The 57671-nt window shown below is 41.7% G+C and carries 50 protein-coding genes and 1 pseudogene (1 of these 51 running past the window's edge); 17 read left to right on the forward strand and 34 right to left on the reverse strand.

The genetic code is table 11. The features are described 5' to 3' along the window. Window positions 1-195 precede the first annotated feature (195 nt). The 13 genes from ACQ93I_RS14345 to ACQ93I_RS14405 form a co-directional block, all read right to left on the reverse strand. Window positions 196-1167 (reverse strand): hypothetical protein, encoded by a 972-nt coding sequence (locus tag ACQ93I_RS14345; RefSeq protein WP_431699098.1) that lies wholly within the window; start codon window positions 1165-1167, stop codon window positions 196-198. Window positions 1168-1315: 148 nt separating this feature from the next. Beyond that, window positions 1316-2050 carry a toll/interleukin-1 receptor domain-containing protein gene (locus tag ACQ93I_RS14350; RefSeq protein ID WP_431699099.1) on the reverse strand — a complete coding sequence of 245 codons (735 nt, stop codon included), beginning with the start codon at window positions 2048-2050 and terminating at the stop codon, window positions 1316-1318. Between the two features lie 600 nt (window positions 2051-2650). Continuing rightward, window positions 2651-2929, reverse strand: a complete 279-nt coding sequence (locus ACQ93I_RS14355; RefSeq protein WP_423818525.1) for a hypothetical protein — start codon at window positions 2927-2929, stop codon at window positions 2651-2653. A gap of 1 nt (window position 2930) precedes the next feature. Next, window positions 2931-4598, reverse strand: a complete 1668-nt coding sequence (locus ACQ93I_RS14360) for an amidase family protein (RefSeq protein WP_431699100.1) — start codon at window positions 4596-4598, stop codon at window positions 2931-2933. Window positions 4599-4608: 10 nt separating this feature from the next. Continuing rightward, on the reverse strand, window positions 4609-5565 hold the full coding sequence (ftsY, locus tag ACQ93I_RS14365; RefSeq protein WP_431699101.1) for a signal recognition particle-docking protein FtsY: 957 nt from the start codon (window positions 5563-5565) through the stop codon (window positions 4609-4611). 127 nt (window positions 5566-5692) lie between these two features. Further along, window positions 5693-5845: a DUF4295 domain-containing protein gene (locus ACQ93I_RS14370; RefSeq protein ID WP_266068792.1), complete on the reverse strand. Its 153-nt coding sequence runs from the start codon at window positions 5843-5845 to the stop codon at window positions 5693-5695. Between the two features lie 7 nt (window positions 5846-5852). Next, the gene (gene rpmG / locus ACQ93I_RS14375) at window positions 5853-6035 is read right to left on the reverse strand and encodes a 50S ribosomal protein L33 (RefSeq protein WP_093113661.1); all 183 of its coding nucleotides are present in this window, start codon (window positions 6033-6035) and stop codon (window positions 5853-5855) included. A 25-nt stretch (window positions 6036-6060) separates the two neighbouring features. Then, the gene (gene rpmB / locus ACQ93I_RS14380; protein ID WP_265163121.1) at window positions 6061-6300 is read right to left on the reverse strand and encodes a 50S ribosomal protein L28; all 240 of its coding nucleotides are present in this window, start codon (window positions 6298-6300) and stop codon (window positions 6061-6063) included. 1532 nt (window positions 6301-7832) lie between these two features. Then, window positions 7833-9092 (reverse strand): competence/damage-inducible protein A, encoded by a 1260-nt coding sequence (locus ACQ93I_RS14385; RefSeq protein ID WP_431699102.1) that lies wholly within the window; start codon window positions 9090-9092, stop codon window positions 7833-7835. Next, window positions 9092-9430, reverse strand: a complete 339-nt coding sequence (locus ACQ93I_RS14390) for an Hpt domain-containing protein (RefSeq protein WP_431699103.1) — start codon at window positions 9428-9430, stop codon at window positions 9092-9094. The genes ACQ93I_RS14385 and ACQ93I_RS14390 overlap by 1 nt, the downstream gene beginning before the upstream one ends. Continuing rightward, complete coding sequence (locus ACQ93I_RS14395; RefSeq protein WP_431699104.1) at window positions 9427-10041, reverse strand: fumarylacetoacetate hydrolase family protein; 615 nt, start codon at window positions 10039-10041, stop codon at window positions 9427-9429. The genes ACQ93I_RS14390 and ACQ93I_RS14395 overlap by 4 nt, the downstream gene beginning before the upstream one ends. An 11-nt stretch (window positions 10042-10052) precedes the next feature. After that, the gene (locus ACQ93I_RS14400) at window positions 10053-10832 is read right to left on the reverse strand and encodes an exonuclease domain-containing protein (protein WP_431699105.1); all 780 of its coding nucleotides are present in this window, start codon (window positions 10830-10832) and stop codon (window positions 10053-10055) included. A gap of 112 nt (window positions 10833-10944) precedes the next feature. Beyond that, window positions 10945-12261: a dihydrolipoamide acetyltransferase family protein gene (locus ACQ93I_RS14405; RefSeq protein WP_431699106.1), complete on the reverse strand. Its 1317-nt coding sequence runs from the start codon at window positions 12259-12261 to the stop codon at window positions 10945-10947. A 398-nt stretch (window positions 12262-12659) separates the two neighbouring features. Between ACQ93I_RS14405 and ACQ93I_RS14410 the strand changes: the two genes are divergently transcribed. Beyond that, on the forward strand, window positions 12660-13577 hold the full coding sequence (locus ACQ93I_RS14410) for an SDR family NAD(P)-dependent oxidoreductase (protein ID WP_431699107.1): 918 nt from the start codon (window positions 12660-12662) through the stop codon (window positions 13575-13577). Window positions 13578-13642: 65 nt separating this feature from the next. On the opposite strand, the gene recR is transcribed toward ACQ93I_RS14410, so the two are convergent. Continuing rightward, on the reverse strand, window positions 13643-14260 hold the full coding sequence (gene recR, locus ACQ93I_RS14415; RefSeq protein ID WP_266068784.1) for a recombination mediator RecR: 618 nt from the start codon (window positions 14258-14260) through the stop codon (window positions 13643-13645). A 104-nt stretch (window positions 14261-14364) separates the two neighbouring features. Here recR and ACQ93I_RS14420 point away from each other — a divergent pair, with 104 nt between their 5' ends. Continuing rightward, on the forward strand, window positions 14365-15822 hold the full coding sequence (locus tag ACQ93I_RS14420) for a sodium:solute symporter (RefSeq protein ID WP_431699108.1): 1458 nt from the start codon (window positions 14365-14367) through the stop codon (window positions 15820-15822). Here the strand turns inward: ACQ93I_RS14420 and ACQ93I_RS14425 are convergent. Then, a complete protein-coding gene (locus tag ACQ93I_RS14425; RefSeq protein WP_431699109.1) occupies window positions 15799-16161 on the reverse strand; it encodes a CoA-binding protein in 363 nt (120 codons plus the stop codon). The two genes, ACQ93I_RS14420 and ACQ93I_RS14425, sit on opposite strands and share 24 nt — an antisense overlap. A gap of 320 nt (window positions 16162-16481) precedes the next feature. On the opposite strand from ACQ93I_RS14425, the gene ACQ93I_RS14430 reads away from it, so the two are divergent. Next, window positions 16482-18848 (forward strand): TonB-dependent receptor domain-containing protein, encoded by a 2367-nt coding sequence (locus tag ACQ93I_RS14430; protein WP_431699110.1) that lies wholly within the window; start codon window positions 16482-16484, stop codon window positions 18846-18848. A 109-nt stretch (window positions 18849-18957) separates the two neighbouring features. On the opposite strand, the gene ACQ93I_RS14435 is transcribed toward ACQ93I_RS14430, so the two are convergent. After that, window positions 18958-19968, reverse strand: coding sequence for a 3-oxoacyl-ACP synthase III family protein (locus ACQ93I_RS14435; protein WP_431699111.1), 1011 nt, complete (start codon window positions 19966-19968; stop codon window positions 18958-18960). Between the two features lie 236 nt (window positions 19969-20204). On the opposite strand from ACQ93I_RS14435, the gene ACQ93I_RS14440 reads away from it, so the two are divergent. Further along, window positions 20205-22670 (forward strand): prolyl oligopeptidase family serine peptidase, encoded by a 2466-nt coding sequence (locus ACQ93I_RS14440; protein WP_431699112.1) that lies wholly within the window; start codon window positions 20205-20207, stop codon window positions 22668-22670. Window positions 22671-22792: 122 nt separating this feature from the next. Here ACQ93I_RS14440 and ACQ93I_RS14445 read toward each other — a convergent pair whose 3' ends face one another. The 3 genes from ACQ93I_RS14445 to ACQ93I_RS14455 all read right to left on the reverse strand — a co-directional run bounded on the left by ACQ93I_RS14445 (window position 22793) and on the right by ACQ93I_RS14455 (window position 25558). Further along, window positions 22793-23317, reverse strand: coding sequence for a hypothetical protein (locus ACQ93I_RS14445; RefSeq protein WP_431699113.1), 525 nt, complete (start codon window positions 23315-23317; stop codon window positions 22793-22795). A gap of 180 nt (window positions 23318-23497) precedes the next feature. Beyond that, the gene (locus tag ACQ93I_RS14450) at window positions 23498-24805 is read right to left on the reverse strand and encodes an ABC1 kinase family protein (protein WP_431699114.1); all 1308 of its coding nucleotides are present in this window, start codon (window positions 24803-24805) and stop codon (window positions 23498-23500) included. 78 nt (window positions 24806-24883) lie between these two features. Beyond that, on the reverse strand, window positions 24884-25558 hold the full coding sequence (locus ACQ93I_RS14455; RefSeq protein ID WP_431699116.1) for a TetR/AcrR family transcriptional regulator: 675 nt from the start codon (window positions 25556-25558) through the stop codon (window positions 24884-24886). Window positions 25559-25780: 222 nt separating this feature from the next. Between ACQ93I_RS14455 and htpG the strand changes: the two genes are divergently transcribed. After that, window positions 25781-27667 carry a molecular chaperone HtpG gene (htpG, locus tag ACQ93I_RS14460; protein WP_431699117.1) on the forward strand — a complete coding sequence of 629 codons (1887 nt, stop codon included), beginning with the start codon at window positions 25781-25783 and terminating at the stop codon, window positions 27665-27667. A gap of 128 nt (window positions 27668-27795) precedes the next feature. Here the strand turns inward: htpG and ACQ93I_RS14465 are convergent, their stop codons facing one another. Then, window positions 27796-30003: a response regulator gene (locus tag ACQ93I_RS14465; protein ID WP_431699118.1), complete on the reverse strand. Its 2208-nt coding sequence runs from the start codon at window positions 30001-30003 to the stop codon at window positions 27796-27798. Between the two features lie 278 nt (window positions 30004-30281). Further along, complete coding sequence (locus tag ACQ93I_RS14470) at window positions 30282-31061, reverse strand: S1/P1 nuclease (protein WP_431699119.1); 780 nt, start codon at window positions 31059-31061, stop codon at window positions 30282-30284. 174 nt (window positions 31062-31235) lie between these two features. On the opposite strand from ACQ93I_RS14470, the gene ACQ93I_RS14475 reads away from it, so the two are divergent. From ACQ93I_RS14475 to ACQ93I_RS14485, 3 genes are read left to right on the forward strand one after another with little or no spacing between them, the layout of a single operon-like run. After that, a complete protein-coding gene (locus ACQ93I_RS14475) occupies window positions 31236-32048 on the forward strand; it encodes an HAD family hydrolase (protein WP_431699120.1) in 813 nt (270 codons plus the stop codon). A gap of 51 nt (window positions 32049-32099) precedes the next feature. Next, window positions 32100-33365 (forward strand): DUF819 domain-containing protein, encoded by a 1266-nt coding sequence (locus ACQ93I_RS14480; protein ID WP_431699121.1) that lies wholly within the window; start codon window positions 32100-32102, stop codon window positions 33363-33365. A gap of 54 nt (window positions 33366-33419) precedes the next feature. After that, window positions 33420-34157 carry a DUF4369 domain-containing protein gene (locus ACQ93I_RS14485; protein ID WP_431699122.1) on the forward strand — a complete coding sequence of 246 codons (738 nt, stop codon included), beginning with the start codon at window positions 33420-33422 and terminating at the stop codon, window positions 34155-34157. Between the two features lie 410 nt (window positions 34158-34567). Here ACQ93I_RS14485 and yajC read toward each other — a convergent pair whose 3' ends face one another. From yajC to ACQ93I_RS14505, 4 genes are all read right to left on the reverse strand, one after another. After that, a complete protein-coding gene (gene yajC, locus ACQ93I_RS14490) occupies window positions 34568-34861 on the reverse strand; it encodes a preprotein translocase subunit YajC (RefSeq protein WP_266068768.1) in 294 nt (97 codons plus the stop codon). A 28-nt stretch (window positions 34862-34889) separates the two neighbouring features. Next, complete coding sequence (locus ACQ93I_RS14495; protein WP_345598078.1) at window positions 34890-35342, reverse strand: DUF1573 domain-containing protein; 453 nt, start codon at window positions 35340-35342, stop codon at window positions 34890-34892. Window positions 35343-35391: 49 nt separating this feature from the next. After that, window positions 35392-36330 (reverse strand): transcription antitermination protein NusB, encoded by a 939-nt coding sequence (locus ACQ93I_RS14500; protein ID WP_431699123.1) that lies wholly within the window; start codon window positions 36328-36330, stop codon window positions 35392-35394. 87 nt (window positions 36331-36417) lie between these two features. Next, window positions 36418-37515: a Glu/Leu/Phe/Val family dehydrogenase gene (locus tag ACQ93I_RS14505; RefSeq protein ID WP_431699124.1), complete on the reverse strand. Its 1098-nt coding sequence runs from the start codon at window positions 37513-37515 to the stop codon at window positions 36418-36420. 127 nt (window positions 37516-37642) lie between these two features. Between ACQ93I_RS14505 and ACQ93I_RS14510 the strand changes: the two genes are divergently transcribed. The 3 genes from ACQ93I_RS14510 to ACQ93I_RS14520 all read left to right on the forward strand — a co-directional run bounded on the left by ACQ93I_RS14510 (window position 37643) and on the right by ACQ93I_RS14520 (window position 42458). Then, window positions 37643-39400 carry an ABC transporter ATP-binding protein gene (locus ACQ93I_RS14510; protein WP_431699125.1) on the forward strand — a complete coding sequence of 586 codons (1758 nt, stop codon included), beginning with the start codon at window positions 37643-37645 and terminating at the stop codon, window positions 39398-39400. Between the two features lie 75 nt (window positions 39401-39475). Continuing rightward, window positions 39476-39865 (forward strand): PUR family DNA/RNA-binding protein, encoded by a 390-nt coding sequence (locus ACQ93I_RS14515; protein WP_265163094.1) that lies wholly within the window; start codon window positions 39476-39478, stop codon window positions 39863-39865. Between the two features lie 79 nt (window positions 39866-39944). After that, a complete protein-coding gene (locus ACQ93I_RS14520; RefSeq protein ID WP_431699126.1) occupies window positions 39945-42458 on the forward strand; it encodes a M14 family zinc carboxypeptidase in 2514 nt (837 codons plus the stop codon). A 308-nt stretch (window positions 42459-42766) separates the two neighbouring features. Here ACQ93I_RS14520 and ACQ93I_RS14525 read toward each other — a convergent pair whose 3' ends face one another. From ACQ93I_RS14525 to ACQ93I_RS14545, 5 genes are all read right to left on the reverse strand, one after another. Then, window positions 42767-43411, reverse strand: a complete 645-nt coding sequence (locus ACQ93I_RS14525; protein WP_431699127.1) for a cation transporter — start codon at window positions 43409-43411, stop codon at window positions 42767-42769. A gap of 225 nt (window positions 43412-43636) precedes the next feature. Further along, on the reverse strand, window positions 43637-45820 hold the full coding sequence (locus ACQ93I_RS14530; protein ID WP_431699128.1) for a TonB-dependent receptor: 2184 nt from the start codon (window positions 45818-45820) through the stop codon (window positions 43637-43639). 54 nt (window positions 45821-45874) lie between these two features. Continuing rightward, window positions 45875-46174, reverse strand: a complete 300-nt coding sequence (locus ACQ93I_RS14535) for a DUF6660 family protein (protein WP_431699129.1) — start codon at window positions 46172-46174, stop codon at window positions 45875-45877. 28 nt (window positions 46175-46202) lie between these two features. Beyond that, window positions 46203-46544: a tRNA-binding protein gene (locus tag ACQ93I_RS14540; protein WP_431699130.1), complete on the reverse strand. Its 342-nt coding sequence runs from the start codon at window positions 46542-46544 to the stop codon at window positions 46203-46205. A 379-nt stretch (window positions 46545-46923) separates the two neighbouring features. After that, window positions 46924-47382 carry a DUF962 domain-containing protein gene (locus tag ACQ93I_RS14545; protein WP_431699131.1) on the reverse strand — a complete coding sequence of 153 codons (459 nt, stop codon included), beginning with the start codon at window positions 47380-47382 and terminating at the stop codon, window positions 46924-46926. 89 nt (window positions 47383-47471) lie between these two features. Between ACQ93I_RS14545 and ACQ93I_RS14550 the strand changes: the two genes are divergently transcribed. Together ACQ93I_RS14550 and ACQ93I_RS14555 are read left to right on the forward strand one after the other, a co-directional pair. Beyond that, window positions 47472-48041, forward strand: coding sequence for a thioredoxin family protein (locus ACQ93I_RS14550; RefSeq protein WP_431699149.1), 570 nt, complete (start codon window positions 47472-47474; stop codon window positions 48039-48041). Between the two features lie 181 nt (window positions 48042-48222). Then, the gene (locus ACQ93I_RS14555) at window positions 48223-48858 is read left to right on the forward strand and encodes a peroxiredoxin (protein WP_431699132.1); all 636 of its coding nucleotides are present in this window, start codon (window positions 48223-48225) and stop codon (window positions 48856-48858) included. Between the two features lie 170 nt (window positions 48859-49028). Here ACQ93I_RS14555 and ACQ93I_RS14560 read toward each other — a convergent pair whose 3' ends face one another. The 3 genes from ACQ93I_RS14560 to ACQ93I_RS14570 form a co-directional block, all read right to left on the reverse strand. After that, window positions 49029-49961, reverse strand: coding sequence for a peptidylprolyl isomerase (locus ACQ93I_RS14560; RefSeq protein ID WP_431699133.1), 933 nt, complete (start codon window positions 49959-49961; stop codon window positions 49029-49031). A gap of 692 nt (window positions 49962-50653) precedes the next feature. Further along, the gene (locus ACQ93I_RS14565; protein WP_431699134.1) at window positions 50654-50962 is read right to left on the reverse strand and encodes a GIY-YIG nuclease family protein; all 309 of its coding nucleotides are present in this window, start codon (window positions 50960-50962) and stop codon (window positions 50654-50656) included. 316 nt (window positions 50963-51278) lie between these two features. Then, window positions 51279-53480 carry a RecQ family ATP-dependent DNA helicase gene (locus tag ACQ93I_RS14570; protein ID WP_431699135.1) on the reverse strand — a complete coding sequence of 734 codons (2202 nt, stop codon included), beginning with the start codon at window positions 53478-53480 and terminating at the stop codon, window positions 51279-51281. Window positions 53481-53564: 84 nt separating this feature from the next. On the opposite strand from ACQ93I_RS14570, the gene ACQ93I_RS14575 reads away from it, so the two are divergent. The 4 genes from ACQ93I_RS14575 (at window position 53565) to lptB (ending at window position 56726) form a co-directional block, all read left to right on the forward strand. Continuing rightward, complete coding sequence (locus ACQ93I_RS14575) at window positions 53565-54530, forward strand: KpsF/GutQ family sugar-phosphate isomerase (protein WP_345598058.1); 966 nt, start codon at window positions 53565-53567, stop codon at window positions 54528-54530. 1 nt (window position 54531) lies between these two features. Next, window positions 54532-55365, forward strand: coding sequence for a twin-arginine translocase subunit TatC (gene tatC, locus ACQ93I_RS14580; RefSeq protein ID WP_345598056.1), 834 nt, complete (start codon window positions 54532-54534; stop codon window positions 55363-55365). Continuing rightward, window positions 55362-55709, forward strand: a complete 348-nt coding sequence (locus ACQ93I_RS14585) for a carboxymuconolactone decarboxylase family protein (protein ID WP_431699136.1) — start codon at window positions 55362-55364, stop codon at window positions 55707-55709. Before tatC ends, ACQ93I_RS14585 begins: the two co-directional genes overlap by 4 nt. Before the next feature lie 276 nt (window positions 55710-55985). Then, window positions 55986-56726, forward strand: coding sequence for an LPS export ABC transporter ATP-binding protein (gene lptB, locus ACQ93I_RS14590; protein ID WP_431699137.1), 741 nt, complete (start codon window positions 55986-55988; stop codon window positions 56724-56726). 903 nt (window positions 56727-57629) lie between these two features. Here the strand turns inward: lptB and tnpA are convergent. Further along, window positions 57630-57671: pseudogene (tnpA, locus tag ACQ93I_RS14595) on the reverse strand (IS200/IS605 family transposase); it runs 393 nt beyond the window's last position.

Raw genomic sequence — 57671 nt, forward strand, 5'->3', positions numbered from 1 at the left:
ATACTTTGGTAAAGTATTGTACGTCATAGTTTTATTTAGAATAATGCCATATACAGGGTATGATTAACTACAAGTGGCGCGGAGTAGGGAATGTGGTATATTGTCTACCAGTGAGATTTACACTAAAATCTAATTTACTTTTTTCGAAAAGACCCGCCATAACCATAACCGATCTTTTCTTCAAACAATCTGTGTTTATCTTTCCCTCATTGTTTTTCTTACTTCATCATACCTAAAAGTAATATGATGTCTCTCAACATTTAAAATAGTATCGTTATTCGGATCAATATTACCATAAACGAAAGCATACAATCCGTAATTTTTCACAATATTATTTTCTTTTAAATCTTTATAAGCATTTTCAAATAATCTATTGTACTTATTCCTTATTCGAGTCAAAAATCCTGTACTAATTTTTCGTTTATCAACTTTTACTGAATAATTTTCATATTGTCCAGATAATTCATCTATCTTTTTAAAACCCAATAAAGTGATATAAACACTATCAGGATACTTTTCAAAAGCATCTTGATTTTTTTCTGACAGCATAATCATTCCGTAAAATATTCTGTCATTAAGTAGTCTTGAAGAAGGAGTATTTTCTTTAATTTTTTTGAAAAAATATTGATATTCAATTCTTTTACCATTTATTTCTATTTCAACATCTCTGTTATAAGGGAAACCTAGATACCAATCAATGATTCTATCTATACTCTGTACTTTATTTCTTCTATCAAATTTTATATTATCACTATCAAATTCATATAGTTTCATAATATCTCCGCGACCGGTTATTCCTTCATCATCATCCTTATTATTATTCTCTATATAAGTCTCATTTTCCTGATTTTCGATCTTTTCTTGAACATTAAAAACAGAAGGATAACCAATTTTGTTAATTTGAGTATTTGTTAATTTCTGATTCTTTCCTTTTTCAGATAATTCTGTTAAAACTGCGTATTCACAATTATCAATATGTTCTTGATTTCGAAATTTTTTAAAATGAGATTTTCTTTTACTGCCTTCTGCTATACAAGCCGGAGCCATTCTTATTGAACACTTCTTATCTAAACATACAAATACCATATGTTTATAATTAGGATATAAATCCAGCAATTCTTGGGCTAATACAATTTCATCAGTATCGTCTATTCTAGCTTTATACATTAAAAAAAACTTAAAATTATGTTCTCCATTTAAAAATTTCCAACCAATAGTTTAGGCTGTAAGTAATTGCTTGGTTTAGCGGTTAACTTAGCAAGTACACTAAACTGAAAATCAGTAAGTATTTTCAAAAGTAGGCGAATACAAGCAATTACTTATAGCCATCCTTAGCTGTAGTTTTTTCATTTACAGTAATTAATTCAGCCAATTTCTTTGCAATATTTTCCATTGTATCTTCTTGGGTATCTAATCCATTCCTTGACCCTAATAATGGACTCACATCTCTCAATTCATCATAAGTTGTATTGTGCACAATAGGTACTAGCTGATCTGTAGCAAGTAAAGCGGATAATTCTTTTTCGGCAACACCTTCCTTCTGAACTCTTTTCAAGAAATTAGGTGTTACTAAAACAATTCCGATTTTAGATTTTGCTAAACCTTTATCAATTTCCCGAAGAAATGAAGTTCCTAATGGTATATCTTTTTCACTAAACCATACATTTACACCATTTAATTCAAGTAAGTTGTATAATTTTAGTGCAGATTCTTTTCTGTCATCCCAAGCGTGGCAAAGAAAAATATCTCTAATATCAGGTTTTTCAGCTCTTTTTTCTACAACTTTTCTAACAGGTGCAAGTGCATTTATCTCTGCTGAAGTATAATAAATTGTTGAACTAGATTTTGACCAAGAAGCTTTTCGAGTTCGACCTTTGGAACTATTATAATTTCCAGATGAAGATGTTCTACTGCTTGAGGAATAATAGTTATCATAAGAAGGGTATGAATATCTAGAACCATATCCACCATATCTACTACTACACGCAGGACAATTTGCTGCGCCACTTGCTGTTCTATGTCCTCGTGAAGGTGCTGTACATCTTGCCATATTTTTATTTTATTCTTTTGGGTTACTAATTTATTAATTACTAGCATCTTTATTTACGGAAAGCCGTATTTAAAATATTCGAATGTTCTCCGAAATTAGAGCTAACAATTTATATAACAACAAGAACTTCTATTATCCTAACTCCAATAAGGGTAATAAAACTCCTGCTGCTGCTTCTGTAAAGCTATTAAATATCTGTTAAAGAAGCTTACGGGAATCCATAAAACAAGGCTCATTATCAACTGATTTAGGAAGATAGTTGATAAATTATTTCCAAAAATGGCATTTTTGAGAGGTAGTTCCGGGTAAGGATGAGTTTTCGGCCTTTCCTCCTCTACTTCAGGGAGTTCATAATTTCTTCTTAAAAAGAATGTCCGGCGGCGTTATGAAGAGCTTTCAGAAGACAGGTAGATTTCAGCAAAAGAATAAGCAGGATTCAGGGGAGAAAGCATCAGATTCGCTTCCGGCGGACGGGAATACTTCAGCAGGGATTGGCACCAATAAAAAAGCATGAGACTTCCGAAGAAATGCTAGTTTCAGGGATGATTAAGGTGTCAAAAATGGCATTTCAGAAGAGGATTTTTCCGAAGCAATAAAAATCTAATTCACTATTTGCTGCTGCACCCATACGCTGAAAGAGGTTTCATAAGCCCGGGTGATGATGATCACTGCTGCGCCTATACCTACCAGCCACCACGAATAGTTATTGCGTTTGATTTGCAGCCCGGCAATGGCACCAAGAATGAGAAATGGAAGCATTAAAAGCAGGTTGGGCACGAGCCAGGAACCGCCAAAAATGATGACCGCTTTCATGACTATAAAAAAGATACTGTAGATAAGGATGATCTTGGTGAGGATCTCCAGGTTGCGTTGCGACATATTACCTGTAATTCTTTGGGGGCTTGCGGGCATAGCTGAGCTGCTCAAAAGCATAGCCCATGTTTAAAAGCTTTTGTTCTTCAAATGGTTTAGCGATAAGCGTTATGCTCTTAGGCTCTCCCGAGGCCTCAAAACCCGCAGGAATGGCCAGCGCCGGATATTTAGCCACGGCTGCATGGGCCGCATGATAATTATTTATTGACGCCACGGCATCAAGATTGTGCTTTTGCATGGGCACATCAAAAAAGCTTCTTCCTTTATCGCGCAGCTGCGCAGAGATATTTTCAAGACTGGCAGCGCTGGTAGTATCGGCCACAATAGCCTCAAAAAGGTGCTGCCCGTAAGGCGCTCTTAGCAGGCTGTCTTCTTTATTATAGGCCACGATCTCATCTACACTTCTAAATTGCACCTGCTCTCCTGCGGCAGTGCTTAAATAGGCAGGAAGATCCTTCTTCATATCGGCATTTAGCAGGGTGAGGAAGTTATCGAGCGGCACTTCTTCAGCTTCAAATTCCACTATCACGGCCCCGCCTCCTTTCATGGTTTGCACGGCCTTGTTGTAAATGGAATCTTGCATTAAGGATTTCATTACGCCAATCCTTTTTCCGTTTAAAGCATCGCGGGAAAGCCCCTGTGCGTAATCTTCATCTGCCGCGACTGATGCTGCGTCTTTTGGATCTTTTCCGGTAAGGGCGTTGAGCAAAATGGCATTGTCTATAACATATTTTGTCATTGGACCGGGTGTATCGAGCGTTTCCGAAATTGGAATAATGCCACTGCGACTCAGTAATCCGACAGTCGGTTTTAAACCTACCACAGAATTCTTGGACGCGGGAGACAGGATAGAACCTGCAGTTTCGGTACCCACGGCAGCCACAGCATAGTTTGCGGCAACGGCCACGCCACTTCCCGAACTGGAACCCCCGGTTTCAAATTGTTTTCTTCCGTAGGGATTTAAAGTTTGCCCACCTACGGCACTATAGCCCAATGGGCAGCCGTCACAAAAGTAATAAGCCCATTCACTAAGGTTCGCCTTTCCTAAAATGAGCGCATTGTGCTCCTCTAAACGATCTATAATAAAGGCATTTTTGGCAGGTATATTTTCGGCCAGGGCAATGGCTCCGCCGGTAGTGGCAAGATTGGCGGTGTTGATGTTGTCTTTTATAAGCACGGGCATGCCATACATGGAGTTCTCACTGCCGGGCGGATTGTCGCGCTTATCGAGTTCCCTCGCCTGGTTCACCACATGGGGATTCAAAGCGATCACCGCATTTAATGAAATATCATTGTTGCTCTCCAGTTCCCTGATGCGGTAAATGTAGAACAGCGTAAGATCTTCATAGCTAAGGCGGCCATCCTTTACCGCGCTTTGCAGCTCGGGGATGCTTCTTTCGAAGATAAGCTGCTTTAAAGATTCGTACTTCCTGGCTGAGAAACCGGCAAGATCTTTCTCAAAAGGCTTCCAGATATCATTCTTGTCAAGGTATTTTGAATTGATAAGCTTAAACCTCATTCTTTCTATCTCATGAGAGGCCTGCTCTTCAAGCCGGGCAGTCTCATCTATCGGCTGCCACACCACAGGTTGTTTAACCGCGGTGTCTTCGGCCTTTTTTACACCACATGACAAAAGAGTCAGCGGGAGCAAACAAAGAAAGAGGATCTGCTTCATAAGCGCAGTTTTACTTTTTAAAGAAAGAATCTACAAACTCAAATTTATTGAAAACCTGCAGGTCTTCTATGCCCTCTCCCACGCCGATATACTTCACCGGAATTTGAAATTGGTCGCTAATGCCTATCACCACACCACCTTTTGCGGTACCGTCAAGTTTGGTCACTGCCAGCGAGGTTACCTCGGTAGCTGCAGTAAATTGTTTGGCCTGCTCAAAAGCATTTTGCCCTGTAGAGCCATCGAGTACCAGCAACACTTCATGCGGCGCATTGTCTATCACCTTTTGCATTACCCTTTTCACCTTAGTGAGCTCGTTCATAAGGTTCACCTTGTTGTGAAGACGGCCTGCGGTATCGATGATCACCACATCGGCCTGCTGTTTTACAGCGCTCTGCACCGAATCAAAAGCCACCGAAGCCGGGTCACTGCCCATATTTTGCTTCACAATAGGCACCCCTACCCTGTCGGCCCACACCTGTAACTGGTCAATAGCCGCTGCCCGGAAGGTATCGGCTGCACCAAGCACCACTTTTTTTCCTTCTTTTTGAAACTGGTAGGCCAGCTTTCCTATAGTGGTAGTCTTACCCACACCATTCACGCCCACCACCATGATCACATAAGGTTTGGTATCGGCAGGTACGTGAAAGTTGGTAGCTTCTCCCGAATTGGTTTCAGATAAGAGCGCGGCGATCTCTTCCCTTAGAATCCTGTTAAGTTCTTCGGTACCAAGAAACCTGTCGCGGGCCACTCTTTCTTCTATACGTTTAATGATCTTTACGGTAGTACCTACCCCAACGTCACTGCTCACCAATACATCTTCGAGGTCATCGAGTACCTCGTCATCAACTTTAGATTTACCGGCCACAGCTTTACCCAGCTTGGAAAAGAAATCATTTTTTGATTTTTCGAGTCCTTTATCAAGGGTTTCTTTCTTCTCCCGGGAGAACATTTTCTTAAATAAACTCATTGTATGGTCTAATCTTTATTTGAACAATTGGCTGCACCTATAAAAAGGTAGCCGTGGTAAATATACACAAAAACAAAAAGCCGTCCCGATAGCTACCGGGACGGCTTTTGTATATTTTGAAAATAACTTATTTCTTGTTCAGGAAGTCATTTACCATTTCAGGAGCCATAATAGCTTCCACAAATGTATAGGAACCGCTCTTTGGAGACTTTACCATTTTAATGGCTTTAGTTAATCTCTTTGAACCCGTTTGTAATGTTGCTACTGATTTCTTTGCCATGACTTACTTATTTTATTTCTTTATGAACCGTCATCTTTTTTAGGATAGGGTTGAATTTCTTCAACTCCATTCTATCTGGCGTGTTCTTTTTATTTTTTGTTGTAATATATCTTGAGGTTCCTGGTTTTCCAGAAGCTTTATGCTCTGTACACTCTAATATAACCTGAACTCTGTTACCTTTCTTTGCCATTTTACTGCGTCTTAAATGTTAAGGATTACTTGTTTAAAAAACCCTTTTCCCTTGCTTCTTTGATTACAGCCGAAATTCCCTTCTTATTAATATTTTTAATAGCAGAAGTAGACACTTTTAAAGTGATCCATTTATCTTCTTCAGGGATAAAAAAACGTTTTTTAACCAAATTGGCGTCAAATTTACGTTTTGTCTTGTTCATCGCGTGGGAAACATTGTTTCCTACCATTGCTTTCTTACCTGTAAGTTCACAAACTCTTGACATTGCTCTATACTTTAACTCGTTATTTCAAAACAGGCTGCAAATTAACGATTTTTTTACCTAATAGCCAATAGCAGATGAAAATATTTTTTCTGAAGTTTCTTTTTTACGTCAACTCCCGAAATATCTGTCAAAAATGGCATTTTTAGAACTTCTGTCAAAGATCTGTTTTACTTTCTTCGGAAGATCTCCTGCTGAAGAACCCCCTAAGCCGGAAATTTGCATCCAAACTTACTGAAAATGAGCTTTCCATAAAAATCGCCACGAATACACGAATTTCATTTTTTTTACTTTTTCATCCCTGATCTCTTCAACGATGGCGGATTTGTAATCTGTGCCGAGAAAAAGTTAGCAGGGAAAGGTTGAGACGGAAATGGTGCGCAGTGCGCAGTATGTAGTCGCAGCTCCTATATTTCGTCCCTAACGGGACGATTGTATTGGTTCTACTTTATTTTACCGACATATTGTCCCTAACCGGACGATTGTATTCGTCCTACAAAACCTACAAGGTCAAAAAAAGACCTTGCAGGTTAGCATCGTATTTAATCTAGAAAACAAGAAACTATTCGTGTATTCGTGGCAGCTTTAGAATCACGATGGCGCGGATTTGCAATCAGTGACTAATCTAAATCAATTATAATCAAAATGATTTTAGAGCACTAAAAGACATTATAGACTGAAACAAAACCTACAAGGTCAAAAAAGACCTTGCAGGTTAGCATCGTATTTAATCCAGAAAAAAACTATTCGTGTATTCGTGGCAGGTTTAAAATCATGATGGCGCGGATTTGCAATCCGTGACGTGCAACTGTGATCAAAATGATCTTTGAACACTAAAGGATATAATTACTTAAAACAAAACCTAAAAGGTCAAAAAAAGACCTTGCAGGTTAGCATCGTATTTAATCCAGAAGAACAAGAAACTATTCGTGTATTCGTGGCAGGTTTAAATCATGATGGCGCGGATTTGCAATCCGTGACGTGCAACTGTGATCAAAATGATCTTTGAACACTAAAGGATATAATTACTTAAAACAAAACCTAAAAGGTCAAAAAAAGACCTTGCAGGTTAGCATCGTATTTAATCCAGAAGAACAAGAAACTATTCGTGTATTCGTGGCAGGTTTAAATCATGATGGCGCGGATTTGTAATCCGTGAGGTGCAACTGTGACCAAAATAATCTTAGAGCACTAAAAGACATAATAGCCTGCAACAAAACCTACAAGGTCAAAAAAAGACCTTGCAGGTTAGCATCGTATTTAATCCAGAAAAACAAGAAAATATTCGTGTATTCGTGGCAGTTTTAGAATCATTATGGCGCGGATTTGTAATCCGTGACGAGCAACTGTGCTCAAAATGATCTTTGAACACTAAAGGATATAATTACTTAAAACAAAACCTACAAGGTCAAAAAAAGACCTTGCAGGTTAGCATCGTATTTAATCCAGAAAAACAAGAAAACTATTCGTGAATTCGTGGCGCAAAAAAAGATCATCTGCGGTTTTCTAAACCGTATACTTCGTAAATCAACATTCTAATTTCTAACCTCTCCAGTGATTTCCTTCAGGATCATTTCGAAGGCTTTATGCACTGTTTGCTTTACCACCTGGTCTCTACTGTTCCCGAAAATGAACTTTTTGGAATACACTTTCTCGGGGGTTGCGAGCCCAATATAAACAGTACCGACTTCGGCATCGCTGTCGCCCTTGGTGGGTCCGGCATTTCCGGTGGTAGAGATGGCGTAGTCGGTTTTGAACATCTTTTTGGCGTTCCTGGCCATAGCCTCAGCCACCTCGGCACTCACCACACTATATTTCTCGATAAATTCCCCGCGCACGTGTAGCACCTCACTCTTCGCTTGCGTAGCATATGAGACTATGCCGCCTTTAAAACAGGACGACGCGCCGGGATGGGTGGTGAATTCGGCTGCAAGGGCGCCGCCGGTACAGCTTTCGGCTGCCGACAGGAATTTCTTTTGATCAGTAAGCAGTTTGCTTATCTGTACGGCAATCTTCTCATCCTCCTCCTGCTCGTCGGCAATAATGTCGCCCAGCAGCTCATAAAGGCCTTCCACTTCTTTTTCTACGGAATGGATCAGCTCTTCTTCGTGATCTCCTTTGCCCGAAAGCCTGAGCCGCACACTGCCAAGATCGGGCAGGTAAGCCAGCTTGATATGCTTTGGAAGTCGATCTTCCCAGGCTGCAAGTTTATTTGCGATAGAACTTTCGCCCTCTCCCCTGGTGAGTATGGTTTTGTGATAAATAAAAGGACGGTGAAACTTTTCTCTTAAGCGCGGAATCACCTCAACCTCCATAAGATTTTTCATCTCGTAAGGCACTCCGGGAAGAGAAATATAGACTATTTCATCCTTTTCCATCCACATGCCTGCTGCCGTGCCGTACTTGTTGTGCAGGGCAATACTTTTTGAAGGCAGTAATGCCTGCTCCCGGTTAAGGTCGGAAATAGGAGTTCTTTTATACTTTAAAAAAAGTTCTTCGATATGAGCAAGCACTTTTTTATTGAGCACCAGCTCATCATCAAAATATTTCGCAAAAGTGTATTTGGTGATATCGTCTTTGGTAGGCCCCAGCCCGCCTGTAATAATCACCACATTTGCCCTTTTTGAAGCATCTTGGAGGGCGGCAAGAATATGCTCCTGCTCATCCTGAACAGAGGTGATCTGGTATACCGAAATCCCAATAAGATTGAGTTCCCGGGCAATAAAGGCCGAGTTTGAATCTACAATTTGCCCAATAAGGATCTCGTCTCCTATTGTGATAATTTCTGCAGTCATTAGAGATCAAAGTCTTCCTTGAGTTCTTTTTCGGCTTTCTTGTACTTATCGGTAATAATTCGGGTTGCCTCGCGCACCTCGTCGCGGTTCTCACCGGCTTTGGCCCAGCTCTCCAAAATCTTGATCTGTGGCATTAAGCCAAGCCCAAACATCTGGAAATTTGGTTTCATCTTGTGTGCGTATTGATAAGCCTGCTGCGGATTATCTTGCGTCACCGCCTGATTCATCCCTTCAAGATCTGGCGGGATTTCTTCCAGGAAAGTCTGTACAACCACCTTGACGAAATCCTGGTCGCCATCGGCCATTTCTTCTACACTCTCTAAATTGTAGTTCCTCATTTTACCTGTATTGAGAATATTTGTTGGTCTTCAATAAATCCGCTCAACTCATCATTAATTTCTACCCGTCCTACCCCTGCAGGAGTTCCGGTAAAGATCACATCGCCTATCTTGAGCGTAAAATACTGTGAAATATATTCAATTATTTCGTCAATTTTCCACAACATATGAGAAGTTCTTCCCTGTTGTACAATTTCTCCGTTTTTCTGAAGCCCAAAACCTACATCATTGATATTCTCAAAATCAGATTTCGGAAGCCATTTCTCCCCGATAACTGCCGATCCGTCAAAGCCTTTGGCCTTTTCCCACGGCAATCCTTTTTCCTTTAATTTCTTCTGAAGGTCTCTGGCTGTAAAATCTATACCCAGCCCAACTTCATCATAATATTTATGAGCAAATTTCTTCTGAATATGCTTTCCGATCTTGTTAATTCTCACCAGCAGCTCCACTTCGTAATGGATATCATCTGAAAACGGCGGAATAAAAAATGGCTGCTTTTTAAGAAGCACAGCCGAATCGGGTTTTAGAAAGATTACCGGTTCAGTGGGCCTTTCATTCTGAAGTTCGGCAATATGATCGGTATAATTTCGGCCTATACAGATGATCTTCATAAGACTAAAAATTACTTAAGCTTGGTATTCATTTTTCGCAATTTGATTGCAGTAAGCACTTTCTTGGTGTACAACGGGAAATCGGCATTTTGAAACCATCCGAAGTAGCCAGGTTCCTGGTCAAGAATATCTTCAACAGATTTTCCTTTGTGCTTTCCGAAGCTAAATACTTCACGGCCTTTCTTATCAAAAACTATTAGTCCGGCAATATCTGCACACTCTTTTCGCGATGTAAACGAAGAAAGCCACTTTACATCATTCTGCAATTCCTCTTCATATCTATCCAACTGCGATTTAAGAACTTCATAGGTCGCCATGGTATCAACTTCGGCACCATGAGCACCCTCCAGTTCTTTTCCGCAGTAGAATTTATAGGCAGCAGAAAGCGTGCGCTGTTCCATTTTATGAAAGATGGTCTGCACGTCTAAAGATAGGGCGTTCTTCATATCGAAGTCAACTCCGGCCCGCAGCATTTCTTCAGCTAGAAGCGGGATATCGTAACGGTTTGAGTTATAGCCTGCGAGATCACAGCCTTTGATCATCTCATAAACAACGGGAGCCAGCTCCTTAAATGTGGGCTCGTTGGCCACTTTCTCATTGGTAATGCCGTGAACGGCCACCACTTCTTTAGAAATTGTGACGGTAGGGTTTACCAGCCAGGTTTTACTTTCGCGGTTTCCGTTTGGAAAGATCTTTAATATTGAGATCTCTACTATCCTGTCTTTGGCGACATTGGTACCCGTGGCTTCAAGATCAAAAAAACACAGAGGCTTATTCAGCTTCAACTCCATAGTTTGTAGTTTTGGTAAAGATAATATTTCCCGAAACTTTAGCGGGAAACAATAAAAAAAAGAAAGCCACAACCTGAAAGGCTATGGCTTTTTATCATTTTAGACACCTGTGTTACAGGTCTCTATTCTTATCGAATTTTTCAAGATACTGGGCCACTCTTTGTACAAACTGGCCACCCAAAGCCCCATTCACCACGCGGTGGTCGTAACTGTGCGAAAGGAACATCTTGTAACGAATCCCAATAAAATCTCCTTCGGGAGTTTCTATCACTGCCGGTACTTTTCTAATAGCTCCCAGCGCCAGGATAGCCACCTGCGGCTGATTAATAATTGGAGTACCCATCACACTTCCAAAAGTACCCACGTTGGTTACAGTATAAGTACCTCCCTGGATATCATCGGGCTTAAGCTTGTTAAGACGGGCACGGTTAGCAAGGTCGTTTACGGCCTTAGCCATTCCCACCAGGTTAAGTTGATCGGCATTTTTGATCACCGGCACAATCAGGTTACCATCTGGAAGTGCTGCTGCCATCCCAAGGTTTATATTTTTGCGCTTAATGATCTTGTCACCATCAACAGATATATTGATCAACGGGAAATCTTTTATAGCCTTGGCTACAGCTTCCATAAAGATTGGGGTAAAGGTGAGTTTCTCGCCTTCCCTTTTTTCAAAAGCATCTTTATTTTTCTTTCTCCAGTTCCAGATGTTGGTCACGTCTACCTCAATAAAAGACTGCACGTGAGCAGAGGTCTGAACGCTTTCTACCATGTGGTGCGCAATCATTTTACCCATACGGGACATCTCGATGATCTCGTCTTCACCATTCACGCTCACCGGGGTTTTGGCCGGTTGCGGCGCAGCTGCCTGCTGTGGTTTTTGCTGCCCTTGCTGCGGTTGTGCAGCGGGTTGAGAAGAACGATTTTCAAGGTAGTCTAAAATGTCATTTTTAGTGACCCTTCCTTCTTTACCGCTTCCTGGAATTTTTTCCAGTTCGTCGAAAGAAATCCCTTCTTCTTTCGCAATATTCTTTACCAGCGGAGAGTAGAACCTGTTACTATCGGCATAATCTGAAGTAGTAATATTTTTTGCCTCTTCCACTCTGCCTTCGGCTGCGGCAACGGCTTCTTCAATTTCGGGTGAAGGCACTTCCTGGTCAGCAACCGGGGTGGTCTCTGCCGCTTCTTCTCCTTCAGTCTCAATAATAGCAATGGTTTGCCCTACCTGTACCACATCATCTTTGTTGAATAACTTTTCAACCAACACGCCGTCTACTTCACTCGGCACCTCACTATCAACCTTATCTGTGGCAATTTCCAGAACCGCCTCATCGGCTTCAATGGTCTCTCCAACTTCTTTTAACCAATTCGTAATGGTTGCTTCCGCAACACTCTCCCCCATCTTGGGTAATTTTAGTTCAAATTTTGCCATATTCTTATCTCGAAGATATTTTACTTAAAATTGACTGCGAAATTACTAAAAATTTACCTCAATTAATAATAATTATTCAGCAGTGAGAATTTACAGGCCTCTTTTTGCTTCTGAAAAATGGCCTGTTTCCTCAGTAAAATTACAATTTTCACTACTTAGTTTCGAAAAAGATACGCTTGTTTTTTAAAGTAGTCTAAACCGGAAGTTTCAGAAGTAAGAAAAAATCTGTCAGGCTGAAGGTTCCAAAAATGGCAAAATCCAACCTCTTTTTTGAAAGAATATCCGCACAGAGTAAGACATAAGCCACGCCGCCTTCACTTTTTATTGGGTACATTTTAGGTTTTTCTTATTAACTCCTTCCCTTTCAAATATCTACCTTAAATAAAAAAGTAAAAGCAATGAGCGTAAACAGAGAGGAATTAAGAGGAAAAACAATAGTGATCACCGGCGTTTCAAGCGGATTTGGTCGCGGTGCAGCCATAGAATTAGCAAAATTAGGCGCCAATGTGGTAGGAGCGGCAAGAAGAACCGAAGTTCTGAAAAGCCTTGAAGAAGAGGTTATGAACGAGGGCGGAAAACTCAAGACCGTTACCTGTGATGTTAGTAATGTAGACGATATTAAGAGACTACGCGATACTGCCCTCGAAAAATCTGGCAGTATTGATATCTGGATAAATAATGTAGGAGTAGGTGCGCTGGGTTATTTTTGGGACATCCCGATAGAAGATCACGCCCGGCTGATAGATGTCAACCTCAAAGGCCTGGTATACGGTGCCCATGTGGCTATGAAACATTTTGTGGAACGGGACCGGGGGATTCTCATCAATGTAGGGTCTATAGACAGTGAGGTGCCACTGGCGCTTCAAAATACCTACGCCGCAACAAAATCGGCTGTACTTAGCCTTGGCCGCTCCCTTACAGAAGAACTAAATTTAAGCGACAGGAAAAATATTAAAATTGCCACTATAATGCCCTGGGCTGTAGATACGCCGTGGTGGAAGCACGCCGCAAACTACACCGGACATAAACCACGAATGGCCGCGATGGATGAACCTCAACCAGTGATAGATAAAATTATTGAAGCCTGTATGAATCCTAAAATAAAAATGCCTGTAGGGCCTATTGCCGGTGCTTCAAATTTCTTTCACCAGATCTTTCCTCAATGGACAGAACGGGCTTCGGCTAAAATAGGCCAATATGAAGTTGAAAAAGCCGCTCCTATGCCTCCCACTACAGGAAGTATTTATGAACCTATGAAAGAAGGCACGACGGTGGAAGGCAACATTAAAGAACGAATGAAAAAAGAAGACAGCTAAATGCCATTTTTGACACTCCTGCAATTTAGCAGGTCAATTAGAAGCCGATAAATAGCTGATTTAATTTATTGCTTCAGGGAATTTTCGAACGGAATACGGTTGGTGATGCTGCGCCCCAGGGTGACCTCATCGGCGTATTCCAGTTCATCTCCCACCGAAATTCCGCGGGCAATAGTGCTCGTTTGAATTTCCAGCCCTTCAAGCTGCTTAAAAATGTAAAAGTTGGTAGTATCTCCCTCGAGGGTACTGCTAAGGGCAAAGATCACTTCTTTAATTTCCCCTTTCCTGGCTTTCTCTACTAAAGATTTTATGGTGAGCTGTGAAGGCCCAACACCTTCCATCGGGTTGATCTTACCTCCCAAGACATGGTAGAGTCCGCGATACTGGCTGGTATTTTCAATAGCCATCACATCCCGAATATCTTCTACCACACAAACCACCTCACGCTGACGGCTCTTGTTTGCGCAAATCTCGCAGAGTTCTGTATCGCTAATGTTATGGCAGTTGGCACAAAATTTCACTTCGGTCTTTAGATCTACCAGGGCCTTGCTCAAAGCTACAGTCTGAGATTCGGGTTGTTTTAGAAGATGCAGTACCAGCCGCAACGCCGTACGTCTGCCAATACCCGGAAGCTGAGACATTTCATTAACAGCTCCTTCCAGTAATTTTGAAGAAAATTCCATGCCGCAAAAGTACAATTTTTGAAGAGAGAAGTTTAAACAAATTTTATAGTTTAGCAGACACTAATACGGGTAATACAATTGCTCTCACGCCAATCTAATCCTGAATGGAACCATTTACAATTCTACTGGTCATCGCCGCTTACTTTGGGGTGCTGCTTCTCATTTCCTACTTCACCGGGAAAAATGCCACTAACGAAACCTTTTTCAAGGCCAACAAAGAATCTCCCTGGTATATTGTAGCTTTTGGGATGGTAGGTGCGTCACTTTCGGGCGTTACTTTTATTTCGGTGCCGGGCTGGGTGCGTGATTCGCAGTTTAGTTATATGCAGGTGGTGCTGGGATATCTTGCCGGTTACCTTGTTATTACCTTTATTTTGCTGCCCATATATTACAGGCTCAATGTCACTTCTATTTATCAATACCTGCAGCAGCGTTTTGGAAATGTAAGTTATCGCACAGGCGCTTTTTTCTTCTTTATATCAAGGGTTTTAGGAGCTTCTTTCAGGCTGTTTTTAGTGGCTACGGTACTTCAGTATTTTGTTTTTGATGCCTGGGATGTGCCGTTCTTTGTCACGGTTACCCTCTCAATATTGCTGATCTGGCTGTATACCGCACGCGCAGGAATAAAGACTATTGTGTGGACAGACACCCTACAAACGTTTTTTATGCTGGGCTCTGTAGCTGTAGCTATTTATTTTGTTTCTGAAGAACTCAACTGGCAGTTTACCGATTTCTTTACTGCCCCCAGATTGGAACCTTACACCAAAACCTTTTTCTTTGAAAGTATCCTGGACCGGAACTACTTCTGGAAAGCCTTTTTTGGAGGAATGTTCATCACTATTTGTATGACGGGACTAGACCAGGACATGATGCAGAAAAACCTTACCTGCAAGAATTTGCGGGATGCGCAGAAGAACATGCTTTCGTACAGCTTTGTGTTTATTCCCGTTAACCTGTTATTCCTCTTTCTTGGTGCTTTGCTCTTCATCTATGCGGGAGAAAACAATATTGCCGTACCCGTAATGGACGGCAGCGCAAAAACCGATTTGCTTTTTCCTGAAATTGCCCTTAGCGGAAGTATGGGAATGGCCCTGCCAGTGATCTTTATCCTGGGGCTTATTGCCGCAGCATATTCGAGCGCCGACAGTGCCCTCACCTCTCTCACCACCAGTTTTTGCGTGGATTTTCTAGATATTGAAAAGAAGGAACTTTCTAAGCAGAAGGGATTGCGCCAGTGGGTACATGTTGGTATTAGCGCTTTAATGATAGCAGTGATCATTGCCTTTAAATACCTGCTTGACAGCAATGTTATTGACCTGCTGCTTACAGCTGCAACCTATACCTATGGCCCCTTATTAGGACTTTTTACCTTCGGAATATTTACAAAAATGCAGGTTAAAGACCAATGGGTATGGCTCGTGTCCATTCTCTCGGTGGTCATCACTTTTATTATTGGCAATCTACCTTCAGAGTATTTGGGCGGCTATGTATTCAACTATGAACTCCTCATTGTGAATGGCGCTTTTACATTCCTGGGGTTAGTACTGCTTCGTAGAAAGTAAAATAAGAGTACAGGCCACTTCTACTTCAATGCCGTTCTTTTGAAGAATTCTGAAGAACTCCGGGTTTTCGGTGCCGGGATTAAAGATCACCCTTTCAGGCTGAAGCGAAACGACATATTCGTAATACTCTTCCTGCCTTGGCGGGCCCAGGTATAAAGTGACGGTATGTATATCTTCAAAAGGAACTTTTTCAGTTTCAATAGGCACTCCGGCCACCGTTCCCTGCCGCAATCCAATGGCTACAGTGGAAACCTGATTCCGCGTGAGGCGGTTAATTGCAATATTGGCATATCTTGCCGGGTTTGTGGTTGCTCCAAGTACAAGTGTTTTTTTGTCCATGTTATAATCTTTTGTTGCTGTAACAATTCTAAAAATATATAGTCTTTAAAGTAAGAAATATTTCCCGCATTGAGGGCATTTAACAGAACATTGATGGTTAGTGTCTTGATGTCCCCGTGCTAAACCCATGCATTTTTTGTGCATGGGTTTTTTACTTTCAGCAAAAGCTTTGGAAAAAAATCTGCGTTTAAATGTAACAAACCAGTTTTTGAGCAGTCTTTATAATAGAGCCGAATACTTTTTTGCGGAAAATCATGGTTTTTTATTATGCAATACAAGGTATTAGGTTAAATAATAACCATCATCAAATCAATCAAACAATGAAACAGTTAATCGCAATGCTAATTTTTATTCTCGGAAGTTTTTCCGCAGAAGCACACATTGATCCTACGGAACTGGGAACCATCACCGGACAGGTCATGGACCAGGAATTTAAAGAACCTATCCCCTACGCTACCATTAGCGTGACCACGCCCGAAGGAGAAATGGTTACCGGGGCAGTGACTGCTATAGATGGGACTTTTTCAATTGAAAAGCTCAGCGACGGCATTTACCTTTTTAAGATCCAGTACATGGGGTACAAACCTTTTAGCCGCGAAGTAAATGTGAAAAGTGGAAAACGGCAATTTGATCTGGGAGCTATCTATCTTGAACCCGAAGTTGCCCAACTCGAATCTGTAGAGGTGGTAGCTGAGAGATCTACTATTGAGCAACGCATTGACCGCAAGGTGGTGAATGTAGGGAAAGACCTTACCACGGCAGGAGCTTCGGCCAGTGAGATCATGAACAACATCCCCAGCCTTGCTGTTGACCAGGATGGCAATATCTCCATGCGCGGCAACGACAATGTAAAGATCCTTATAGACGGAAAACCCACTAACATTCCCGCCGCTCAGCTTTTAAAACAAATTCCCAGCACCTCTATCAAAAGCATTGAGTTGATCACCAACCCTTCAGCAAAATATAATCCTGAAGGCATGAGCGGGATCATCAATATTATCCTGCAAAAAAATTCAAACCTCGGCTTCAACGGAAACCTCAACACCGGCATCACCCGTGGCGACTATACCCGCTATACTGCATCGCTCAACATGAACTACCGCACCGGCAAAGTGAACTTCTTCACCAACCTGGGGACTAATGGCGGCGAAAGCGAGAACAATGGAAAGCTTGAAAATTTCACACAGAATTACACCGAAAATATCAGCTTTTTGAATGACAGGGAATCCTATCTCATCAAATTTGGGATGGATTACTACATGGATGACCGCAATACTTTTTCTGTGTACACCAATCAGAATATCTACAACGGCTCTCCCGTGGGTACCGTGAGGTTAGATTACGGGCAAAACGATGAGAGAAACCTGTTGCAGGAATTTCTTTTTGACGGGGAAAACCATACCCAGACCTACAACTTTGTTTTTAACCATGATTTTAATGCTGAAGGCCATAAGCTCATCCTGGAAGCCGATCACAGTATCACCGATGAAACTGATATTGCCAAATATATGTACAGTGGCACAGGAGCAAGCGATTTCGACTCCTACCGGGACAACACCGAAGAAGAGCTGTCTAATTCCACTTTTAACGTAGATTATGAGAATCCGTTTTCAGAGACCTCAAAAGTTGAACTTGGAGCTGAAGCGAGGTTTAGAAGGACCAGGAATGATTATCGCACTACCAGCCCAAATCTTGAGAACACGCTGTACGATTACGACAACAACATACTCTCAACGTACGCCACCTTTGGGCAAACCTTCAAAAAATGGTCTTACCAGTTGGGCGCAAGGCTGGAACAGTATGAAGTAGAAGCTGTACTCAACGGCGATTTGATCTATGAAACCGATTATTTGACCCTGTACCCTTCAGCTTTTGCCTCTTATAAGTTTGACGAAATGAAAACGCTGCAGCTTAGTTATTCGAGACGTGTAGACCGCCCTGGGCTCAATCAGGTAAACCCGGTGAGGGAATTTGCCACGCCAAGGCTTTCGCAGGTTGGAAATCCCGAGCTGGACCCGCAGTTCACAAATTCCGTAGAAATGAATTATACTCACAACTTCAAAAAAGGTAGTATAACGGGAGGTGTATTTTACAGACTTATCGAAGATGAGATCAACCAGGTGTTACTCATTGACCCGCAGGATTCATCAAAGTTACTGCTCACTTATGAAAACTGGGATGACAATACTGCCTTTGGATTTGAACTTAGCGGCAGGTACAAGCCTTTTAACTGGTGGAGCATTAACCCGAGTTTTGAATTATACAGCAGTACCGAAAAAGGCGTGGTGGGAACCGATTACAGGGAGATAAAAAGCAGCATGTACAGCCTGCGCTTAAGCCAAAGCTTTGATGTTACCAAAAAACTAAGCCTGCAAACCTTCGGAATGTACCGCAGCAGCACCGAATTGCTACAGATCAATCCCGATGAATTCTGGTTTGTAAATGCCGGTGCCCGTTACAATATTCTTAATGACAAAGGCACAATAAGCCTTAATGTAAATGACATTTTTGACACCCAGCAGTTCGGTTTTCAAACTGATGTGCCCTACTCCCAGAAAGGAACTTTTTGGAATGATTCCCAAACAGTATACCTGGGCTTTTCCTACCGTTTTGGAGGTGGCAAAAATAAAGCCCTTGCCAGGAAACAAAGAGATGACAACACCAGTGATGGAGGTGGAATTTTTTAATACCTTGTTTGATTAGCCAAAAAAAATCCGCAACTGAAAAGCTGCGGATTTTTGACATTTTTGACACCTGTGCAAGTCTTCTTGCCTCTTGTTTCTTTTTAATAAACTACTACCACTTGATCACCGCACTGGCCCAGGTAAAGCCACTACCAAAAGCGGCAAGTACTACAGTATTTCCTTCTTTAATTTTTCCTTGTTCCCAGGCTTCGGTCAATGCAATGGGTATAGATGCTGCTGTTGTATTTCCGTAGCGTTGAATATTATTGTGTACCTGCTCATCGCTAAGCCTAAACTTCTGCTGAACGAATTGCGAGATGCGCAAATTGGCCTGGTGCGGAATAAGCATATCTATATCTTTAACCTCAAGGCCATTTGCCTGTAATCCTTCCTGAATTACTTCGGAAAAACGGACTACAGCATTTTTGAAAACAAACTGCCCATTCATATAGGGATAGTAAATGATATCATCACCCTGCGGATTCTCTTCAATGATCTGCGGAACCCAGTGCATGGTACTTGGCCCTTTTAAAGAGAGTTCGAGGGCGTGTTTTCCTTCAGAATGCAAATGGGTAGAAAGTATTCCCTGGCCGTTATGGTCGCTTCGGGTAAGCACTGCGGCTCCTGCCCCATCGCCAAATATCACCGATACGCCACGCCCGCGGGTAGAAAAATCGAGCCCGCCACTGTGGTTCTCACTTCCTATAAGCAGTACATTTTTGTACATCCCTGTTTTGATGTATTGATCGGCGACTGAAAGTCCGTAGATGAATCCGCTACACTGGTTTCTCACATCCAGGGCCGGGCAGGTGTCGATATCCAGCATTTCCTGGATTTGCACCCCACCACCAGGAAAATAATAATCTGGACTCAGGGTGGCAAACACGATGAGCTCAATGTCATCTTTAGAGATCCCGGCACGTTCTATGGCGATTTTGGCAGCTTTGGCTCCCATTACGGCAGTAGAATTGCCATCCCCTTTCTTTATATGCCGCCGCTCTTTGATTCCCGTACGCTCCTGTATCCACTCATCATTAGTGTCCATCATTTTGGACAAATCATCGTTAGTAACAACATTTTCGGGCACGTAGAATCCAAGACCCGCTATTTTAGACTGATACATGTATATATTTTTAGGCTTTGATAATTTATTTCTATTAAATTTAGCAATTAGTAAATTTCTCCGGGGCAAGCCCACGGAGCATTTTAGTGGAACACGTTTTCAAACTTTACAACATTTACTAACGAGGCAAGCCTCGGGGTATTTACCCCCCTATGAATAAAAAGTTGCTGCGCAATATAAGAAAGATTAACATTATGACAGTGCAGTGATCTTCAACCTAAATTCAATTTATTACCATGAAAAGATTTATTTTGAACTTCATTGCCATCATTTGCTTTACGGGAGCAACCTTTGCGCAAGAGAACCTCACCTACCAAAAACCGCCACAGGAGATCCTGGAACTTGTAGATGTACCACTGGCTCCTTCTACCCTCATAGACAGTGACGCTAAAAGGATTGTTTTCCTGTATCGAGATCAATTCAAATCTATAGCCGAGCTTAGTGAAGAAGAAATGCGCCTTGGCGGATTAAGAATTAACCCGGTGACCAACATTAGCAGCCGGGCAACATATTTTAACAATATTCAGGTGAAGGAGATGAAAGCAGATCAGCCTTTACAGGTAAAAGGCCTGCCAGAAAATCCGCGTCTCACCAACTTCAGCTGGTCTCCAGATGAATCAAAAATGGCATTTACGCACACTACTTCGGAAGGAGTTGAACTCTGGGTAGCCGATCTACAAACTGCAACCGCACGTAAACTTACCGCCCCCCGCCTTAACGCCAACATGAGAGATGTGCTTAACTGGTATGAGGACAACTCGGCTATTTTGGTAAAAATGCTTCCGCAGGACAGAAAAAATCTGATCAAACCCGAAACTTCTGTACCTACAGGGCCAACAGTTTCGGTAAGCGACGGGAAAGAAGCCCAGAATAGAACCTACCAGGACCTGCTAAAAAATCCGACAGATGAATTCAATTTCGAACAACTCGCACGTGCCGAATTAGTAAAAGTTAACCTCGACGGTACAACTTCAAAATGGCTGGATGCAAAGATGTACGACGATATTTCTTTTTCACCCGATGGCAATTTTGTCATGGTGAGCAACATAAAAAAGCCATTTTCATACCTGGTACCTTACTACCGTTTTCCTTCAGAAACTGTAATTTACACCAGGGATGGGAAAAAAGTAAACCAGGTGAATGATGTGCCGCTAACTGAAGATCTTCCGAAGGGATTTATGGCTGAAAGAGAAGGCCGCAGAAATCTTAACTGGAGAAATGATGCTCCTGCCACACTGGTTTACGTAGAAGCTCTTGATGGCGGTGATCCTGAAAGAGAAGCCGAATTTAGAGATGAAGTATTTCTTCTTGAGGCACCTTTTAAAGGAGAAGGAAAGTCAATCCTTCAAACCAAAGATCGCTACAGCGGAATTATTTGGGGTGACAAGAACACAGCTATAGCCAATGACTACTGGTGGAACAACCGGAATACCCGCACCTACGTTTTTAATCCGTCTAAGCCAGGGCAGCAGCCTACGATCCTTTTTGACCGCAACTACCAGGACCGTTACAGCGACCCGGGCAGTTTTGTGAGAGTAAAGAACAAGTACGGGCAACAGGTGCTAAAAATGGTAAATGACAAGGCATTTCTTTTAGGCGACGGATTTACCCCCGAAGGCCAGTATCCTTTTGTAGATCGATTGGATCTTGAAAACGGAGAGACTGAAAGGCTTTATCAATCAAAATACAATAACAAGAAGGAAACCCTTGTGGAAGCTATAGATATGGAGGAAGGAGAAATCCTTGTACGCATAGAAGCAGCAACAGAATATCCTAACTATTTTATTCGGGATATTGACAGTGACGAAGACCTTACCCGGGTGACTTCCTTTGAAAATCAATTTAAAAGCCTGGAAAATGTAAGTAAGGAAATTATTACTTATAAAAGAGAAGACGGTCTTGACCTCAATGGAACTTTGTACCTGCCTGCAGGATATGACAGGGAGAATCCTGCCAAACTGCCAATGATCGTTTGGGCATACCCTCACGAGTACAAAGACAAGAACTCAGCTTCTCAAAACACTTCGATTGCCAACGACTTCACCTATCCTTATTACGGATCTCCTGTTTATTGGGTTAATCGCGGGTATGTAGTGTTAGATGATGCTTCTTTCCCAATTGTGGGTGAAGGAAACGAAGAGCCTAACGACAGCTTTAGAAAGCAACTGGTGGCAAATGGTAAAGCAGCTATAGATGCTGTAGATGCCATGGGATATATTGACAGAGACAGGGTTGCGGTGGGCGGCCATAGTTATGGCGCCTTTATGACGGCTAACCTGCTTTCTCACTCCAATTTATTTGCTGCCGGAATTGCCCGTAGTGGGGCGTATAACCGTACCCTTACCCCTTTTGGTTTTCAAAGCGAAGAAAGAAACTATTGGGAAGCCCCTGAAGTTTATTACAACATGTCACCTTTTATGCATGCCGATAAAATGAAGACTCCGCTTCTACTTATTCACGGGGAAGCCGACAATAATTCGGGGACTTATCCTATGCAAAGCGAGCGGTATTTCAATGTCTTAAAAGGTCTTGGCGCCACTGCAAGGCTGGTGATGCTTCCAAAAGAAAGTCACGGTTACAGCGCCAAAGAGTCTGTACTACATGTGCTTTGGGAGCAGGATCAATGGCTTGAAAAATACGTAAAGAACAAAGACCAACTGGAAGGGAAGATTGAACAGCAATCTCCTGTTTTACAAAATTAATTCCCGGGAATTAACACCATAAAAAAGGCTGTCTTGAAATCCTGATTGTCCTCCTGAACAAATTCAGAGGGGTCAAAAAAGGGATTTTCAGACAGCCTTTTTCTGTTTATTATTTTATGACACTACCTTCTATTGAAGGCGTCATAATCGTTGAATTCGGTTTCATCTACAAATCCGTCATCATTGACATCCCAATCGTCAAAAGAAGAGATGTTCCACTCATCATTATCTATCAGCTCGTCTTCATTTGCATCATACCTCTCAAACCAGGTGTTAGTGTTCATCCCTTCATCCCACTCATCGGTATCCAGTATTCCATCTCGATTAGTGTCAAAAATCTCATAATCATCTTCTCCAAAAGATTCTCCTATCCCAGTATCGAGACCTTCATCCCACTCATTCTCGTCGATGAAATCATCCCTGTTCTGATCGAAACTCTGGTACGCCCTGTCAGTAAATTCGGTGTCGTCAATGTTGCCATCTCTGTTTGCATCCCAGTCATTGTAGTTGTCATTGTTTCTTTCGGTAAATTCTGTTTGATTTAATCTTCCGTCGCTATCGGCGTCAAAAGAACTAAAATCCTGGGCGTAAACTGCTGTTCCAAAGATGGTGCACATTGCTAAAAGAATTCCTTTTATCGTCTTCATATTCATTGTTTTAAATTAAACTTCATTTTTCTTTTAAAGCTCAATTTAACACGTAAGCACACTGATTTAAAGCACTTTAATATTTTTAACAGAGAAATGAAGGAATTTAAATTAACAATAACAGGAAAAGAAAAAGCCGGAAACTTTGAATTTCCGGCCAGTAACAAGAATATTATTTAATCAGGAGTATTTTTTGAAGTTGTTAATGCTAACCGTTGCTCCCAAATCATGTAATAAATTATAGAGACCAAAGAAGGTGCGGTTGATATACAGGAAGTGTTTGCTCCCCCTGTTACCATTCATTTTTCTTAATTCCTGATCTTTGCTGTACTTCTCGCTTAGGCTTGTTACTGATGTCCAGAATCCTTCATCGGCAAAATCAAATTCTTCCTTCTGAAAAGGTGCGGTAAAAAGGCTTAACATCTGGTAGAACAAATCTGAAAAGAATTCAATTTCGCGGGGAGAATCCTCTTTCCGAAGAATTTCCAACTCAAAAAGCTTAGCGTTGAAGAATTCAGGATCATTGATCTTCTGCTTATCGGCAAGTTCAAAATACGGTTTGTAGAAATCTTCGGGCACCCGCTTAATGCAACCAAAATCGATCGCAATGAGATTATTTTCCTTATCCACCAGGAAATTCCCGGGGTGCGGATCGGCATGTACGGCTTTTAGGATATGCATCTGGTACATATAGAAATCCCAAAGTGCCTGCCCCAGTTTATTTGCAGTTTCTTTATTGGTATTCTGTTTTGCAAATTCACTTAAGTGCACCCCATTCATCCAGTCCATCGTAATGATCTTCTCACTGGAAAGGTCTTCATAATATTTTGGAAACCTGAGGTGAGGGATATTTTTACAGGCCTGAGAAATTTCTATGCTCTGTTTTACTTCCAGCACATAATCTGTCTCCTCGAGGAGTTTCTCTTCCACTTCTTTAAAATACCTTTCTGAGCCCTTGCCCTGGAGGTTAAACATCTTTGTAGCTATAGGCTTTACCAGCGCCAGGTCTGAACTTATACTCTCGGCCACCCCGGGATACTGGATCTTTACGGCCAGGTCTTTCCCGTCTTTTGTGGCCCTGTGCACCTGCCCAATACTGGCGGCATTGACCGAGTCAAGAGAAAAAGTGTCAAAAAGCTCATCAGGGTACTGCCCGTGATATTTCTTGAAAGTCTTTCTCACCAGTGGTGCCGAAAGTGGCGGCACACTAAACTGGGCAAGGCTAAACTTTTCTACATAGGCATTGGGAAGAAGGCTCTTTTCCATAGAGAGCATCTGGGCAACCTTAAGGGCGCTACCTTTCAGGCTCTTTAGTCCGTCGTAAATATCCTCGGCATTGCTTTGGTCCAGCTGGTCTCTGGAAAGGTCAGCGTTTAATGCCTTTTTTGAGTAGTATTTAAGGTAATTTCCACCCAGCTTAATACCGGTTTGTACCATCTTACCGGTACGACTTATTTTTCCGGTGGGAATTTTATCTATTGTTTTCATATATCTATATTAAAAACCCAACGGCAGGCATAGTAGGGTTATCCCTGCCGAGGGTAAACGCCCAATGAACTCTTATGCTCATCGTGACATTTTTTCTTTCCAAAGAAATTTTCCGAAGTCAAGCGCTCTTTCCAGAGGAGTGTTCTCAAACAGGTCAAAAGCGGTATTTACCGATTTTTCAATAGCTACATCGGTGCTTTCAAATTGAGGGGAATTGTCATCCATCCAAAATTTCAGCAGAAATACAATCTGTACCCAGGCAGCTTCAGAAAAAACAGCTTCAGATCTTTTCAAAATTCCGGAACGCTGTTCCTGATTGCCTTCGCGAATTAGTTGAGCGGTATAATTCTTCAGCTCCCGCCGCAAACCTTTAAGCTGCCCGGCATTTTTGAGGATTGAATCTTCATGTTTTAAAGTGAAAAGCACATAGCTACGGTTGGCAGTGAGCATTTCAAAAAATGTATAATAGAGGGTTAGCATTTTTTCCCTGTTACTAAAGGAGTCATACTCCCTGCTCTTTTGCATCACCTGGAGTGTATGCTCAAAAAAGCGTTCCCAAATTCCCTTTTTTAAACCCTCAAAGCTTCCGAAGAAATCATAGAATTCTGCTTCAGAGATTTCATGATCTTTAGAGAACTTGTAAACTGTATCAGGCTCTTTTCCATTTTCAAGCACGTAGTTCATGTACCACTCAATGATACGATCTTGCGTTACTGCCTTTTCCTGTTCCTTTATTTGTTTTGTCTTTGCCATTTTGCTCTAATTAACTTATTCAAAAGTAGTTATTTTGTTTAAATTTAATGTAATTTTTTTAAACAAAACTCTGTTAAATATATTTTTCTGAATTATACTGACGTAGTTTTAGTCGGAAAACAAGCTGAAAAATTACTCTGCTGCCAGTTTGTCAGCGAAGGTGAGTTGGGTACTTTTTTTGACCTCTCTGGGAGAATCTAAAAATTAAATAAACCAAAATATATGGCAACCGGAAACATTAATGTATCTGTAGAAAACATCTTTCCTTTAATTAAGAAGTTTCTATACAGTGATCATGAGATCTTTTTACGCGAATTGATCTCTAACGCCACAGATGCCACTCTCAAGTTAAAGCATCTTACTGCTATTGGAGAGGCTAAGGTTGAATATGGCAACCCTGTTATCGAAGTAAAGATAGACAAGGAAAAAAAGCAACTAATTATTAGCGACCAGGGAGTTGGGATGACCAAAGAAGAGGTCGAAAAATACATCAACCAGGTAGCTTTTTCAGGTGCCGAAGAATTCCTTGAAAAATATAAGGACAGCGCAAAAGACAGTGGCATCATTGGTCATTTTGGGCTTGGGTTCTATTCGGCCTTTATGGTGGCCAATAAGGTAGAGATCATCACCAAGTCTTACAAAGATGAGCCTGCAGCGCACTGGGTATGCGAAGGTACTACCGAGTTCACCCTTGAAGAATCCGAAAAGAAAGAACACGGTACAGATATTATTCTTCATATTAATGAAGATGATAAAGAGTTTCTTGAGGAGAACAGGATTGAAGAGCTGCTTGTGAAGTACAACAAGTTCATGCCCATCCCAATCAAATTTGGAACCCGAGAAGAAACGCTTGATCTTCCTGAAGATGCGCCCGAAGATGCAAAACCCGAGACCAGGACAGTAGATAATATTATCAATAATACTAATCCTGCCTGGACCAAGCAGCCAACAGATCTTGAGGATAAAGATTACAAAGATTTTTACCGCGAACTGTATCCTATGCAGTTTGAGGAGCCTTTGTTCCATATTCACCTCAATGTTGATTACCCTTTCAACCTCACCGGAATTCTGTATTTCCCAAAGATGTCACAAGACATGAACATACAGAAGGACAAAATTCAGCTTTACCAAAACCAGGTATTTGTAACCGATAATGTTGAAGGTATTGTTCCTGAATTCCTGACTATGCTTCGCGGTGTTATTGATTCTCCTGATATTCCACTGAATGTTTCCCGTTCATACTTACAGGCAGATGGCGCCGTTAAGAAGATCTCCAGCTACATTACCCGTAAGGTTGCAGATAAGCTGAAGTCTCTGTTCAACAACAATAGAGAAGATTTTGAGAAGAAATGGAATGATATCAAGATCGTCATTGAATACGGAATGCTTTCAGAAGATAAATTCTTTGAAAAAGCCAAAGACTTTGCTCTTTATCCAACTGTAGACGACAAATATTTCACTTTTGAAGAATTTATTGAGAAGATCAAAGACAACCAAACCGACAAGGATGGTAACAAGGTAATTCTCTATGCTTCAAACCAGGATGCACAGCACAGTTACATTGAAACAGCCAAAGAGAAAGGTTACGAGGTATTGTTGCTAGATTCTCCAATTGTATCTCACCTGCTACAAAAGCTGGAAATGGGAGATGAAAAAGTGTCTTTTGTTCGTGTAGATTCCGATCATATTGACAACCTCATCAAAAAAGATGAAGAGAAGATCTCCAAATTAAACGAAGAAGAAAAAGAAAAGCTCAAAGCCGATTTTGAGAAGGTAGTTCCAAAAGAGAAGTACACGGTACAACTTGAGGCCCTTGACAGCAATGCAGCTCCGCTTATCATCACCCAGCCAGAATTTATGCGACGCATGAAAGAAATGCAGCAAACAGGTGGCGGCGGAATGTTTGGAATGGGAAATATGCCCGAGATGTATAACCTTGTGGTAAACACCAACCACTCTCTTATTGGAGAAATTCTGAACACGAAAACTGAGAAGAAACAAGAGCGATTGATCAAACAATCCCTTGATTTGGCCAGGCTTTCACAAAACCTCCTTAAAGGGGAAGAATTAACCTCCTTTATTAAGCGCAGCTTTGATATGATCAAATAGGGCTAATAAGCTTACAAATCAAAAACCGCTCTCCTGGTGACAGGAAAGCGGTTTTTTTATTTAGTACCTGCACCAAAAATGTTACCAGAAAATGACATTTTTGAGACTCCGGGAATATAGATTGTTATTTATTCCTCATCAGCGTTTACTGCAACCTTCAGGTTTCTATAGATTGTACTGAAGAAGGTAGGAATGTCATAAGGCTTTACAATAATGTCGCTCATTCCGGAATTCAGAATTTCTTCCCGCATCTCCTGTATTTCTACCGCTGTTAAAGCAATAACAGGAACCTCAGGATTAAATTTCCGAATAAGCCGGGTAGTTTCCATCCCGCTTAGGCCCGGCATGTTGACATCCATCAAGACCAGTCCGAAATCTTCTTTCTTTAAAAGTGCTATTGCCTCATAACCATCTCCGGCAACTTTACATTCAAAATCCCGTTTTTCAAGGATCCTCCGGGTAACTACCTGATTAATGCGGTTATCATCTACGATAAGTGCCTTTTTTAGCACACTTTCTTCAGATATTTCCAAATCGCCAGATTGCGTAACAGCTTCCTCTGTTTCAGATTTTTCAAAAAGGATCTCAAAACTAAAGACAGAGCCTTTACCTTCCTCACTTTTAAGGTGAATCTCAGAATTGAACAATTTTAGCAGGTTTCTTACAATAGGAAGCCCCAGCCCTGTTCCCTGATAGTTATAGTTATTTGCTTTTAATTGAGAGAATTCTTCAAATATTTCCTGTTGCTTGTTTTCAGGAATTCCCATTCCTGTATCTCCAACTTCAAAATAAATAAGACATTTTCCATTCTCGCAGCTTATGCAGTTCGCCTTTATCCAGACCTTTCCGCGTTCTGTAAATTTAACTGCATTGCCAACAAGGTTCATGATGATTTGAGAAAGACGAACCGAGTCACCAATCAGCGTACGCGGAATATTATCACTAATCTGTAATTCTACCGTGTTAGAATTCTGATGCCTTGTGAATTCAAAGGATTTTACAATCCCTTTCATCAAACCATGAATGTTAAAAGGCGTATTTTCCAGGGAAACCAGGCGGGATTCCATCTTGTTCATCTGCAAGACATCATTAATTAAGGCCAGCAGGTAATCGGCAGAGAATTTGAGAGACTTAAGATCGCCCTCGAGTTTTTTATTGTTGTTATCTTCCAGTAACAGAGATGTTAGGCCTACCACTCCATAAAGCGGAGTTCTAAGCTCGTGGCTCACGGTAGAGAAAAACCTGCTTTTTAAATGAGACAAGTGTTCAGCCTTCTCTTTTGCTGAAAGCAGTTCTTTATTTTTATCTTTTAGCTGATGAATTAGCTTCTTCCTTGACTTGTTATTTCTAATAAGGAGTAGAATAAACAGAAGCATTAGGGTAATCGAAATAAGCATAATTGCAGTAATCTGCTCAGATTTCTCAATTACCTGATCCTTGTAGAGCTGTTCTCTTTCAGCAGTTTCCAGGTTCTCTCGATATTGCTGAGTTTCAAAACGAGCCTGGGCGGCTTCCATTTGCTTCAGTTTTTCTTTTTCGTAAAGCGAAGCATCATATTCCACGTATTTTCCAAGTGCCCTGTAAGCCTCTTCATATTCCCCATTTTTGAAGAGAACTTTGGCGTACCCGTCATAAGCAGTAACAGCATCAAGAATAAGAGAATCTTTCTCGGCGATCTTTATAGCCTCCTCGAAGTACTTCCTGGATTTTTCGTAATTATTTTTACCGGAATGGTAAATACCAAAAAGCGAAGCTAACTGTGTATGAATGAAAGGGTCTTCGAAATCTTTAATGATCTTTTCTACCTTCAACAGGTACGGGTATGCCTCATCATACCTCTTTAGGTCGAGATAGGTCCACCCCTTGTTGAGTAATGGCGTGGCCCTGCTGTCGGGATCATTGAGGTGTGAAGCGGCTTCTATGGCTTTATCATAGTAAGCAAACCCCTGCTCAATCGTTTCCTTATTGGAAGTAAAAATATTACCCAGGTTATTATAGGCCCACCATAAAAGAGTATCGTTATGGACGAGCTCGGCATACTCCAAAGCTTTTTCATAGCTCTTTCGGGCCCGTATGGTGTCCAGCAACTCGTCATAAGTAATCCCGAGGTTGTTGTAACCGTGGTAAAGATTGTAGTAGTCTTCTTTTTTCTCTGCTAATTGTATTAAGCGAAGAGAGTAGTTTATGGCTTTGCTATACTCGTACTCATACATAGCCCCGGTAGACAGATCCAGTAATTCCCGGATACTGTCACGCGAAATCTCTTCTTCAGTTTGGGCAAGGCTTAAGCCCGACACCCATACTGCGAAGCAAAGAGAAATGAATTTTGCGTTCAATGCTGCAACATGTTAAGTTCGATAAAATGGGGAAAGCCAAATTATTTATTTTTAGCATCTTATGCAATAGATTTTAAAGTTTTATTAAAACTTATAAAAATATTGTTAATGCTTCTCAAAAGGAAATGCTGATAATCAAAAAAACTGCCTTAAAAGCCAACTTCTTTCAACGTTTGTAACGTGTTCACATCAGCATTTATCAGAGTTTTTAAACCCAGAATGATCCTGATGCATTGAAATAGCTTTTAAGGCAGTTTCCCTTCTACTCTGGCAAAGTATTATTTATATATGTCGTTCAGGATAGCGGCAAGTCTAATTCCGCCTTTTTGAACCTGATCATGAACTACAGGGAACCACTCATACATATACTTATATCCAAGTTTTTCACCTACTTCAACTGAGTCGTAAACTCTATTGGCAAGTTGTTTTGATTCATACATCCAGTCAAGCACAGAACCTTTTTGGATTTTTTGGATTTCTTCTTTTGAGAGCTTATCTGTATTGTGGGCAAGTTCGGTATAGCTCATATCAAAGTCGTTGATCATTTCACTATCCCACACCCGGTGAAGGTTTGAACCGCTTCCAAACCATCTTACCTGTATATCGTTTCCACCTTTATCTTCACCACGCCCGGCATGCATAGGCTGGTGTAAATCTCCTAACCAATGTACAAGCAACTTCAGGTGGAATTCCTTTTCTTCCTTAGAGGCATTCTTATCTTTTAAAACTGAAATAGCAGTATTTATTCCATGTACCAGGTCACCATCAGGATTCGCTTTTTCTTCAGAATATGCTGTCTCACCGGGTTCAAGATTTACATAATGCCACGGACTGTATTTGCGGTAAGCCGGATCACTCTTAATATCATCACCAAAAGTAGATACAAAAGCCAGGTTCATACCATCAAGGAGCTCCCGCACCTTAGCCTTCGCTTTTTTGGATAAATGTTGTTCGGCTACTTCACCCGTAGCTCTGTGCCCCGTTCTGCCCCAATCACTATCTGACGCAAAAGTAAAGCTGGTAAAAAGAAAGGCTGTAACAAGTAAATAAATTTTCATATAAAGTTGAATTTTTGGGTGCGTAAATATAGAAAAAGGCAAGCATTATTTGGAGCATCTTCAAAAATCCTGCCTCGATTTGCCATTTTTGAACAGGCTTGTAAAGAAAAGCCCGAAATGCTACCTTTACCGAAGGTACACCTTTGGCTTTATGCCCCTCTTTCAATCTACAAAATGAAGTATAAAATTATATTTTCAGATATTGACGGTACGCTTCTAAATAAAGACCGGCAACTATCACAGCTCACCTTAAAAGTCTTTGGTCAACTCCCTAAAGAGCTGCCCGTAGTGCTTATTTCTTCCAGAATGCCCCAGGCAATGACACACCTTCAGGAAGAGCTAAATATTTCTCACCAACCGCTTATTTGCTATAACGGAGCTTTGATGTATATAGAAGGGCAACCTGTGCAGTCTAAAGAAATTCCGTGGAGCATTATAAATGACCTGCATCACTTCAACAGCAGTTTAAATTGTCATCTCAGCCTCTACAATGACAAAGACTGGTATGTACCGCAAATGGATGAATGGGCCAAAAGAGAAGAAAACAATACCCGCGTAACTCCGCAGGTTAAACCCACACACGAGGTGCTTCAAGATTGGAAACCCGGCGAAACAGGGGCTCATAAAATTATGTGTATGGGCACAGCAGAAAAAATAAATGCTGTTGAAAAACACCTTTTTGAGAGGTATCAGGATCAATTACACCTGTACCGTTCTAAAGACACTTATCTGGAAGTGACAAACAAGGAAGTTTCTAAACTTACGGCTGTAAAATATCTGCTGAAGCATCATTTTAATTACGAAATGGAAGAAACCATCGCTTTTGGTGATAATTATAATGATTTTGACATGCTTGAAGCTGCAGGAATGGGAATTGCAGTAGGAAATGCAAGGCCCGAAATTTTAAAAATTGCCAGGCAGGTAACTCACCACAATACTGAAGATGGGGTAGCCAAAAGTTTACAACAGCTCTTTAAGCTTAACTAATTTTTAAGACACTTCTAAATGTCGTATTTTGCCGCTTTTTAAAGGCAATTTATGGACAATCTTCCCCTTTTTACCAATGATGCTATTGTGTTAGGACTACTAATGCTGGCCCTTGGTTTCGTATTCTTCACTTCTTCCAAAAAAGAAGGTTTCTGGTATAAATTCTACAAAGTAGTACCGGCGTTGTTGATGTGTTACCTCATTCCGGCAATCCTAAACTCGCTGAACATAATTTCTGACGAGACTTCAAACCTGTACTTTGTAGCCAGTCGCTATTTGCTACCGGCTTCCCTGGTATTAATGACCTTGAGTATAGATCTTAAAGCCATATTCAACCTGGGGCCAAAAGCACTCATCATGTTTTTCACAGGAACCATTGGGATCATTATTGGCGGACCTATTGCTATTCTTATCATCTCTACCTTCTCGCCCGAAACTGTGGGAGGTGTGGGCCCCGATGCAGTTTGGAGAGGACTCTCAACCCTTGCAGGAAGCTGGATTGGTGGTGGTGCCAACCAGGCTGCCATGCTCGAGATCTTTGAGTACAACCCCGATCTTTATGGCGGAATGGTGCTTGTGGACATTGTGGTAGCCAATCTATGGATGGCGATTCTCCTCATGGGAATTGGCAAAAGTGACAGGATTGACGAATGGCTTCGCGCAGACAATTCGGCTATAGAAGGCCTGAAGAAAAAAGTCACCGCTTATGCCGACAGTGTTACCCGCAATCCATCACTCGCAGATCTTATGATCATGCTCGCCCTCGCATTTGGTGCAGTTGGCTTTGCTCACTGGAGTGCCGATGGTATTTCGGCTTTTCTTTCTTCTAATTTTGAAGCTTTCCGGGATAATAAATCGGCATTATCTTCTTTTGCATCTTCCTTTTTCTGGATGATCTCTATTGCAACTGTAGTAGGAATCTTTCTTTCTTTTACAAGGGCGAAAGAATATGAAGGTGCCGGGGCCAGTAAGCTGGGAAGTGTTTTTATATATTTTCTCGTGGCTACCATTGGTATGAAAATGGACCTCACCATGGTCTTTGATAACCCGGGACTTATTGGGATAGGACTTATCTGGATGGGAATTCATGCCGGTTTACTTATTCTTGTGGCCAAACTCATTAAAGCTCCCTACTTCTTCCTCGCTGTGGGAAGCCAGGCAAACGTGGGCGGGGCAGCATCTGCACCGGTTGTTGCTGCAGCCTTTCACCCTTCACTGGCCACTGTTGGTGTATTGCTGGCCGTATTTGGATATGTTGTGGGAACTTACGGCGCTATTTTGAGTACAATTTTAATGCAGATTGCTGCCGGAAGCTAAGATTAAAGAGATTTTTTTAGGATATTTACGCACACTTTTTTACACATAATTTAAATGAAAAAAACGGCATTATTAGTGCTCGCCACCCTTCTATTGGCGGCCTGTTCTTCTGAAGAAAACAACCTTAAGATTACAGGAAAAGTCCAGGGACTTAAGAAAGGAACCCTCTATCTACAAAAAGTTGAAGACACCAGTCTTGTAAGCATTGACTCTGTAGTCGTAAAGGGAAATGAGACCTTCTCTTTTGAAGCCTCTATTGAGAGTCCGCAAATCCTGTACCTGTACCTCAATAAAAAAGACAACAATATTTATGATGACCGGGTGATGTTTTTTGCTGAACCGGGAGAAATGATCATCAATACTACTCTTAAGAAGTTTGAAAAGGATGCCATAGTGGAAGGATCTGAGAATCAAAAGAAACTTATGGAGTACCAATCTATGATGAACAGGTTCAACACGCGCAACCTTGAACTTGTCCAGCAAAGTATAAAAGCCCAACAGGAAGAGAACGCCCAGTCACTCGACTCGGCCAACGCTGAATATGATAAGCTGCTAAGAAGGAGATATCTTTTTACCGTGAACTTTGCCCTAAACAATAAAGACCTTGAAATAGCACCTTATCTTGCTATTTCTGAAGTCTATGACGCCAACATAAAATACCTGGACACTATTTACAAATCCCTTACTCCTGAAGTAAAAGAATCTCTCTACGGAAAGAGTCTGGAGGAATTCCTGGAAGAACGTAAAGCACAGGAAAAAGCTGCCAGTGAAGACACGGCCTCGCAGGCATAGTACTCGCGATAATTAATATATAAGGCTGTCTTAAGACACTATTCTTCGTTAAGCTGAATCTTATTCACAATAACGTTGCGTAGTTCTTAAGACAGCCTTTTTTGTTCCTGCCACTTTCGGATTAGTTTATCTTCAGCACCTCCTGAAGGCTCCTGTTTATCCTGAAAATGTTACCCGACATCCATACCCAAAATAACCCGTGAGAATGGCATTTTTGGAAGGTGAGATCTATCCGGGATAAACTACAACACAGTTCTTTTCTCCACCCTGGCTTCACGCGTTCTCTTGCGCAAACTCTTCGAGCCCAGCCATCTTATGGACGAAGAACAGGAATAAATTGATGAGTTTATTGTAACAAAAAAGGTCCTGCACAGCTGTGCAGGACCTTTTTATTTAATTCCTTAAAGGAACTATTTTGTTTCCTTCACCGGTTCGTTTAACTTCTGGCTCATTTCCATTGAAATGGAAGATCTGTCAAAAGTGATTTTTCCGGCTCCGGTTTCTATAATTACTGCATTGAGTTTATCGCTAAAATCAACTATTTTACCGTGCATTCCGCTTTTGGTAACAATCCTGTCCCCTCTTTTAATTTCGGAGGAGAATTGTTTTTCTTTCTTGGCACGGTTCATTTGAGGGCGTATCATAAAAAAATACACCACGATAAACATTAAAATAATTGGGGCAAACTGGGCTAATTGATCCATAGGGTAGTATTGTTGCTCTTATTTATGCTTAAGACTGGGCCTTAGGCTCTACAAAAGCTTTAATTTTAATTTGCTCTTTCCCGGTTTCGGTATTAGCTGTAATATTTACTGTTTTGGTAACCTGGTTTTGTCCGCTACCGTTGAACTTCACTACCATTTCTCCTGTTTCTCCCGGAGCAATAGGTTCTTTTGTCCAGGTAGGCACTGTACATCCACAAGAGCTGGAAGCATTAGTGATAACAAGAGGAGCTTTTCCTGTGTTGGTAAATGTAAAGGTATGCTCAACATTGGTACCCTGTGCAATAGTTCCAAAATCGTGTTCTGTATTTTCGAAACTAAGTTGAGGATAGACTACATCCTGTGAATCACGTAGTGCTGCTTCTTCTACGTTCTCTGCCTGTACCTTTTCGGCTGCATTGTCTTTACAGGAAGTAAAATTAAACGCAGCAATCAATGCCAGTAATAAAATTCCTTTTTTCATGATTTACAATTTATGGTTAAAGTGGATAAAATTAAGAAAATTTGAAAGACTACATAAGGCCTCTCCCCATTTTATTAAGCTTGTTGTTCTCACTGTACTCTTTGGAGAGTTTGTCAAGCACCCCGTTAATAAAAATACTGCTTTTAGGGGTACTGTATTCTTTGGCAACTTCTAAATATTCGTTAATAGTAACCTTAACGGGAATAGATGGAAATTTCAAGAATTCACAGATCGCCATTTTGATAAGAATGGTATCTAAATCGGCAATCCTTTCCTTGTCCCAGTTAGGAGTTTTTCCCTCCATTTCCTGAGCCAGGCTGTTATCATTGAGCAAAGTTTTTCTGAACAGCTCTACGGCATAATCCTTATCATCTGAACTCTTAAAAAGTCTTGTTAACGCCTGATCTTTACCTTCTGATGCCTTCTGTAACATTTTTACAATGGCTGTGTTCACCAGTGGTAAATCGTCTACCCACGTGATCTTTTTATCTTCGAGGTAATCGTAAAGTTTTTCGTTGGGAGCAATGATCTCTCTAAAAATGGCAATTACAAATTCTTTGTCTTCCCTGAAACTTGAAGTACGGGTAGTCATGTACTCTCTGTAGCGATCACTGTTCCTTATCTCGGCCCACAGGATTTCTACGTACTCGTCATCATTCTTCCAGTTATTGAGCTTGCGGGTTTCCAGTTCTATGTTCAGCGACCTGTTTTGCTTAAGCTGCGCGATCAACTCATTGTTGACGAACTTGCGGTTGGGATCTACATCTTCTTCAGAAGGTAAATGCTTTAGCTGGGATTTCTCAAGGTAATCCTCGGCATGATCTTTAATTTCGACGATTAAATCTAGCAGTAAAAGATATAGATCATACATCTCATCCATACTCTTGAGCAGGAATTTCTCCTCTGCCTTCAGGTTATCATTTTCACTCTGGGAATAGGCGTACAGAGACTGCATTACTTTAACCCTGATATGTCTTCTGGTCAACATAGCTGTAAAAGAACTTTAAAAAATTAGGGCGAAAGGTTTTTCCCTTTCGCCCGGCAAAAATACTATTAAATTAAAAAATCACGTGGCTTATTTGCGATTTTTTCTGTCGGTGATTCTTTGTTGTGCCACCTTAAGAGCAGCTTCATGTGTAGACATTCCTTCAGCTTCAGCCGCATTAAGGATCTCAAGCGTGGTATTGTAGATGTTCTGCGTCTTCTCCATGATCTCTTTTCTTCCGTAGCCTTCCAGTTCAGCATAAACATTGATGATCCCACCGGCGTTGATAAGAAAATCGGGCGCATATACAATCCCTTTTTCCCTAAGAATATGCCCGTGCTTTACATCACTGGCCAATTGGTTATTAGCAGCTCCTGCAATAATTGAGGCCTTGAACCTGTCAATAGTCTGGTCGTTTATTGTAGCTCCCAGGGCACAGGGGGCGTAGATATCAACGTCTGCACCATACACATCATCACCACCATAGATAGTTGCGTTATACCGGTCCCGAACTTCAGTCAATTTCTTCTGATTAATATCACTTATAACCACATTTGCACCTTCTTTAGCCAGATAATCAACCAAGGCTTCACCTACATGGCCTATTCCCTGTACAAGAACAGATCTTCCCTGTAAATCATCGCTTCCATATCTAAATTTTGCCGCGGCTTTCATCCCCATGTAAACGCCATAAGCTGTTACTGGAGAAGGATTACCGGCACCACCTTTGGCTTCAGAAATACCTGTAACATAAGGGGTCACCTCGCGTACGGTATCCATGTCGGCAGTTTCCATACCCACATCTTCGGCAGTGATGTATTTTCCGCCTAAAGAATTTACAAACTCTCCAAACTTCCGCATCAACTCGGGAGTTTTCTCTGTTTTAGCATCTCCAATAATTACAGCTTTACCGCCACCAAGGTTTAACCCGGTAACCGCACTCTTAAAGGTCATGCCTCGCGAAAGACGAAGTACATCATTAAGAGCTTCCCATTCACTGCTGTAATTCCACATACGGGTACCACCAAGGGCAGGACCCAAAACTGTATTGTGAATTCCAATTATTGCCTTTAAACCTGTATCTTTGTCGTTGCAAAAAACCACTTGTTCATGGTCATCAAAGGAAAGCTGCCCAAAGACCGGAGCGGCTTTTTTAAGTTCATTTGCCTTTAGAACATCCACTTTCATTAGTTTAGTAATTTAGAATGAATTTCATTATTCGAAATATTTCGCAGCAAAAATAAATAATATTTCATTTTAACAACCTTGTTCTTCAACAAAAATGTAAAAATGAAAATTCAGCCGGTGCAGCCCTATGAAAGAACTGAAACATTTAAATAAATACTTTTACAAATACAAATGGCAACTCATCGTTGGGATCTTTATTACCATCCTGGCGCGCGTCTTTGCTATTCTCACCCCCCGCTTTATTGGGGAATCTACTACTGCCATTGAAGAATATGTGAATGGCGATATTACTTCGGAAGCTGTATTGCGTACCGAGCTCATGAACAACATTCTTCTTATTTTGGGGGCAACCTTAATGGCAGCGCTGTTCACTTTTCTTATGAGGCAGGCCATTATTGTGGTTTCCAGGCATATTGAATACGACCTGAAGAATGAGGTGTACAGAAAGTACCAGGACCTTTCCCTCAATTTTTATAAAAAGAATCGCACGGGAGACCTTATGAACAGGATAAGTGAAGACGTCTCCAAGGTGAGAATGTATGCCGGCCCCGCATTTATGTACAGCGTGCAAACCGGGATCCTTTTTATTGTGGTGATCCCGTACATGTTCCTGCAGGCCCCAGAGCTTACCCTTTACGTGATCACTCCCCTGCCCATACTTTCTTTTGCCATCTATAAGCTAAGTGTTGCCATTAACAAACGCAGCACCATTGTACAGCAGTATTTATCAAAGCTCAACACCTTTACGCAGGAAAGCTTCAGCGGAATTTCAGTAATAAAATCCTACGGACTCGAACCTCAAACCAACAGCTCATTTGTCACCCTCTCAAATGAGAATAAAGAAAAGAATATTGACCTGGTAAAAGTGCAGGCCTTCTTCTTTCCCCTCATGGTTCTTCTTATAGGCGCCAGTAATATCCTGGTGATCTATATAGGTGGCAAAAAATTCATCAATGGTGAAATTGAAGAGCTGGGAGTGATCGTAGAATTTCTGCTTTACGTGAATATGCTTACCTGGCCCGTTGCCACAGTAGGGTGGGTCACCTCTATTGTGCAACAGGCCGCAGCTTCTCAAAAAAGGATCAACGAGTTCTTGAACGAGGAACCACAAATACAAAACCCGTCTCATGAACCCGAAGACGTGCAGGGTGCCATTGCCTTTAAAAATGTCACTTTCACCTATGAAGATACCAACATCACAGCCCTCAAAAATGTCACTTTTGAGGTGGAAAGTGGAGAGACCCTGGCTATTATAGGAAAAACCGGATCGGGTAAATCTACCATCCTGGAGCTTATTGGTCGGCTTTATGACGTAGAGAAAGGCGAGATCACCATAGACGGAAAAAACATACAGAACATGAACCTCAGGGAGCTGCGAAAAAGCATTGGTTATGTGCCGCAGGATGCCTTTTTGTTCAGTGATTCGATAAGGAGCAACATCAAATTTGGTAAGGCCGATGCTACTGAAGAAGAGATCATAGCAGCTGCTAAAAATGCCGCGGTTCACAAGAATATTGAAGGCTTCAGCAAAGGCTACGACACCGTATTGGGAGAACGCGGAATCACCCTTTCGGGCGGGCAAAAACAGCGCGTTTCTATCGCCCGGGCCATTGTTCACGATCCAAAAATCCTTCTTTTTGACGATTCCCTTTCCGCAGTAGACACAGAAACAGAAGAAGAAATTCTCAATAACCTCTTTAAAATCAGTAAAAACAAGACCACTATAATCGTAAGCCATAGAATTTCATCGGTCAAAAATGCCGATAAGATCATCATCCTCGAAGACGGCGAGATCACCCAACGCGGTTCTCACCAGCAACTCATTGAGGCTGAAGGTTATTATCGCGAGCTCTATTTAAAACAACTGAGTGAAAAAGAAATGTAAAAATTTGTTGCGGAATGTTAATTTTTTTTAGATTTTTGAACCTATGATTTACAAACCGTAAAAGATATTTTGATTATGAGCGACAATGGAACGATTGAAAAAGAAGAGATTTTTTCCAAGGTCTTGAGAGCCGGAAGACGCACCTATTTCTTTGATGTTAGGGCGACTAAGGCAAACGATTACTACCTGACGATTACCGAGAGCAAAAAATTCACCAATGAAGACGGATCTTTCCACTACAAAAAGCACAAGATCTACCTTTACAAAGAAGATTTCGCCGGTTTTAATGAGATCCTTCAGGAGATGACCGATTTTATTCTTGATGAAAAAGGGGAAGAAGTGATTAGCGAACGCCATCAAAAGAACTTTAAGAAAGAATACGAAGAAGATGAGCAAAAGAAGGTTGAAACCGCCGCTGCTCCATCTGCCGCTGCATTTACTGATATAAGTTTCGACGATATTTAGTTAAAAATACACGCATTTTAAAACCGTCCAGGCAAACCCTGGGCGGTTTTTTTATATTGTAGTGTCAAAAATGTCATTTATGAGAACCTTTATTGTTGCCCTTTTATTTTTATTGAATTTACAGCTCTCTGCACAAGAAGAACTGGATCTCTCATACTACCTGCCACAAGATGTCACTTATAACCCCGCTATTCCCACACCACAGGATGTGCTCGATTTCGTTCCCGGGGAGTGGCATGCCAGTCATGACCAGGTTTTGATCTACATGCATTTTCTGGCACAAACTTCACCCCGAATTAGTATTGAAAACAGAGGCTTCACCTATGAAAAAAGGCCTTTGGTGCTGCTTACAATTACTTCGGAAGAAAATCATGACAAGCTCGAGGAAATTCGTCAACAACATGTGGCGTTGACAGAACCTGGTTCAGAAAATATTAATACTTCTGAAATGCCCGTGGTCGTGAATCAGGGGTTTTCCATTCACGGAAATGAAGCAAGTGGTGCAAACGCCGCTATTTTGGCCGCATATTACCTGGCCGCTGCCGAAGGCCCCGAAATTGAAGAATTACTGAAGAATACCGTCATCCTTTTCGATCCGGTTTTTAATCCCGATGGGCTGCAAAGATTTGCGTCGTGGGTGAACACCAATAAAAGTGCAAACATCAACCCCGATCCGCAAGACAGGGAATACGATGAAACCTGGCCTGGCGGCCGCACCAACCACTACTGGTTTGACATGAACCGCGACTGGCTGCCGGTGCAACTCCCCGAAAGCAGGGCGAGAATAGAAACCTTCCACAACTGGTACCCCAACGTTCTTACAGACCATCACGAAATGGGATCGAATTCTTCCTTTTTCTTTCAACCGGGAATTCCTTCCAGGACCCACCCCCTTACCCCAAACCTCAACCAGGAACTCACAAAAGAAATTGGAACCTACCACGCTGCAGCCCTTGATAATATTGGATCCCTTTATTATACCGAAGAGAATTACGACGATTTCTACTACGGAAAAGGCTCTACTTTCCCGGATATACAGGGAAGCGTCGGAATCCTTTTTGAACAGGGAAGTTCGCGCGGACATGCGCAGGAAACCGATAACGGGATCCTGACTTTTCCCTTTACCATCCGCAACCAGTTCACTGCTGCGCTTTCCACATTAAAAGCTGCCAAAGAAATGCGGGTAAAGCTACTTGATTACCAACGCGACTTTTACCAGAACGCCCGCAGGGAAGCCGAAAAAGGAGCGTATGTCTTCGGAAACAGCAAAGATGCCTCTTCAGCCTATCATTTAGCCGAAATCCTGAAGCGTCACAAAGTAGAAGTGCATGAACTGCAGGAAGAATTCAGCAAAGACGGGAACACTTTCAAACCCCAGAGCAGTTATGTGGTGCCAAAAAAGCAGAAACAGCAAAGGCTTTTAAAAGCCATGTTTGAACGAAGAACTACATTTGAAGATAGCCTTTTCTATGATATATCGGCCTGGTCTTTCCCACTGGCATTTAACCTCGACTTCACAGATGAAGCCAAAATGAATGTTGCAGGCCAAAAAATAGACAGTCTTACAAGACCCCGATTAACTCTCCCCGAAAAGAGCGAGTATGCCTACCTCATGGAATGGCATACCTATGAAGCTCCTAAAGCCCTCAATCAAATATTGAATAAAGGATTACGCGCAAAAGTGGCCATGCAGCCTTTTCAGCTGGGGACCAAAAATTATGATTTCGGCACCATCATGGTTCCGGCTCAAAACCAGGAGATGAATGCCGATGAGATCTACGATTTCCTGGTAAAAGTAGCTAAAGATGCTCATGTAGACATTTCGGCGGCCAATACCGGCCTCACAGGAGGAATAAACCTTGGAAGCAACCAGTTTAGAGCCCTTGAGCCACAAAAGGTAGCCATTTTGGTGGGCGAAAGGATTACTCCATACGATGCAGGAGAGATATGGCACCTTTTTGATCAGCGGTATGACATGAAGATCACCAAACTTGATCTTAAAAATTTCTCCCGCACCAATCTCAGCCGCTATACCGATATCATACTTTCCAACTCCTGGGGCAGTGCCCTGGACGAGAAAGATGCTGAAAAGCTGAAAGAATGGGTCCGTAATGGCGGGACTTTGATAGGTTACAAAAATGCAGCAAAATGGCTGGATAAAAATGAATTCCTTGATTTGGAATTCAAAGAGAATGAAGTGCAGGCCAAAAATGTCACTTTTGAGCAGCGACAGGATTTTAGAGGCGCGCAAGGTATTGGCGGTGCTATTTTTGAAGCAAAACAGGATCGCTCCCACCCAATCAACTTTGGTTATAAAGATGATAAAATCGCACTTTTTCGAGACACCACCCTGTTCGTAGAAGCCGATTCCACTTCTTACAAAAATCCGATCATCTACACCGAAAAGCCCCTGTTAAGTGGATATATTAGTGAAGAAAACCTGGAACTTTTACCGGGAACTGTTCCCTTCAAACACAAGTCACTGGGAAGAGGAAATGTCATTTTGTTTACAGACAACACTAACTTCCGGGCCTTTTGGTATGGAACCAATAAACTGTTAATGAATGCGGTGTTCTTTGGGGATGAAATGTAGAAATAGATTTGAGATATTAGATTTGAGATATTAGATTTGAGATATTAGATTTGAGATATTAGATTTGAGATATTAGATCTGGGAAGATGAAAAATGAGGGGTTCCAAAAATGCCATTTTTGGAACCCCTCATTTTTTGGGCTAAAGCCCTGTGTTCTACCTTCTGGTTCTTTCGGCTAAAGCCGGAGGCAACTTATTGAAGGCCACCTCCTTCCTGCCTTGCAGCGAATTAAAAAACAAGGATTTTACCCAGCTTGTGAATCAATAACATTGACTCTAGGCAAAGTCTAAAATCTAATATCTTCTTATTTAACAACAATCACTACTACAGCTCAAATTCTTCGATTTTGCATTTTCAAAGGCTTCCTTTCCTTCTTTCCAGGCATACCAGGCAATACCAAGACTTCCCAGGGCATCGACATAGGGAATCTGCCACAGCTCATAAAGAAGGCTGGAGGCAAGTAGGATGAAAGAAAGGTAAAAACAGGTTTTTGTGCATTTAGCGTCTGAAATGATTGGCTGACTCTCCAGCTCCTCTCCTACTTTTATTTTTTCACGGTACAAAAAATACATGGTAAGTATAGAAAGTACGGCAACAATGATCCCGGCAAGAGTGGTTTCGGGTTCAGATTTGTTGATGACGGCCAGTACAGCGCCCACTACGAGTCCGGCGGCAAGAATGTAGAAGGCAGTGCCGGTAATTTTTAATGCAGTCACTTCAAAACCGTCCCGTTCTGTCACAGGGTTCCTTTTCATTCTGTAGATCATGTGGGCGATTCCAACTCCCGAAAGTACCTCTACAAAACTATCAAGCCCAAATCCGAACAGTGTGAGGGTTTCATCACTGGCTCCAAAAAAGGTAGACACCCCACCTTCGACTAAATTATAGCCAATGGTGATCATGCTCAGAATATAAGCGTAATGCAGTCGTTTATTATATTTTTCCTGGTGCATAGGTGTAAAGTTAGATGTAGGATTTGAGAATTACGAAATTAATCCGGGAAAACATTTAAAGTTAAACATAATCTCCCACCCCGCCCTACGGCCACCCCTCCGAAGGAGGGGACCCATCCAGAACTCACCACGGGCAACTCGCTAGATTCAACCTGCAACCCACAACCTGCAACAGGTAACAAGCAACCCGCAACCCGCAACCCGCAACCCGCAACTAAAAAAGAATTACAGATTAATCTTTATCCCGCCATTGATCACAAATCCATCTACAGGGGCATAGATATCCCGGAACTGTGGATCGGAAATTGATCCGGTGTAGATGTCGTCAAACCGGGTTTGTCTCGTATCGGTGAAATTTTCAAAATTGAGGAACAGAGAGAAGTTCTCCCATTTCTTTTCGGTCATTAATCCGAAGATCCAGTAATCCTGACCGGTCAGTCCGCCTTCCAGCTTTTGTCTTCCGAAGTAATATCCTTCCAGACCTATTACCAGTTTCTCATGAATTTCATAAACAAGAACATTGTTTAGCCGGTGTTGCGCAACGAGTGGCGCCTCATAGGTCTCTCCAAAATAATGCTCATTCACATCGGCGAGGGTGTAACCTGTGAATAGCTTAAAATTCCCATATTTGAATCTAAAATTCGCTTCCATTCCCTGGGTGTCGAGGTAACCATCAGGCTGTGTATAAACATAATGCTGATTAATTCCGTTAGAAAATGCAGCTGTCAGCATAATAGGATCATTAACGCGAGTATAGAAGAACAGCGTGTTAAGGCTGAAATCTATTGCTTCAAATAGCTTTGTGCGATAGTTGATATCAAAATTTGCCCCAATGGAACGTTCGGCTTCAGTTTCAGAAACATTTATGGGCCTTACATTTCGAAACTGAATTCTTTCAGCATCTTCAGTAAAGATGGTCGGAGTTTTATAACCGAGTCCGCCGCCCAGCCTCATGGTCCAGGCATCCGAAAATTCGATGAGGGCCGAAAGTCGTGGCAGCACAAACCAGCCGTACTCGTTCTGATAGTCGGTACGCAAACCACTCTCCAGGCTAAACATTGGAGAAATGCGCCAGTTGTTCTGAAGGAAGGCGCCGTACGTGATGTGATTGTAATCTACAACTTCGGAAGTTGCAGTAGGGTCCTGAACAAATTTGTCTGAAACTATGTTCAATCCTGCTACCCACTCCAGGTCCATATCTCCAAAGTTATAAGAGATCTCACTGAAGGAAGCCAGCTGGTCTCCCGAAAAAGTAAAATCGGGTATTTCTATCTTCCGCTCAAAAAAGCTGAAGCTGTTTTTTATCATCAGCGAATTGCCGTTCTCGTATAGCTGCGTATAGCCGGCACGGGTGGTGACCCTTTCGGTGTTGTTCCTTTCAAAATAAGGATCTGCAACATCGTCACCTTCCAAAAATGCCATATTCCCACCTGTTCTTTCCTCAATAACTGTGTTCACTCCCACCTCTAAAGTGGCATTTTCGGAAGGGTAGTAAAACAGCTTCGGATTAATGGTCACACGATTCACTTCCGGAATTGCGGTAAGGCCAATATCGGCAGGATCGTAAGGGTCGCTATAATTATAGGAGGCAAAAAGCGTGGTCCCAAACTTTCCGAAGCTATCGGAATAAAATCCGCTAACATCAAGGCCGAGGGCAGAAGTCCCGTTAAGCAGGAAGTTGATCTCCCGCTCCTCTCCCGGAGTTTTGGACACCAGGTTTACAAGCCCCGCAATCGCTCCCCCTCCATATAAAGTGGAAGACGCACCTTTCACCACCTCCACCTGTTGAAGGTCTAGCGGTACTATTTGGAGCAGACTTAATCCGCCTGAAAAGCCGGAATATAAGGGGTAGCCGTCTTTTAGCAACTGCGTGTACTTTCCGTCGAGACCCTGAATGCGAATACTGGAATTATACGAAGTAGCCGATGTTTGCTGCGTTTGTATCCCGGTGGTTTCATTCAGCAGCATTCTAATATCCCCCGGTTTCATATTTCCTTTTTCGCCGAGTTCCTCTCCCGAGATCACCTCCACACGAGTTGGAAGATCGGCAATGGTGCGGCGGGATCGCGTGGCAGAGATGATCACCTCTTCCATGTGTTCGCCTTCAGGAGCAAGTTCGATGCTAATAAATTTTTCTTCAGCAAGAGGAAATTCCAAACTGAGTTCCTGAGTGGCAAAACCGACATAACTGATTTTTATTATCTGGATACCATTAGGGATATTCTCTAAAGTGATGACGCCTTCTTCATTTGCCGTGGCACCAATAGTAGTACCAGCTATCGAAGCATTGGCGCCATATAGAGGCTGATCTGTTTCGGCATCAATAACTTTTATTTTGAGCACGTTCTGTGCGTTTGCTGTAAGGCCAATAAAAACGAAGCCCAACAGCAGAAATATCTTTTGAATCATTGTAAAATTTTAATATTGAGAAATAGCTTTGGGAAGAATTCCCTTAGAAGTTATTCAGCTATTCTTCGGGGGCTGCCAGATGCGGAAAGTGATTTCTGAGATCAATCCTTCTTCTGCCTCAATATACTCTCTCCCCAGCATAGGTTCCAAAAAAGGTATTTTTGAGGGCTCTTCCTGAAGTATTACTACTGCATTACAGGCACCGCAACTTAAAAAGGGAGAACAAAGTTCATTGCTGTGCGAATCACGCTCCTCTTGTTCATGAGAAATATCATCGCGGCATTCATCTGCACAACACGGTATGCCGTTTAAAACGAGTACTACAAGAGAAAAGAAGACAGCTAAGGTTTTCACGCTGCAAAGTTAAAAAACCAGAATGAAATCAGCCTACTCTTAGTCCGTTTTCAACTTTAGCTCCGGGCTGGAGCAAAACAATGTCATTTTCGGCACCTACAGACCCCAGCACCAGGCATTCACTCATGAAGTTGGCGATCTGTTTCTTCGGAAAATTGACTACGGCAATGATCTGTCTATCCTGCAGGTCTTCTTTGGAATAGCGTTTGGTGATTTGAGCTGAAGATTTCCTGATTCCAATTTCAGGTCCAAAATCGATCTTGAGTTGGTACGCCGGATTTCGGGCTTTAGGAAAATCTGAAACTTCAATAATAGTTCCAACCCGCATTTCTACTTTTTCAAAATCTTTCCAGGACAGGTGTTTATTCACTTTTGAACTGTTTTAGAATATTACTCCCCTAAAATAGTATTTTTAAGAAGCGTTCTAATAGTTTTTTTGCCACGAATTCACGAATTAAATCTTTTTATGAAACAATCCCCAAACTCTTTCGCAGAAAAGGAAAAGAACATTTCGCTTTAACCCTGCCCAAAAAGGAGCCGAAAAAGTTCAAACTAAGTACACAAAGTTTAAAAAGTATAGCACAAAGAGGTGTAAGTCAATTAGCTTTCCCATATAGATTTCCAAAGAGAGGCTAAAGAATAGCGCTAATTGATTACAAAAAATATGTAACCTGAAACCTGCACCTTTGAAATACTTTTAAACTCGTACTACTAACTCTCACTTCTCAATACTTACTACTCAATATTAATTATCCGAAAATTTTCCTGATCACCCATGCGGGGCCTATGAGCAAAAACTGAAGATCTTTCATAAATGAAGGTTTTTTGCCCTCTACTTTATGTCCGTAGAACTGCCCAATCCAGGCCACTACGAAAATTATTAAAGAGACCAGCCATAAGGGCGCCACAAGAGAAATGTAGTAGTTGCCTGCTATGCACAATGCCGCGAAGACAAGGACTTTAAATCCCATACTTAGTGATAATCTAAAGTAGAATACCAGGACCAGGATCAAAATCACCGCTGCCCAGTTTTCTAAAAATGGAATATACATGGGGAATATTCCAGTAAGAGGTCCCGGTGGAATACTCATGACCAGACCTACGATGGAAAAGAAAATTGCAGGCACACAAACGTAATGGATAAGCTGATTGGTCTTATTCTGGTGGCTTACGGCATATTCGGCAAACCATTGATCTAAAGTGCGCATATGATCTTGTTGAAGTAGAACCAAGATAGGAATTTTAAGAATATGTAGCCAAAAATTTGTATTTTCAGCAGATAAATGCACCTGAACAAATGGCCGAAACTGCTTCAAATATTTTACCACTGGGCACACAGCTCATAGATTTTGAACTACCCGATGCTGTCACGGCAAACCTTCATTCTCTTGCCGATGTGGAGGGGGAACGAGGCACTGTGATCATGTTTTTGTGCAATCACTGTCCTTACGTGAAGCATGTGGTAGATGAAATTGTGAGGGTTGCGAATGATTACCGGGTTCTTGGTTTCGGGTTTGTAGCAATAAGCAGTAACGACGTGGAACAATATCCTGAAGATCACCCTGATCTCATGTGGCAGTTCGCCCGAAAACACAATTTTACTTTCCCTTACCTTTACGACCGCACACAGAAAGTAGCACGGAATTACAAAGCAGAATGCACACCCGATTTTTACCTTTTTGACGGGGAACAAAAACTGGTTTATCACGGCCAACTGGACAGCTCCCGACCCGGCAACGGACATTCTTTAAACGGCAGGGAACTGCGGGAAGCTCTGGATGCGCTTTTAGGCAGCCGCCCAATACCCGGACCTCAGAAACCCAGTGTTGGCTGCTCCATCAAATGGAAATACGCTCCAAAAGAATAAAGTTATTTATTATTGAAATATTGAATATTCAATATTTGTTGAGAAAATTTCTCAAGTCTCAAATCTAAGATCTGATATCTAAAAGCTAAAAGATTAACTCAGTTTTAACGGCAATAGAATTATTGAAGATCAATATTCCTTAATTTTACTCTTCTTTTATTCACATTAAATACAGTTGAAAATGAGCACATTAAGACTTGGTGACAAAGCCCCTAACTTCGATGCCGAAACTTCGGAAGGAAAGATAAACTTTTATGATTTTCTTGGTGACAGCTGGGGAATTCTATTTTCTCATCCTGCCGATTATACGCCTGTTTGTACTACCGAACTGGGAGCAGCCGCAAAATATAAAGACGAATTTGAAAAGCGGAATGTAAAGGTGATGGCCCTTAGTGTAGACGGTGTAGAGTCTCACAAAGATTGGATCAAGGATATCAATGAGACCCAAAATACCTCTGTGAACTTCCCGATTATTGCTGATGAAGACCGGAAGGTGGCCGATCTTTATGATATGATCCATCCCAATGCCGATAATACGCTTACCGTACGGTCAGTCTATGTCATTGCACCAGACAAGACCATAAAGTTGATGATCACTTACCCTGCCAGCACCGGGAGAAATTTTGAGGAGCTCCTACGGGTAATTGATTCGCTACAGCTAACGGCTTATAGAAAAGTTGCCACCCCGGCCAACTGGAAGTCGGGTGAAGATGTAGTTATTAGTCCGTCTGTAACAAACGAGGAAGCTGAAAAGTTATTCCCTAAAGGGTTTAAAGAAGTGAAACCTTATTTGAGGATGACGCCACAACCGGAATAAGAAAATTGTATATAGTAAGTATAATGTATTGTATAATCTGCTAACGTCTATCGACTAACGACTAACGTCTAACGTCTAACGTCTAACGTCTAACGTCTAACGTCTAAAAATAAAAAACCTCAGCTTCCATAGGGATACTGAGGTTTCTTAATTATAATAAATTTAAATATTTACTTCACTTTTACAAGCTCTACATCAAAGATAAGAGTTGCATCTGGTGGAATTACTCCGCCGGCACCACGTGAACCGTAAGCCAGGTTTGAAGGGATGACAAATCTCGCCTGGTCACCTTCTTTCAATAATTGAATTCCTTCGTCCCAACCTTCGATAACATGTCCTTTTCCTAATGGAAATTCGATAGGTTGTTTTCTTTTGTATGAGGAATCGAAAACTGTTCCGTCAGGTAACATTCCTTTATAATGAACTGAAACTGTTTTTCCTTTTTCAGCTTGTTTACCGTTACCTGTGGCAATCATCTTGTAACGTAATCCGCTACTGGTTTTTTCGAATCCCTGGGCCAACTCACCCATTAGTTCTTCCTGCTGCTTTTTAGCTGCCGCTTCTCTTTCGGCTTTTGCACCGTTGAACAAACGGAAAGATTCAACTGCATTAAAATTCTCAGCCGATTCACCTTCTCTGATGATCTCTACCTTATCTATAGTGTCACCCTGTTTAATAGCATCAACAACATCCTGCCCCTCAACCACGTGACCAAAGACAGTATGCTTCCCGTCAAGCCACGGAGTTGGAACGTGAGTAATAAAAAACTGACTACCGTTAGTACCGGGACCTGCATTGGCCATGGAAAGTATTCCGGGACGGTCATGTTTAAGATCGGGATGGATCTCGTCTTCAAACTGATAACCCGGTCCGCCAGATCCAGTACCTTTTGGGTCACCCCCCTGAACCATAAAATCGGGTATTACGCGGTGAAATTTGAGTCCGTCGTAATAAGGTGTTCCCTGTGGTTTAGCTTCATTTTCAAGTTTTCCCTCGGCCAGGGCTACAAAGTTCCCAACCGTTCCCGGTGTTTTCTCGTGCTCCAGCTTTATAGTTATTTCTCCTCTTGTGGTGTGGAGTTTTGCATATAATCCGTCGTTCATGTCTTGGTTTTAAGTTAAAGTGCAAAGATAATACAATGATGAAGGTTTAGGGAATAATGTATAACGAAAGAGGAAGAATTAGCAGAATGTTAAGGAAAATTTGCATTATATTGATTTTCCGAGAAATAGATCTCTAAATGAGATTCTTCACTCCGCAAAAGCTTCGCTCTGAATGACAAAGTACTCAATGTCATTCAGACGATAGGAGGAATCTCCCTCTCCAAATATCTGAGATTCTTCGTTTCGCAAAAGCTACGCTCTGAATGACAAAGTACTCAATGTCATTCCGACGATAGGAGGAATCTCCCTCTCCAAATATCTGAGATTCTTCGCTCCGCAAAAACTACGCTCTGAATGACAGAAGCCCTTCCCTTGTAATTCCGACGATAGGAGGAATCTCCCTCTCCAAATATCTGAGATTCTTCGCTTCGCAAAAGCTGCGCTCTGAATGACAGAAACCCTTCCCTTGTCATTCCGACGATAGGAGGAATCTCCCTCTCCAAATATCTGAGATTCTTCGCTCCGCAAAAACTACGCTCTGAATGACATAAGCCCTTCTCTTGTCATTCCAACGAAAGAGAAATCTTTTACTCATCCTTAGAGATTCTTCGCTTCGCAAAAGCTTCGCTCTGAATGACAAAGTACTCAATGTCATTCCGACGATAGGAGGAATCTCTCCTATTCAATCTTTTCTATTCAATCTCGTTATTCAGAAATTTCCAATCTGGATTAAATACATTGATCATTAAGTCCTTTTTTTTCCTACTCCAGCCTTTGATCTGCTTTTCCCTTTGAATAGCTATATTGACATCCTGATAATGTTCAAAATAAATAAGATAATAGCATCTATACCGGGTGGTAAAGTGTTTGCTTAGGGCATCCGGATGGGCATGAAAGTAAAGGCGTGCTTTTAAATCATTTGTAACTCCAGTATATAACACCGTTTTATTCTTGTTGGTCAAAATATAAACGAAATAGTTATGGGTGCCAAGGGTCTTCACGAAATGAAGTTAAGGAAAAAGATTCTTCACTCCGCAAAAGCTTCGCTCTGAATGACAAAGTACTCAATGTCATTCCGACGATAGGAGGAATCTCCCTCTCCAAATATCTGAGATTCTTCGCTTCGCAAAAGCTGCACTCTGAATGACAATAGTAAATTTCTCCGGGGCAAGCCCACGGAGCATTTTAGTGGAACACGTTTTCTAACTTTACAACATTTACTAACGAGGCAAGCCTCGGGGTATTTACCCTCCTATGAATAAAAAAGCCGAAACTTTCGCTCCGGCTGTTATTCATTATTCCTTAGACCTTTATCCTTTAATTGGCTACTTCGCTGATAAATTTAATCCTGTAGAGACGCAATTCTTCTTCATCGTAATCTCCATCAAATTCATCAAGTGCTTCTTCAATTTTATCGGTTTGAGCATCGAGGAAATATTCGTGCATTTCTTCCTGCTGGTCTTCGTCCAGGATCTCATCGATCCAGTAATTGATATTCAATTTGGTACCGCTATAGACTATTGCCTCCATTTCTTTAATGAAATCGTTCATCTCCATGCCTTTTGCTGCTGCAATGTCATCAAGAGGAAGCTTACGGTCTACGTTTTGAATAATGTATAATTTTAATCCGCTGTTTTGTCCTGTGGTTTTTACCACCAGGTCATCAGGTCGGGTAATGTCGTTTTCCTCAACGTAACGGGCAATAAGGTCTACAAACTTTTTACTGTAAGGTTTGGATTTTTTCCCTTCCCCTACTCCATGTATATTACCCAGCTCTTCAACCGATACCGGATATTTTAAAGCCATATCTTCCAAAGAAGGGTCCTGGAAAATTAAATGTGTAGCCAGCCCCAGGTCTTTGGCAATCTTCTTCCTTAAATCCTTAAGTATTTTGAGCAGTTCTTCATCTGTTCCTCCGCCCGATTTTGCTGCGGAAACTATTCCGTCATTCCCGGCCACTTCATAGATGTGGTCTTCGGTCATCATAAAGGAATCTGGCGTTTTCAGGAATTTCTCCCCTTTTTCGGTCAGTTTTACTACTCCGTATGTTTCGATATCCTTCCGAAGAAATCCGCCAACAAGAACCTGTCGTAATAAAGCCATCCAGTATTTATCGTCTTTCCCGGCACCTTTTCCGAAGAGTTCGTGTTCATCGGTGCGATGTGACTTAATAACCGCATTAGATTTTCCCACCAGGGTATTTACAACCTCTTTAGATTTGTACAGCTGTTTTGTCTCCTTCACCGTACGCAAAAGAAGTTCTACTTCATTCTTTGCTTCATGCTGCTTTTTGGGATTGCGAACGTTGTCATCCATATCGGCTCCCTCGCCGGTCTTTTCATCAAAATCTTCTCCAAAGTAGTGGAGGATAAATTTTCTTCTGGAAACAGAGGTTTCGGCAAAAGCGACAACTTCCTGTAAAAGGGCCTGTCCTATCTCCTGCTCGGCAACCGGTTTCCCGCTCATAAATTTCTCCAGCTTCTCAATATCTTTATAGGAGTAGAAAGCAAGGCAGTGACCTTCTCCTCCATCTCTTCCGGCACGACCAGTTTCCTGATAGTAACTTTCTATACTCTTGGGTATGTCATGGTGGATAACGAAACGAACATCGGGCTTGTCAATCCCCATTCCGAAGGCAATGGTAGCCACCACCACATCAACTTCTTCCATTAAGAACATATCCTGGTGCCTTGACCGGGTTTTGGCATCGAGACCTGCATGGTATGGAACAGCCGATATGCCGTTCACCTGCAGGGTTTGTGCCAGTTCTTCTACCCGCTTACGGCTAAGACAGTAAATGATCCCCGATTTTCCCTGGTTCTGTTTTATGAACCTGATGATATCGGCATCTACATTCTTTGTTTTAGGGCGTATCTCGTAATAAAGATTAGGACGATTAAATGAAGCCTTAAAAGTATTGGCATCTGTAATGGCAAGGTTCTTTAGAATATCTTCCTGCACCTTAGGCGTAGCTGTAGCCGTTAGACCTATAATAGGAATATCGTCTCCAATTCGCTTTACAATATGTCTTAAATTTCTATACTCGGGTCTAAAATCATGACCCCACTCACTAATACAATGCGCTTCATCAATGGCCAAAAATGAGATTTGTACGCTGCGTAGAAATTCGACATTTTCTTCTTTGGTGAGAGATTCGGGTGCTACATAAAGTAATTTAGTCACACCGTTAGTGATATCCTCTTTCACCTGCTTAACTTCGGTTTTGTTAAGGCTCGAGTTTAGAACGTGGGCAATTCCATTTTCCGAAGAAATTCCGCGAATGGCATCTACCTGGTTCTTCATCAAAGCGATAAGGGGAGAAACGACAATTGCAGTACCTTCCTTTATAAGTGCCGGCAACTGGTAACATAAAGATTTACCACCTCCGGTAGGCATCACCACAAAGGTGTTATGGTCATGGACTATACTTTTTATAACCTCCTCCTGGAGGCCCTTAAACTGGCTAAAACCAAAGTATTTCTTAAGTTGTTCGTGTAAATTGATTTCCTGCGAAGTCATTCAATTGTGTTACAATTTTACATACATTTGCATCAAATAAAGATACGTTTTTCTTTACTCCATACAATTTCTAACTCTACAAATTTGACACCTCAAGAAAAAATACTCTCTGTTGCCAGAGAAACCATTTTAACTGAAGCCAAAGCTATAGCAAATTTAGAGCAATTATTAGACCAAAATTTTGCTAAAGCTGTGCAGGCAGTATATAAATCAAAAGGAAGGGTAGTAATTACCGGAATAGGAAAAAGTGCCGCTATTGCCACAAAGATCGTTGCTACCTTAAATTCTACTGGCACGCCGGCAGTTTTTATGCATGCTGCCGATGCCATTCACGGCGATTTAGGGTCTATACTTCAGGACGATGTGGTTATTTGCATCTCAAAAAGTGGAAACACTCCCGAAATAAAAGTACTCGTCCCGCTCATAAAAAACTTTGGAAACCCCCTGATAGCAATAACAGGGAGTATCGACTCATTTTTGGGAAAACAAGCAGACTATATTCTCAATTCTTTTGTTGAAAAGGAAGCCTGCCCCAACAATCTTGCACCTACTACCAGCACCACTGCTCAGCTTGTAATTGGCGATGCTCTTGCCGTTTGCCTGCTGAACCTCAGAGGGTTCTCAAGTCAGGATTTCGCAAAATACCACCCGGGAGGTTCTTTAGGAAAACGACTTTACCTAAGGGTGAGCGATATTGCCGATCAGAATCAAAAGCCCGCAGTTACTCCCAACACGCCCGTGCCACAGGTGATCATTGAAATTTCTGAAAAAATGCTTGGTGTCACTGCTGTTCTTCAGGATGACAAAATTACCGGAATAGTAACTGACGGTGACATAAGACGTATGCTTCAAAAGAGTACAGACATCTCTAAACTAACCGCAGGAGACATTATGAGCGCCAATCCAAAGACCATCGAGAGTGATTCTATGGCTGTAGATGCGCTAGACGTGCTCGAAGACAACAAAATATCCCAGCTCCTGGCTGTAAAAGACGGAAAATATTACGGGGTAGTGCACTTGCACAACTTAATAAGGGAAGGAATTATTTAGAATGGCAAAAGTAAAAAAACCTGCCGATGAAATGTCATTTTTGGATCACCTGGAGGACCTGCGCTGGCACCTCATCAGGGCGTCTTTGGCAGTGGTAATTGCGGGCACGGCAGCTTTCCTGGCCAAAGGATTCATTTTTGACACCTTACTCTTTGGCCCTACTAGTGCCGATTTCCTTACTTATGACATTCTTTGTCGCCTCTCTACGTTTGTAGGACTCGAAGGCGGATTTTGTTTTGAAGATATGCCCTTCACCATACAATCGAGAACCATGGGCGGACAGTTCTCTGCCCACGTATGGACCTCGATCACTGCGGGATTTATTATCGCTTTTCCATACATTATATATGAGTTCTGGAAATTTATCTCTCCAGCCATGTATGCCAATGAAAGAAATACAGCAAGAGGCTTTATTTTCATCTCTTCGGTATTGTTCTTTATGGGAGTGCTTTTTGGCTATTATCTTGTTACGCCGCTTTCCATCAATTTCCTCGGAAAATACCAGGTAAGTGAGGTAGTACTCAATGAGTTTGACATTGGAAGTTACATAAGCCTGGTACGCTCTTCGGTGGTTGCCTGTGGGATCATTTTTGAACTACCCATAATCATCTACTTCCTCACAAAAATAGGATTGGTTACTCCCCAATTTCTTCGAAAGTATCGCAAGTTTGCACTGGTAATTGTGTTGATCCTTTCAGCAATAATTACCCCGCCAGATATTTTGAGTCAGATCATTGTTGCAATTCCGGTGTTGGTACTGTATGAAGTAAGTATTTTTATTTCCCGGATTGTAACCCGAAATGAAGCACGAAAACTAAAAAAACAACAGCCATGAAAAATCAGGTAGAAGAATTCAATGAATATCGCCAAAAGATGAATGACAAAATTCTTGGCGACAACAATAAAGTAATCAAGCGTATTTTTAATCTTGACACCAACGCATATGCCCCGGGTGCTCTCGATGTGAAGACTAAAGAACTGCTGGGTTTGGTAGCATCGGCCGTTTTACGCTGTGATGATTGTATCAAATACCACCTTGAAACCAGCTATAAAGAAGGTTTGTCAAAAGAAGAAGTAATGGAAGCCCTTAGTATCGCCACCCTTGTGGGAGGAACCATCGTGATCCCACACTTAAGAAGAGCGTATGAATTTTGGGAGGAGTTAGAAGCCCAGAGCTAATTTAAAGTTCAAAGTTTAAGATTCAAGGTTTAGAATTCCCAGAATCCCGACGGCGAAGTAATTTCTGAAAAAGAACAAAGGAAGAGGAAAGGAATAATATTTAAAATATGCTATTGCAAAGCTGCTACATTTAAGTTTTGAATACTATTATCTCCCCCTTAGTGACTCTGAGAACTAACCACGGCCCACTTTTTCTTATATTTATATATTAGCATGATATTTGAAGGTCTAATACTCAAGTCTAAAATCTCATATCTAACATCTCATATCTAAAGAATGAAGTTATACGCCGAAAGTCTTGTCAAATCCTACAAAGGTCGTGAAGTTGTGAAAGGAATTTCCCTGGAAGTAAACCAGGGGGAGATTGTTGGGCTTTTGGGCCCAAATGGAGCCGGTAAAACTACTTCTTTCTATATGATCGTGGGATTGATAAAGCCAAATGGCGGAAGGATCTTTCTGGACCGGGAGAACATCACCAAATTCCCCATGTATAAACGGGCACAATACGGGATTGGTTATTTGGCACAAGAAGCCTCGGTATTTCGCAAGCTGAGTATTGAAGACAATATTATGAGTGTTCTTGAGCTTACCGATCTTTCTAAAAAGGAGCGGCAAATGAAGATGGAGTCTTTGATCGAGGAGTTTGGGTTAGGACATATCCGCAAGAGCCGCGGAGATTTATTGAGTGGAGGAGAAAGACGGCGTACCGAAATAGCCCGCGCCCTGGCCACAGATCCCAACTTTATTCTACTGGATGAACCATTTGCCGGAGTAGATCCAGTGGCTGTGGAAGACATTCAGCGCATTGTAGCCCAACTGAAAAATAAAAATATAGGCATTCTTATTACCGACCATAACGTGCAGGAAACCCTGGCGATTACAGATCGTACCTATCTTATGTTTGAAGGACGTATCCTTAAAGCAGGAATACCCGAAGAACTTGCCGAAGATGAAATGGTGCGCAAGGTATACCTGGGACAGAACTTCGAACTCCGGAAAAAGAAAATTTTTCAGTAATCGTCAATTATTTAAAGTTGAGGTTAATTGTAATCGGCACGGATTGCAAATCCGCGCCAGCTGCATTTACGATTATAACCGATTCTCCATTTAATTCTTCCTATCTCTAAATTATAATCAGGTGTCAAAAAGGGCATTTTGGAGGGGAAATATTCTGATGGTTTTTTATTCAAAATAACCCGGCACGGATTATAAATCCGCGCCAGCTTTCAATTCATAATTTTAGATTCAAGAATCAGAAGTTCGAAATCTGCGCAAGCTTTTCTCTCTATGCACTTTCTCTAATGAAGTGTCTAAAATGGCATTTTAAAGAGGAAATATTTTGATGGTTTTAATCAGCATTCCCCGGCACGGATTATTAATCCGCGCCAGCTTTCAATTCAAAATTTTACATTCAAGAATCAGAGGTTCGAAATCTGCGCTAACTTTTCCCTCTATGCACTTTCTTTAATGAAGGGTCTAAAATGACATTTTGAAGAGGAAATATTTTGAGGTTTTCTAATCAGCATTCCCCGGCACGGATTATTAATCCGCGCCAGCTTTTCCCTCTATTTACACTCTCTAAAGGTGTCTAAAAAGGCATTTTGGAGAGAAAATATTCTGATATTTATAGTTAAATCCAGGTCCCGTAGGGACCAACTATAGGTAAAAAGGTTCTCCCACGAATAAATGTCCCGTAGGGACGAAAGGTGGGTTTACTATATACCTTAAAAAATATCTGTAATCAAAACTCCCCTCCAGGCATTATCTCATATGCCGTCCCAACAGGACGTGAATTTCATAATGATATTTGGAGCTACCTATAGAGCGTCCCTACGGGACTTTTACTTCTTCTCGTAAACTAAACCACTCTGCACTGAAAGTGCAGAGGTTTTTCTAACTGGGGACTGAAAGTCCCCAAGTTTATTCCAATATGAAATTGGAATTATCAGAACTGTCTCGGCG

The sequence above is a fragment of the Salinimicrobium sp. WS361 genome (assembly GCF_050750585.1).
Taxonomy (GTDB): Bacteria; Bacteroidota; Bacteroidia; order Flavobacteriales; family Flavobacteriaceae; genus Salinimicrobium.

Bases quoted from the DNA above. Each gene is read 5' to 3' on its own strand.
- ACQ93I_RS14345 (WP_431699098.1), bottom strand. From the start codon at position 1,167: ATGTATAAAGCTAGAATAGACGATACTGATGAAATTGTATTAGCCCAA.
- ACQ93I_RS14350 (WP_431699099.1), bottom strand. From the start codon at position 2,050: ATGGCAAGATGTACAGCACCTTCACGAGGACATAGAACAGCAAGTGGC.
- ACQ93I_RS14355 (WP_423818525.1), bottom strand. From the start codon at position 2,929: ATGTCGCAACGCAACCTGGAGATCCTCACCAAGATCATCCTTATCTAC.
- ACQ93I_RS14360 (WP_431699100.1), bottom strand. From the start codon at position 4,598: ATGAAGCAGATCCTCTTTCTTTGTTTGCTCCCGCTGACTCTTTTGTCA.
- ftsY (WP_431699101.1), bottom strand. From the start codon at position 5,565: ATGAGTTTATTTAAGAAAATGTTCTCCCGGGAGAAGAAAGAAACCCTT.
- ACQ93I_RS14370 (WP_266068792.1), bottom strand. From the start codon at position 5,845: ATGGCAAAGAAATCAGTAGCAACATTACAAACGGGTTCAAAGAGATTA.
- rpmG (WP_093113661.1), bottom strand. From the start codon at position 6,035: ATGGCAAAGAAAGGTAACAGAGTTCAGGTTATATTAGAGTGTACAGAG.
- rpmB (WP_265163121.1), bottom strand. From the start codon at position 6,300: ATGTCAAGAGTTTGTGAACTTACAGGTAAGAAAGCAATGGTAGGAAAC.
- ACQ93I_RS14385 (WP_431699102.1), bottom strand. From the start codon at position 9,092: ATGACTGCAGAAATTATCACAATAGGAGACGAGATCCTTATTGGGCAA.
- ACQ93I_RS14390 (WP_431699103.1), bottom strand. From the start codon at position 9,430: ATGAGGAACTACAATTTAGAGAGTGTAGAAGAAATGGCCGATGGCGAC.
- ACQ93I_RS14395 (WP_431699104.1), bottom strand. From the start codon at position 10,041: ATGAAGATCATCTGTATAGGCCGAAATTATACCGATCATATTGCCGAA.
- ACQ93I_RS14400 (WP_431699105.1), bottom strand. From the start codon at position 10,832: ATGGAGTTGAAGCTGAATAAGCCTCTGTGTTTTTTTGATCTTGAAGCC.
- ACQ93I_RS14405 (WP_431699106.1), bottom strand. From the start codon at position 12,261: ATGGCAAAATTTGAACTAAAATTACCCAAGATGGGGGAGAGTGTTGCG.
- ACQ93I_RS14410 (WP_431699107.1), top strand. From the start codon at position 12,660: ATGAGCGTAAACAGAGAGGAATTAAGAGGAAAAACAATAGTGATCACC.
- recR (WP_266068784.1), bottom strand. From the start codon at position 14,260: ATGGAATTTTCTTCAAAATTACTGGAAGGAGCTGTTAATGAAATGTCT.
- ACQ93I_RS14420 (WP_431699108.1), top strand. From the start codon at position 14,365: ATGGAACCATTTACAATTCTACTGGTCATCGCCGCTTACTTTGGGGTG.
- ACQ93I_RS14425 (WP_431699109.1), bottom strand. From the start codon at position 16,161: ATGGACAAAAAAACACTTGTACTTGGAGCAACCACAAACCCGGCAAGA.
- ACQ93I_RS14430 (WP_431699110.1), top strand. From the start codon at position 16,482: ATGAAACAGTTAATCGCAATGCTAATTTTTATTCTCGGAAGTTTTTCC.
- ACQ93I_RS14435 (WP_431699111.1), bottom strand. From the start codon at position 19,968: ATGTATCAGTCTAAAATAGCGGGTCTTGGATTCTACGTGCCCGAAAAT.
- ACQ93I_RS14440 (WP_431699112.1), top strand. From the start codon at position 20,205: ATGAAAAGATTTATTTTGAACTTCATTGCCATCATTTGCTTTACGGGA.
- ACQ93I_RS14445 (WP_431699113.1), bottom strand. From the start codon at position 23,317: ATGAAGACGATAAAAGGAATTCTTTTAGCAATGTGCACCATCTTTGGA.
- ACQ93I_RS14450 (WP_431699114.1), bottom strand. From the start codon at position 24,805: ATGAAAACAATAGATAAAATTCCCACCGGAAAAATAAGTCGTACCGGT.
- ACQ93I_RS14455 (WP_431699116.1), bottom strand. From the start codon at position 25,558: ATGGCAAAGACAAAACAAATAAAGGAACAGGAAAAGGCAGTAACGCAA.
- htpG (WP_431699117.1), top strand. From the start codon at position 25,781: ATGGCAACCGGAAACATTAATGTATCTGTAGAAAACATCTTTCCTTTA.
- ACQ93I_RS14470 (WP_431699119.1), bottom strand. From the start codon at position 31,061: ATGAAAATTTATTTACTTGTTACAGCCTTTCTTTTTACCAGCTTTACT.
- ACQ93I_RS14475 (WP_431699120.1), top strand. From the start codon at position 31,236: ATGAAGTATAAAATTATATTTTCAGATATTGACGGTACGCTTCTAAAT.
- ACQ93I_RS14480 (WP_431699121.1), top strand. From the start codon at position 32,100: ATGGACAATCTTCCCCTTTTTACCAATGATGCTATTGTGTTAGGACTA.
- ACQ93I_RS14485 (WP_431699122.1), top strand. From the start codon at position 33,420: ATGAAAAAAACGGCATTATTAGTGCTCGCCACCCTTCTATTGGCGGCC.
- yajC (WP_266068768.1), bottom strand. From the start codon at position 34,861: ATGGATCAATTAGCCCAGTTTGCCCCAATTATTTTAATGTTTATCGTG.
- ACQ93I_RS14495 (WP_345598078.1), bottom strand. From the start codon at position 35,342: ATGAAAAAAGGAATTTTATTACTGGCATTGATTGCTGCGTTTAATTTT.
- ACQ93I_RS14500 (WP_431699123.1), bottom strand. From the start codon at position 36,330: ATGTTGACCAGAAGACATATCAGGGTTAAAGTAATGCAGTCTCTGTAC.
- ACQ93I_RS14505 (WP_431699124.1), bottom strand. From the start codon at position 37,515: ATGAAAGTGGATGTTCTAAAGGCAAATGAACTTAAAAAAGCCGCTCCG.
- ACQ93I_RS14510 (WP_431699125.1), top strand. From the start codon at position 37,643: ATGAAAGAACTGAAACATTTAAATAAATACTTTTACAAATACAAATGG.
- ACQ93I_RS14515 (WP_265163094.1), top strand. From the start codon at position 39,476: ATGAGCGACAATGGAACGATTGAAAAAGAAGAGATTTTTTCCAAGGTC.
- ACQ93I_RS14520 (WP_431699126.1), top strand. From the start codon at position 39,945: ATGAGAACCTTTATTGTTGCCCTTTTATTTTTATTGAATTTACAGCTC.
- ACQ93I_RS14525 (WP_431699127.1), bottom strand. From the start codon at position 43,411: ATGCACCAGGAAAAATATAATAAACGACTGCATTACGCTTATATTCTG.
- ACQ93I_RS14530 (WP_431699128.1), bottom strand. From the start codon at position 45,820: ATGATTCAAAAGATATTTCTGCTGTTGGGCTTCGTTTTTATTGGCCTT.
- ACQ93I_RS14545 (WP_431699131.1), bottom strand. From the start codon at position 47,382: ATGCGCACTTTAGATCAATGGTTTGCCGAATATGCCGTAAGCCACCAG.
- ACQ93I_RS14550 (WP_431699149.1), top strand. From the start codon at position 47,472: ATGGCCGAAACTGCTTCAAATATTTTACCACTGGGCACACAGCTCATA.
- ACQ93I_RS14555 (WP_431699132.1), top strand. From the start codon at position 48,223: ATGAGCACATTAAGACTTGGTGACAAAGCCCCTAACTTCGATGCCGAA.
- ACQ93I_RS14560 (WP_431699133.1), bottom strand. From the start codon at position 49,961: ATGAACGACGGATTATATGCAAAACTCCACACCACAAGAGGAGAAATA.
- ACQ93I_RS14570 (WP_431699135.1), bottom strand. From the start codon at position 53,480: ATGACTTCGCAGGAAATCAATTTACACGAACAACTTAAGAAATACTTT.
- tatC (WP_345598056.1), top strand. From the start codon at position 54,532: ATGGCAAAAGTAAAAAAACCTGCCGATGAAATGTCATTTTTGGATCAC.
- ACQ93I_RS14585 (WP_431699136.1), top strand. From the start codon at position 55,362: ATGAAAAATCAGGTAGAAGAATTCAATGAATATCGCCAAAAGATGAAT.
- lptB (WP_431699137.1), top strand. From the start codon at position 55,986: ATGAAGTTATACGCCGAAAGTCTTGTCAAATCCTACAAAGGTCGTGAA.